This is a genomic window from Geofilum rubicundum JCM 15548, assembly GCF_000974365.1.
Lineage (GTDB): Bacteria > Bacteroidota > Bacteroidia > Bacteroidales > Marinilabiliaceae > Geofilum > Geofilum rubicundum.
The window spans coordinates 1-45,232 of the sequence record NZ_BAZW01000033.1; the positions used below are offsets into that span (position 1 = coordinate 1).

A 45,232-nucleotide genomic window follows, 5' to 3' on the forward strand; every position below is an offset into this window, starting at 1 on the left:
TGGAGTGGGTGGGTAATTGGGGTGGTTTGAGTGAAGGGGAGATGGGGGGAATTGGGTGGGGCGCTTTTTAAATTTGGTATTTATTTATTATCTTTCCTATTCACTTTATATGGGCGTAGATGACGGTAATAGGTCAATAGGTCAATAGGCGCAGCGTAGCGAAGTCCCGCGAAGCGGGATCATTAGGTTGGGAGGCGCAGCGTAGGGCTTCCGAAAATTCGGAACTGCGCCTGCGGCTTGAGGTCCCGCGAAGCGGGATCAATAGGTAATTAGGTTGAGAGGGGTAGGAAGGATGGAGATGGGTTGGAAGGGTTGAGAGGGTTGATGGGGTTGTTAGGTTATTTGGTGGAGAGGCAAAAGAAAATTCATGATATTCAGTAAGTTATATTTAAGCAATCAACAAGCAGAAGTTGTTTAAAATCAGAGATTTACAAAACAATAAGAAACGATTATGACCATTAAGGCACAAAAGATAAGATTGGGAATATTCATTGTATTCAGTGCGGCCATTCTGATTTTTCTCATTGCTTTTTTTACAGCCAGAGAAATATTCCAGAAATCAGACACCTATTATGTGTCGTTTAAAGACGTTTCTGTTAGCGGAATGGAGGTAGGGAGCTCTGTCAAATACCTTGGTATTAAAGTGGGTACCATTGCCGATATTGAAATCAACCCCGAAGATGTCACCAGCATCATTGTCACCCTCACGCTCAAGCAAGGCACGCCCATTAAAGAAGATTCAAAAGCAGAAATCACCACCCTGGGAATAACAGGCTTAAAAGCCATAGAAATAAGAGATGGCACCAATGAAGCCCCCATGTTACCACCGGGCGAATTTATTCCGGCAGGAAGTTCCATTACGGATGACATTACCGGTAAAGCAGAGGTCATTGCAGAAAAGGCAGAGCAGGTCATCAACAACCTTTTGCGATTAACGCACAAGGATAATGAGGCCAAAATCATGGCTCTGGTAGACCAATACCATACCCTGGCTCAGAATACCGATCAGGCAGTCATCCGGATTGATTCCATGCTCAATGAAAACAGAGAAGACGTCAACACAACCATTCGATCGGCCAGTGAGGTGGCTCAAAGTCTTTTGGTCTCTTCGGAAGCACTCCAACAAACCATCCACCGGATCAACACCATTGTTGACAACGATACCATCAATCAAATTGTGGCCAATGTTTGGGATGTTACCGAAACCATAAAGGAATCCAACATCAAACAGCTGATCGATGAGTTGGCCATGGCTGCCTCACAAACCCAACAACTACTGATAAAAGTAGATGATGACATTAACAAAGGAAGCCGGGATTTGCTTGAAAGTCAGCAATTGATCAATTCAACCCTGCGCAATCTAAATGAAGCATCCCGCAAAATCAATGACAATCCATCGGTCCTGATTCGTGGATCCAGGACTAAAAACCTTCCTGACAACCAATTAAAAAACAATTAGCATGAGCAATAAGTTACTGATAATGGCCCTCCTTCTCCTTACTGCATCGGGGTGTGGTTCTAATAAAACGGTACTCAAAAAATACTATCTCATTGAACCCACCAGTGAGGCCGGGCCTTCCGCCGCTACTCCCGTCATAGATGTGCTGTGCGAAGTTGCCGATGTTAAAATCGCTCCTGCTTTTGCCACCACACAAATTGCCCTGAGAGATGAATCCCATCAAATTCAATATTTTGGCCAGCATGAATGGGCCGTTCGACCAGAGGAGGCGCTATTACCCCTTATACTGAATCATTTTTCAGACCGTCAAACCTTTAAACGTGTGGCCAATCGGTTTTGGAATACCCCGCCGACTTTTACCCTCAACACGAAACTGCACCACATAGAGGTACTTCAAAAAGAAAAAGCTTTTTATGCGCATCTGAACATTGAATTTTCCTTGGTGGAAACGGAAACCGACAGAGTTATTCTCAAACATAAAGCGAACCAGGAGCGCAGACTCGACGAAAAGGATTTAAACCTGATGGCGCAAACCATCAGTAACCTCCTATCTGAGGAACTGGTCAAACTCACTACTTTGATAGAGGAAGAAATGTCTGATTATAAACCAGAGTAAACCAACCATAGTGACATTGAGCAACCCTGTTGAATCGGAGCAGTTTAGCTTCTCAAATAACACATTTTACATAAAGGATACTTTAAAAATGGCCAACACAGGCCATTTTGTTAAGGCCTATAGTCAGATAGTGCCCAACATTTCCGCCCGGGAAATAACCATTGATCTGAGTGGCCTCGAGCATATCGACAGTGCAGGAACCACAGCCATTCACCATCTGACACGGCAACTCAGTCAAAAGAATATAGAGGTCATAACAAAAGGCGCCAATGCATCCGTTAAAGAAAAGTTGGAATTATTTACCTTACCCGACGAGATCAATGAAAAGCCCAAAGCAGATGGTGGCTTTTTATATACCATTGGTGAAAATACGATTGAATTCTTCAAAACCTATATTAGGGACTTTATCCTGTTAATGGCCGATGTTTTTTACTGGTCGATGGTCGATTTGTTTAACCGCCGACAGCGACGAAAGGGAGCCTTTGTGAATCAGGCCATCACTATTGGCGTAAACGCTGTACCCATTGTGGTAGCCCTGTCCTTCATCATCGGATTGGTTCTGGCACTGCAATCAGCTGCGCAATTACAAAACTTTGGCGCCAACATTTTTATTGTGGATCTGATCGTCATCTCCATGATGGGTGAAATGGGACCATTGATAACAGCCATTCTGGTCGCAGGTCGCAGCGGGTCAGCCATTGCAGCTGAAATAGCCACCATGAAGGTGACCTCCGAAACAGACGCCTTGCAGACCATGGGATTGAATCCGATTCGCTTTGTGGTGGTTCCCAAAATATATGGTAGTTTATTAACCATGCCCTTTTTAACCGTTCTGGCCAATGTTTTCGGCATCATGGGCGGTATGCTGGCGGCCTATTTATATCTGGATATTACCCCGGAAGTCTTTTTCAACCGAATGCCGGACGCGCTCTATCAGAAGGATATTCTCACCGGCATCATCAAAAGTCTGGTTTTTGGTGCCATAGTCGTACTCACCGGCACCTTTTTTGGATCCAATGTAGAGAATGGCGCAGAAGGGTTGGTAAAGCCACCACCAAATCAGTCGTGGCCGCCATAGCCATGGTGATTGTGGCCGATATGGTGCTGGGCTTAATTTTTTATTAAAAACCCATCAACCAAATAACCCTATCGACCCCATCAACCCCATCAACCTATTGACCTATCAACCTATCGACCTATCGACCTAACAAAAAATAAGCAGCATGGACAAGACAAGCAACATCATAGAAGTACAAAACTTATCAGTCGCTTTTGATGAGCGCGAGGTGCTGACCGATGTGTCTTTCACCGTCCAACCGGAACAAATAACGGTCATTCTGGGAGGTAGCGGATCTGGAAAAACCACCATTTTGAAGCACCTTCTCAACCTCTATCCTTCACCGGAAAACACCACTTTTGTATTCAATAAAGATGTGGCCGGATTGAGCGAAGAAGAACAAACGGAATTCTACCTCAACATGGGCGTATTCTACCAAAATGGGGCGCTAATTAATTCGCTGACAGTCATTGAAAATGTGGCGCTGCCTTTGGAACAGCATACCACTTTGCCCGATAACATCATCCGGCAGATGGTCTTAATGAAGCTGGGACTGGTCAACCTGAAGGAGGCTGCCCACCTTTACCCGGCTCAACTCAGTGGTGGCATGCTTAAAAGGGCTGCTTTGGCGCGGGCCATTATTATGGATCCACCCTTGTTGTTTTGCGACGAACCCGGAGCTGGTCTGGACCCGGTATCTCTGGCTTCTCTCGATCAGTTGATCCTTGATTTAAGGGAGCAGCTGGGAATGACCATTGTGATGGTAACCCACGAAGTTTCGAGCATCCTGAGGGTGGCCGACAAAATCATTTTTCTGGAAAAAGGCCAAATCATTTTTGAGGGTGCCAAAAAAGAGGCCCTTGAATCGGACATCGAATCGGTTCAGGAGTTCTTTGGCAAAGGCACCGGAAAATAAGTACTACGCCCATTCACTCAATTCGATCCATCTGTTTTCAGACTGATCCAAATCCTTCAATAATTCACCCAATCGATTAGAGGCGGCTACAAGCGCATCCGGTGCCAGGCTCCCTGAGTTAAGACTGTTTTCCAATTCCACCTTTTCGTCCTCCAATTCGGCAATGCGCTTCTCCAGCATTTCAAATTCCTGCTTCTCTTTAAAGGTGAGGCGACGGGGCTTGTCCGATGCTTTCTTAGGCTTCTCAACCATTGCCTTTTTCTCTTTGACAGGTGCCGGCTTCTCCTGCTTCTTAAGGTATTCCTGGTATTGGGTATAATTGCCCGGAAAAGCTTTGATCTGACCGCCCCCTTCAAAGACGAACAATTGATCCACTACCCTGTCTAGGAAATACCTGTCGTGAGACACCACCAAAACACAACCACCAAACAGCGCGAGGTATTCTTCCAAAACACCCAGCGTAAAGATATCCAAATCATTGGTCGGCTCATCCAGAATCAAAAAGTTGGGATTCTTCATTAAAACGGTCATCAGATAGAGCCGCTTCTTCTCCCCGCCACTGAGTTTACTCACCAAAACATAATGCATTTCATTGGTGAACAAGAAGTAGCGCAAAAACTGTGCAGCATTCATACTGCCCCCATTGCCGGTATAAATAACCTCCGCTATTTCAGAAATCACCTCGATGACCTTCTTATTTTCATCCAACTGAATGCCTTCCTGACGGTAATAGCCGAAGACCACGGTTTCACCGAGGTCTATTTCACCTGAATCAGGCTGGAGGGTTCCGGTCAGCATATTGAGTAAGGTACTTTTTCCGGTACCATTCTTCCCCAAAATACCAATGCGTTCCCCCTTTACAAACTTGTGCGAAAAGGCATCCACTAATAAATTACCATCAAAGGACTTGCTAACAGCATCCAGATGCAACACCTTGCTTCCCAGTCGGGCCGACTGGATATCCAATGACATGCTGGCTTCTTCGGTCTTTTGACCGGCGACATCTTTCAAATCATAAAAGGCATCTATCCGGTACTTGGCTTTGGTGGCACGGGCTTGCGGCATGCGGTTCATCCAATCCTGCTCTTTGCGCAGCAGATTACGGGCTCTTTCAATTTCCTGGTTGCGTTGCTCTATGCGTTCGTCGCGCTTCTCCAAAAAATAGGTATAGTTGCCGTGATAGCGGTAAAGGGATTCATTGTCCATTTCAAAAATGGTATTACACACCCGGTCCAGAAAGAATCGATCATGAGTCACCATCAGCAAAGTGGCCCGGTTTCGGCTCAGAAACTCTTCCAGCCAGTCCACCATATCCAAGTCCAGGTGGTTGGTGGGCTCATCCAGAATGAGAAAGTCAGGCTCCTCAACCAGCACAGCGGCCAGTGCCACTCTTTTTAGTTGCCCACCCGACAATTGCTCTACAGGCTGACTGAGCTGGGTAATATTTAACTGGTTAAGGATTTGCTTGACCCGGGTTTCATAATCCCAGGCATTGAGGGCATCCATTTTCTCAATCAATTGGCTTATTTCCGGTTGATCGTTGGCTTCGAGGGCCGACTCGTACTTACGTACCAAATCAACCAGTTCGTTCTCACCACTAAAAACAGCCTCTTTCACCGTCAGTCCATCCGGATAGGACGGTTCCTGGGTCAAATAGCCCACTTTAATGCCGTTTCGGATGGTCACATTTCCACCATCTGCCTGGAACAATCCTGCCAGAATATTTAACAAAGTGGTTTTTCCGGTACCGTTGCGCGCAATCAAGGCCGCCTTGTCCCCTTCCTCCAATCCGAAATTCAGATGGTCAAATAAGCGAACATCGCCATAGTGGTGCGTTAAATTTTCAACAGATAATATATTTGCCATACAAGTTGTCTCATCTAATAGGCCACAAAGATAACAGGTCGCAGGCAATTACTCGCCATGCGACCTGAAAAGAATATTTTATACACACGGAACATACAGTGGCCCTACATCATAACAGGCCCTGCAGTGCGGTCAATAACATCGAGCTCTCCCTGATTAAAGAGGGTGTTTTTGGTGGCATAAAGATTATCTTTTAATTGCTGAACGGAACTGGCACCTATCAGGACAGAGGTCACCCGTGCATCTTTCAGCAACCAGGCAATCGACATTTGAGCCAGTGTTTGTCCGCGGTTGGCGGCAATATCATTGAGACTCCTCAAAGCTTGCAAACGCTCCTCTGTCAGCGTTTCCTTTTTTAAAAAGCCATGCGACTTGGCAATGCGTGAATCCGCCGGGATATCCTTTAAATAACGGCTGGTAAGCAGCCCCTGTGCCAGAGGCGAAAAGGCTATGCAGCCAATCCCACGCTTGCCCAGCACATCCAGCAGGCCCTTCTCCGACCAGCGATCTAAAAGACTGTAACGGGGTTGATGTATCAGACAGGGGGTGCCCAGATCATTCAATATGGCCTCGGCACGCTGGGTTTGCTCGGCCGAATAGTTAGAGATGCCCACATAAAGTGCTTTGCCCTGCCGGACCACCTGATCCAGCGCGGCCATGGTTTCTTCAAGCGGCGTATCCGGATCCGGACGGTGACTGTAAAAAATATCTACGTAATCGACCCCCATGCGCTTAAGACTCTGGTTCAGGCTGGCTATCATGTATTTTTTAGAACCCCACTCACCGTATGGTCCGGGCCACATGTGGTAGCCCGCTTTGGTCGAAATGATCATCTCGTCCCGGTAGGGCTTAAAATCACTGGCCAATACCCTTCCAAAATTCTCCTCCGCAGAGCCGGGCGCAGGACCATAGTTATTGGCCAGATCAAAATGTGTTATCCCATTGTCAAAAGCATACCTGAGTATTTCCTTCTGAGTGGACAGGGGATCCACAGACCCGAAATTATGCCATAGTCCAAGAGAAATGGCCGGTAATTGCAGTCCACTTTGTCCACACCGCCGATACGTCATGGAGTCGTACCTTGTATCATTCGCTAAGTAATGCATCCGTATTTATTTTGAAATTACTATTTAGTTGGATTCCAATCTAATCGCCCCGGCCGGGGGCATGAAATAATATTTTTCTGGTAAGCACCTCCGTACACACCTCACAAAACCCTGCCGCCTCATTGGTGCGCATGCGGCAATTGATGGCGGGGCGGTAAACGCCTTTGCGCACATAACCCCCTCCCTCAAAAACACCAGTGGTGTTTTTATACATGGGACGGATGGGAGTTGGTACCGGCACATCCTTAGCTACGAGGTGTTTCCACTTACGGTCAAAATCGACCAAAGTAGTAAGATTGGGCTGCCAGGGCTCAATCTCCGGATTAATAAAATCATTGTAAGACACATCTGCCCCAAAGTACTCGTCGCCCAAACCTCCGAACCCATGACCCAATTCATGAATAAGAACGGTTCCCGAGTTACGATGACCGGCCGTCACCACTGAAAAATGATTATAGATACCTCCACCCCCGTATTTGTCACTGTTCACCAGCACGATGATGTGATCGTGCGGCGCCTGGGCAGCCAAATCATAAACTTTCCAGGTGGCTTCCGTTTCCAGATAACGATCCACCCCAAAAGTATTGAAGGTGCTCTCCATGATGGTGTTTCGCCACTCATCGGACCGTGGATCATCGGGACCTGATTGAACAGAAGGGGCGGCTATCGCCCGGATGGCCATGCGGTCTTTTAGTGATTGATAAGGCTCAGTGGCCAATAACTGGCCGCTTAAATCCTCCACCTGATCAAAGAAAAGATCTGCCTCATTGGCCTGATATCCCTCAGCCAAAAAGAGAACATCAAAATTTTGCTGAGAGTCGTTGCTGCCATGAATCATTTTTATTGGAAAGTCGAATGGCTGGAACCGGACAACAGAGAGCTCGTCCGGCACCACCTCGTCCTGAAACAGGCCGACAAATTTCCCGTTGCGGAGGCGACTTTCTACGACCAATTTAACCGGTATCAAAGGCATAGGCATTTCTATGCTTTGCTGAAAAGCACGTTCTTTGTCCCTGGCCTCATCAATGGTTCGCCACTCTTCAAACAAAGTCGAAAAACCCCGCTTAAAAAGCGTATCACCCTTTTCGGGGGCTATAAGAAAATAGCGGTATTCACCATAATCAAAGGGAGAAATCATTTGATTGGAACCGGCAAAAACGCCATCGAAAGTGGTAATTTTTGAGACATAAGCATTTTGATAGTGAAGATTACCCACCAATACGAAATCAACACGAAGCGTTCGATCCCAGTCAAAAAGCTCATTCTGTGCCTGCGCAAATGAAGCAAAATAACATAATACCACAACGACCCCTGATATTAGTCTAAAATTCCATCTCATAGCTGAGTTCTTGTTCTACCTGACTTTGCAAGATAACAATTGTTTATTAGTTTTGATGCGGATAATTTCAAATAATACCACCACTATGTTCGATAACCTCATTAAAAAATCAGACGACCTTAGAAAATGGTTGACAGACCTGCTGGAAACAACCATTCTGCCCGAATGGACTTTTGCCCTGATTGATTTAGGGTTGCGTGCCCTCATTCTATTTATACTAAGTTTTTTGGTTTACTACGTAGCCAAGAAAATTTTACTTTTTTACACCATTAAGCTGGTTCGAAAAACCAAATCCAGATATGACGACTACCTGGTCCACAGAAGGGTTTTTCACCGCATATCACACATTGCGCCTGCCATTGTTATATATGCCCTGGATGAAAGTTTCTTTGGCATTTACCCCAGTATCCTAAAAATCACACACACACTGGCCATCATTTATATGATTGGGATTGTGTTTTGGACCCTTCAGGCAGCCTTATCGGTACTGGAGGACATCTACAACACCAAGCCCTATGCCATAGAACGCCCCATCAGAAGCTATATACAATTGCTCAATCTCATTACCATTATAGTCGGCGCTCTTTTAATAATTACCTATTTAACCGGAGTGGATGTTGCCAAAATATTTGCAGGGCTGGGTGCCATGGCAGCAATATTGTTGTTGATTTTTAAGGATACCATCCTTGGATTTGTGGCCGGCATTCAGCTATCGGCCAACAAAATGATGCGGGTCGGCGACTGGATATCCATGCTACCCATAACGCAGATGGAACGGTTTTAGAAGTGACGCTCAACACAGTAAAAGTCCAGAATTGGGACCGCACCATCACCACCATCCCGACTTACGCCCTGGTGGCCAGTCCCTTCATGAACTGGCGCGGCATGGAAGAATCCGGAGGACGGCGCATCATGCGCTCCATTAATGTGGATATGCGCAGCGTTAAATTCTGCACGCCTGAGATGCTGGCCAAATACAAGAAAATTCACCACCTCAAAGATTACATTGAACAGCGACAAACGGAAATAGAGAATTACAACAAGGAGTTGGGTGTGGATGAATCTGTTACGGTCAATGGCCGCAGAATGACCAATCTGGGTGTCTTTAGAAAATACCTGGAGAATTACTGCATCCGTCATCCCCGGCTGAATACCGACATGACTTTCCTGATCCGTCACTTGCAACCCTCTGAAAAAGGTATTCCCATTCAGGTGTATGTTTTCAGTAAGGAAAAAGCCTGGGCGGTTTATGAAGAGATACAGGCCGATATTTTTGATCACATACTGGCCATCATTCCGGAATTCGGCCTTCGTGTTTTTCAGGAACCTTCCGGGGATGACCTGCAAACGGCCATCAGCGGTCTGGGCGACCTGCTGCAAAACAAATAACTGCGACAAAAAAAAGCTGCCCAAAGGCAGCTTTTTGTTTTTGTCTTAAATAAAATCCGTTGCTGTTAATTTTTTCCGAGGTATTCAGAAATACCTTCCTGGGTTGCTTTCAAACCAGTGGAACCTTTATGCCAGTTGGCGGGACAAACTTCGCCGTTTTCTTCGAAAAACTGAAGGGCGTCCACCATACGAAGTGTTTCGTCCACGCTACGTCCCAGCGGCATATCATTCACCACCTGGTGACGAACCACACCTTCCTTATCAATCAGAAAAAGGCCTCTATAGGCAGCAGGTTCACCTTTGAACTCAAGCATACCTTCTTCGTTAAAATCATACTCCCCGGCCAAAACATCATAGCTATCAGAGATGGTCATACTGCCATCGGCCACCAAAGGAAATTTAACACCTTTAATACCGCCCTCTTTTTTGTCGGTTTGCAACCACTTCCAATGAGAAAATTCTGAATCGGTGGAGACACCAACAACCGCCACATTGCGACTTTCAAATTCAGCTATTTTTTCCTGAAAGGCAATTATTTCGGTGGGACAAACAAAGGTAAAATCCTTCGGATAAAAGAAAAACACCACATATTTTTTACCGACATACTGCTCTAAAGAGAAGTTTTCAACAATCTCATGACCATTGACCACGGCTTTGGTTGAAAACGAAGGGGCTTTCTTTCCTACTAATACTGACATACTTACAATTTTTAGGTTAATTTATTAGATTATCTTTAATATTCCTTACAAACCAATGCTATATAAAACATTACACTTGCAAATTTAAAGAAAACCTGTCGCCCCACAAAGCTATCAGGTATATTTTTACCTGAATAAAAACAATGAGATATAAACCATATTTATAACTTTCCTAACGGTCTATTTCCTGTATTCAGGCACCATTTGGGCAATTTGCAGAATGACCTCAACCGCTTTTTGCATACTTTGAACCGGAACAAATTCAAAACGCCCGTGAAAATTGTGACCACCTGCAAATATATTGGGTGTCGGCAATTCCATATAGGAAAGCCGGGCACCGTCGGTGCCTCCCCTGATGGGCAATACATTAGGCTTCACGCCGGCTCTTTCCATGGCTTCACGGGCCAGTTCCACAATGTACATGACCGGCTCTATCTTTTCCCGCATATTGTAATACTGGTCGACCATATCCAACTCAACCGTCCCCTCGCCAAATTCCGCATTGATCTTATTTACCAGATGCTGCATTTCGCGCTTACGATTTTCAAAGCGGGATTGGTCAAAGTCTCTGATAATAAAAACCATCTCTGTTTTTTCCACGTCGCCGTTGAAGGACATCAAATGGTAAAAGCCTTCGTACCCATCCGTGTGTTCGGGGGTTTCATGTCGCGGTAACATGGCCACCAGCTGATTGGCAATGCGCATAGAATTGCGCATTTTATGACGGGCATAACCGGGGTGCACATTACGTCCGTGTACCACTATCTTAGCCATGGCGGCATTGAAATTTTCATACTCCAGTTCGCCAATTTCACCACCATCCAAAGTGTAAGCAAAGGAAGCACCAAAGGCAGGCACGTCAAAATGATCGGCACCCTGACCAATTTCTTCATCTGGTGTGAAACCAATGCGGATTTTCCCATGTTTGATCTCGGGATGGGCCAATAAATATTCCATAGCCGTGACAATCTCTGCCACTCCTGCTTTGTCATCAGCACCCAACAGCGTGTGCCCGTCTGTGGTGATTAAGTCCTGGCCCACATAATTCTTCAATTCAGGGAACTCAGAAGGCTTTAAAAAAATCCCCTCTTCAGCATCCAGGGCAATATCACCACCATCATAGTTTTTCACAATGTTTGGCTTTACATGCTTACCGGAAAAATCGGGACTGGTATCCAAATGGGCAATAAAGCCAACCACCGGATAATCGCCCTCGATGTTCGCCGGCAAGGTAGCTGTCAGGTAACCGTTGTCATCCACCTGGACTTCCGAGAGGCCAATGCGCTTTAATTCATCCAACAGAAACCGGGCAAAAAACATTTGGCCGGGGGTACTGGGTGTCAATCCCGTATTCATATCTGACTGTGTATCAAATGATACATATTCCAAAAAACGTTCTACTAAAGTCATATGGTTGAATTTTAGATTTTTATTGCTTCACATCATCCGAATTAAACACAAAACCCAATCGCTTACCGGTGCGCATGCGCGACTGCATAATCTCTTCATTGAGCTGGGCCATGGTAAGCATGCTCATGTTTTCGTAGGGTGGCACCAACAAATCAAATTCCAAAGAATAAAGCATGGCGGTCTCCACAATTTTTTGCCAGTTATCAATGTCCAGTTTATTGGTTCCAAAACCACTGACGCCCATCGCCCGCTGCCTTTTCCCCTCCACAAAAAAAGCATTTTCCCGATTGACAAAGACCCGTGCCACCATGTATCCTAAATCGTCGGGGCGGCCATACCGAAAAGAGTCGTACAAAAAGTTATAGATATTAATAACCCCTGTATAGCATCTGGCCATGTTCTCTTTCGCGTAGGGTTGTTCCCAAATTTTATGTTCGCGATCGAACATAAAAGCGTTGGTATGCATAAAAAAGACCAGCACATCGCCGGCCACTTTCAACTTGGCCACAAAATTTCCAACCTCTTCATATTGGAGCTGCAGCCGGGCATCTTTATCCGTTAATTGCGGGTTAAATACCTCAGGCAAAACCTTCAGCACTTCCTTCAGCTGATCAAAAGCACTCAGCGTAGTATCAAAAACGCCTTGTTTTAAGGCAGCCCGGGTCAGTAACTGTTCTGAAATTTTATCCTGAAGTGACTTTTTCATTGGTCGGGTAGTTTAAGTACAGCTACGAAAATACAAGATTTGTGGTAAAAGTATAGTAGAGTCGGGTCATTTTCTCAATGCAAGAGAAGTATTTTATTAGCGTTTGGATCTTACACATCCGTAAATCATGGCTCCTGATCTATTGACAAGTTCCGTGAAATAATTAAATTTGTAGCAAATAGCTAAAAATGAAAGCAAAAATGAGCAGTGCCTATTGGATAATGGCCCTTATTTTCCTGGTTTTTCAGGGTGTAAAGGCATTGACGGACGTGATGGCCTCGATGGACGTGATGGTTTTGACGGAGTGGACGGAGCATCTGCTGACATCTATTATTCGGAATGGCTTACCCCATCAGAATGGTCAGGTGAATCAGGCGATTGGTATTTCATTGTGGAGGCCCCTGATTTAACCGAAGACATTGTAGAACGTGGCGTAATCCTCGCCTACGCGTGGCTCAATGGTGATATTTATGATTCGAATGCCATGCGTCCTTTGCCGACTTATGCGGTGGATGCCAACTGGAGTTTCTTAATTTCCGAATACCAGACCATAGAATTCACAACGGATTTGCTTTCAGTGCCCCTGCCAGATCATTTTTTTCGCTTCATTGCCATTCCGGGCAACATCGAAACGCTCAAATCGGCATCCAGGGAAAACATTCCTATAGAAGAGCTTAAAAGCATGCCCTACAAAGACGTTTGCCAATTATTCAACATACCGGAATAGCGCCAGTCCAATGCCTCCATTAACGGCTCAACAGCCTATTGAACGACCACCGTCGTTGATCAATTGATATCCCATTAATGAAGAGAAAATTGGAATTACTGGCACCTGGCGGAGATGTGGATGCCATTAAGGCTGCCATTCTGGCCGGGGCTGATGCCGTTTACTGCGGTTTGAATAAGTTCAATGCCAGAAACCGGGCCGCCAATATCAGTTTTGAGGATCTCCAAGGCCTTTTAAGGTTGGCTCATGCCCACCATTGCGAAGTATTTCTCACCCTTAATATTGTTTTTGTTGACCCTGAAATTCCGGCACTTTTTAAGTTGCTCAACAAATTGGTTAACACCCGTATTGATGGCCTAATTGTTCAGGATTTGGGATTATTCTATCTCATATCCAGGTATTTCAAAACCATCAAAGTTCATGCATCCACCCAATTAACCACGCATAATGCTGGTCAAATTCAATTTTTATCAGAATTAAATGCCCAAAGGGTCAACTTATCAAGAGAGTTAAGCATTAAGGAAATCAAAGCGTTAACGTTAGTGGCGCAAAAAAACAGCATCCTGACCGAAGTTTTTGTTCATGGCTCCTATTGCATCTCCTTTTCTGGCCTCTGTTACATGAGTTCGGTTCATGGCGGCAACTCGGGCAACCGGGGCAGGTGCAGCCAACCATGCAGAGACCAATATGAAACGACACCGGCAGGAAAAAACTACCCCCTCCATCTGAAAGACAATTCGGCCTTTTTTGATTTAAAAGAACTGTACGACGCCGGGGTTGACTCTCTTAAAATCGAAGGTCGAATGAAGGGCTTTGAATACGTCTACACGGTGGTTAAGACCTGGAAAAAACAGCTGCGCAGTTTTTATAAAAATGGCGAGCCTACCAATGATGACAGGGATCTTCACAAGGTGTTCAACCGCCATTTTTCAAACGCTTTTTTAAGGGGGAAAATCACTCAAGACCTCTTTATTGATAATCCCATGAGCCGTTCAACCCAACACCTCTTAGCGGCTTCTGATGCGGACCTAAAAACCAAAACGACAAAAGATCAAATGGCCTTTTATGAGGAAAAAGATCAACTCAAAACAGACATAAAGAAGGAAATAGAGCGCTTGAGCATCGCAAAAACTCCGCTATCCATTGTTGTTTCAGGACAATGTGGTACCCCCCTGAAAGTGAGCCTGAAAATGCCGGATGCTTCCTTTGAAGTGCACTCAGAAACCAACATGAGCGATAAGGGGACGGAGCCTTTGGACGACAAGGCGCTCTTAAGCAGACTAAAAGCCATAAATGATACAGCCTACTTTATCGATCACACAACTTTTACTCTGAAACCCGGTCTCTGCCTGCCCTTTAAAGAACTGACCACCATTAAAAAGAAAATTCTCTTTGTATTGAATGGCTCAAGGGAAGCAGTGCCTGCTGTTAATTGGCCCGTTCTAAAAAAGCATAGCACCCCCATTGAGAAGCCGGCGCTTTCGGTTTTAATAGATTCGATTGAGGATATAGATTTGAGTAACGACCCAACCTTAAGCGTCTATTTTCAGCTACCAAATGGTTTCAAAAATGCGAAGGACGGGCTTACCGACCTGTTTTTAAAAAACAGACCGTTAATACCCTGGTTTCCTTCCATTTTAATTGGTGAGGACTATAAAGCGGCCGTTGATTGGCTCGGCCATCTTTGGCCCCAATTCATCGTCACCAATAATTCGGGAATCGCCTTTGAAGCCTTTAAAAAAGGCATCCCATGGATAGCTGGCCCCTTCTTAAACCTGACCAACTCCTATGCTTTACTTGGTTTAAAAGAAAAGTTCAACTGCTTTGGTGCCTTTCTTTCCAACGAAATAAGTGAACAGCAAATCAGGGCCATCAGAAAGCCGGCCGACTTCCACCTCTATTACAGCATTTACCATCCTGTTGTTCTAATGACCAGCAGACAATGCCTCTTTCATCCAATTACCGGATGCCCCAAAAAACACATAGACGATCACTGCCTTCAGGATTGTGAGAAACAGGCCCGCATCACCCCTTTGAAAAAAAATCCATTTATCGTTGAAAAAGCCAAAGGCAACTATCATACGGTCTATAATGCCACCAATTTTCTTAACACAGCCATTGCTAAGGATTTTCCGCATCTTTTTTCAGGTTTCATGATAGATTTACGGGCTATTAAAACAGATACGAAAAGGGCGTTGGATAAAAAAGAATTGATTCAACTTTTTAAAAACCATCTTTCCTTGGATGCAGATGCAGCAGAGCAACTCCATCAATCGGTACAGCCAACCATCCATACCCAATACAAACAAGGTATCTAGTCTTCGGTAAGTGTTGAAGAGGGTTGTCAGGAGTGGGTTTAAACCAACTCATGACAACCCTTCAATATTGAAATATCTCGTCTTAATAAGATCTGGCAAACACCACCCTTTTATTGGAGGGTTGGCCGGTCACCATGCACTGTCCCGCTTCATCAGGCGCATCCAAAGGAATACAACGAATGGTAGCTTTGGTTTCGTTTTTAATCAACTCCTCTGTTTCAGAGGTGCCATCCCAGTGACATAGAAAGAAGCCACCTTTTTCATCCAAAAGACGTTTAAATTCTTCGTAATCATCCACCTTGGTGGTTTTTGACGTGCGAAAATCAAGCGCCTTCTTGTATATGCTTGCCTGAATATCGTCCAACAAGGCTTGAATTTTGTTCTCCAGTCCTTCCAAAGGCATGGTCTCTTTGCTCATGTTATCTCTTCGGGCCACTTCAAACGTACCGTTTTCGAGGTCGCGGGGACCAATGGCCAGACGAACAGGAACGCCTTTCAATTCATACTCGGCAAACTTCCATCCGGGTTTGCGGTTATCGTCGTTATCGTATTTAACAGAAATGCCCAGCCCTTTAAGCTTTGCCACCAAACCATTGACCACCTCATCAATCCGTTCAAGCTCTTCTGCTTTTTTGTAAATGGGAACGATCACCACCTGGATAGGGGCCAGTTTGGGCGGCAACACCAAGCCGTTGTCGTCTGAATGTGCCATAACCAAAGCACCCATAAGTCGCGTGGATACCCCCCAGGAAGTAGCCCATACATGCTCTAACTTTCCTTCCTTATTGGCAAAAGTCACATCAAAGGCCTTGGCAAAATTCTGACCCAAAAAGTGAGAGGTTCCAGATTGCAATGCCTTACCATCCTGCATCAATGCTTCAATGGTCATGGTTTCCAAGGCACCGGCAAAACGCTCATTGGCCGATTTGTAGCTTGAACAACAGGCATGGCCATCCACTCTTCCGCAAATTTTGCATAAACGCCCAACATGGTTTCCGTCTCCTGAATGGCCTCGGCTTTGGTGGCATGGGCCGTATGCCCCTCTTGCCACAAAAACTCAGCCGTTCGTAAAAACAAACGCGTGCGCATTTCCCAACGGACCACATTCGCCCATTGGTTGATTAACAAGGGCAGGTCGCGGTACGACTGAATCCAGTTTTTATAGGTACTCCAGATAATGGTTTCCGAGGTGGGACGGACAATGAGCTCTTCTTCCAGTTTGGCATCGGGATCAACAATTACACCTTTACCATCCGGATCATTTTTAAGGCGGTAATGGGTGACCACCGCGCACTCTTTTGCAAAACCATCTACGTGAGCGGCCTCCTTGCTAAAAAATGATTTTGGTATAAACAAAGGGAAATAGGCATTTTGGTGTCCGGTTTCCTTGAACATATCATCCAAAGCCCGCTGCATTTTTTCCCAAATGGCATAACCATAGCTTAATCACCATACAACCTCTGACTGCAGAGTTCTCAGCTAAATCGGCCTTTATAACCAAATCATTATACCATTGGGCATAACTCTCTTCGCGACTCGTTAATACTTTTGCCATAAATTAGAAACTATAGTTTGATCCGAACGGAAATATTTAAATTAGAGTATTATTCAATACTTTGGTGTGAATTTATAAGCGCCACAAAAATAATAATAATCAACAGAAATCATGGCATAACTGTTGCATTGTTTTATTTCGCTGAAACCCTTATAGATTTGGGCCGTAAATGTGCTACCCAAGGTCCGATTTACATTTTTTGTATTTTATTGATGTTTTTTGAGCAAAATAACATCTCAAACAATTTTATGGTACAGATTTTGCTATTTACAAAGTGTACTAACCAACGAGGAGGATAAGCCATGAGAGCAATTATTTTAACATCCACAATGGTACTGGTAATACTGGGAGGCTGTAGCACAAGCAGAGTCGCAGGCCCCGGCGTTTATTATGACGACATTTACTATGTACCGGCGTAAGCCGAGAGAACGTCCATGATGCATTTTCACCAGTGCCATCATTGACCAGGGAACAAGAAAAAGAACAAGGCAGAGCTTTGGCAGCCCAGCAAAGCAATTATAATAACAGTGAAAGAGCTTATGCTCAAGAGGACATGCGTGACTTTTCCGGTGTCCAGGAGGAGTATGCAGAGATTCTAACCGACGAAAACATTCAGGACACGGATACCCTGTTGTATTACAACGAAGAAACAGGATATTGGGTGGATGATTTCCAGGGTTCATCCATGGATCGGGATTATGCCGAAAGGCTGATTCGTTTTCACAGTCCTGCCGTTAGAATACCTTACTATTCACCTTTTTACAGTGAAGTAGTTTACTACAACAACTACGATTGGAATGTGTATGTGGATGGCAACTATGCTTATGCTTTCCCAACCTGGACCAATCGCTGGTACAACTATTCTTACTACAACAGCTGGCACAGGCCGTACAATAATTTCCACTTTGGCTGGGGATATGGCGGCTACCCCTATTATGGTGGCTACTACGGTAGCTATTACGGATATGGTTGGAATCATTATGGCGCCTATTACGGTTACAACAACTGGTATAACCCGTATTATTACGGCTACAACAGCTACCATAACCACAACCACTATTATGGCAGCAGCGGCTACTATAACAACGCATCACGCCAACGGGGACCAAGAACCGGTTTAAGTTCTAATGCCCGACCATCCGGCAGAACCAATGGAACGGACTCCAGGTTGGCGAATTCTCAGTCAAGAGGCGTTTCTTCCAGTGTCAACGCAGGTACCAACCAACCCAGATCGCAAAGTACAGCACCCAGAAGTACCCGCACAAGGACTTCTGACGATTTAAAAACGACCAGAAGTGCGACTTCTACAAGCACCAGCAGATCTCAGGCAACAAGAAATTCTGCGAATTCTGTTAACAGCAGAAGCCAGACAACCAGAGGCACTGCCACATCGGTTAACAGCAGAAGTCAAACAACCCGAAGAAGCTACACGCCTACCTATTCACAAACGGAGGGTAGTACAAGGCCTGTTTATAACAGAGCGACTTATACCAGAGTAAGCAATAGTCCGAGACCGGCCCAAAGCACCGGAACGGTGCAGAGTGGTACCAGATCAACGTCAACCAGCGGAACTACCCGCAGGGTGCAAACAACATCCGGTACGCCAAGCAGACAGGTGGCCCCGTCCTCAACACCATCGAGAAGTACAACACCTGCAGTGCAGCGCAGCAGACCTGTACCGCAAAGAAGTACGACCACTCAACCCTCATCACCAAGAACCACACGCCCCGCTGCTACTTACCAAAGAGGTAGTAGTACAACACCCAGCAGATCTTCCACCAGAAGTTCTTCAACGCCGAGCAGAAGCTATAGTGCGCCTTCCAGAAGTAGTTCGTCCAGTAGCTATTCTGCTCCAAGCAGAAGTTCTTCCAGCAGTTCTTCTTACTCATCCGGAAGCTCCAGCTCAAGGAGTTCATCCAGCAGCAGCTCGTCCCGCAGCAGTTCTTCCGGCGGTGGAAGAAGAAGATAGAAATACTTCACTGCCCCCATCAGACCATTGTCTGGTGGGGAAGTGAACCAATTGTAAAAATCAATTGCATCCTCAATATAAATCCTGTATCATGAGAAAAATAGCCTTAGCATTCATTATAATTGTCCAATCAGGATGGCTATACGCCCAAACGACAGATGATGCACTTCGTCTCTCTTTTGACCGAAATAGCGGAACCGCCCGAAGTTTATCTCTCAGCAATGCTATGGGGGCCTTAGGTGGAGATTATTCAAGTATCGGAATAAATCCTGCCGGAATAGCTGTTTACCGAAGTAGTGAGTTTTCTTTTACGCCCTCATTACACATCAACTCGACCAATAGTGATTATTATGGCACTGCCGCCAACGATGAAAAGATGAGCTTTCCACTTCAGCAAGTCGGATTCGTGGGCACCTACAAGCCCGTCCGGGAGACCACCGACGGCCTGGTAAGCACACATTTTGCCATCGGCTATAACCGAAGCAATTCCTTCAACAAAACAACCTTTTTCCAGCACAATGGTGTTGAGTCGTCCCTTCTGGATGAATTTGTATATCAAGCGGATGGCTTAAGCACTTCCCAACTGGACTGGTCACCAAGATTAAGAGTGGCTTATGACTCCTTTCTTTTCGACCCGCTAAACGAAGCAGCCAAAACGGATGAGAACCTTCCAACAGCCTATTATCATGCCTTTGAGGATTTGGATGAAGCAGGAGAGCCCTTCTGGGGATTAGACAACGGTGGGCTGAACCAAAGAAGACTGTTAACTGAAAAAGGGTATGCCGGGGACTTCCACATTTCTGGTGGAGCCAACTTCAGCAACTCGTTTTATATTGGCGGGACTTTAGGCGTTGCCACACATAACTACAGCAAAGAAGTGCAACATTCCGAGGAGGTAAATCCAGGCAATACCCATTGGGATTATTTAAATAACTACACTTTTGATGAAAGTCTGTCCACCAATGCCATTGGTGTCAATCTTAAAGTGGGTACCATATTCAAACCCACCAACGCACTGCGTCTGGGTTTTGCTTTTCACTCGCCCACCATGTATGCCATTGATGAAGAATTTGAATATGCCACCCACCTGGAGCCCGGCTTTGCCGATTACAACTCCTATTACAGTGTTATTCAGGAATTCTCCTACAACCTGAGGACCCCCTATAAACTGATAGGTAGTTTTGCCTATATTTTTGGCGCCTCCGGCTTAATCAGTCTCGACTATGAATTCACAGACTATACCAGCATGCGCTTTAAAAGCAGCTCATCCAACTCGGTGGACGATGTAGAGTTTTTTAGCGACCTTAACAATCAGGTTCAGGAAACCTTCACCAGTACGCATAATCTTAGAATTGGCGCAGAAGTTAAACCCACAGAAGTTCTTTCATTAAGAGGTGGTGCGGCCTTGTACCAGAGTCCCTACAACTCAAACTATTTAAATAGCAACGACACCTTCTACTCCTTTTCAGGTGGTTTAGGGTACAGAATGAACAACATGTATATTGATTTGGCCTATATGTTGCGCCGGGAAAAATACATTCAATCCCTGTATTATTCAGGTTTTGTTGCAAACATCGAACAAGATATTTATAACGAAACCGGCGAATTGGTAGAATTCCAAAAACCGGCAGAAGTTGTCTCAAACAATCACCAAGTGGCCGTTACCTTAGGATGGCGGTTTTAATCAGAAAAAACAAACTTAAAAAAAAGGGCTGTCTGGATTTTCCAGGCAGCCCCTTTTTTTAAATCGAATCTTCAATGTTCCAGACAAAGGCACGTAAGCCCTGCATTTCTGTTTTTTCATCCAGATGCCGCAATCGCTCCAGCAAATCCTTGACCCCCTCATCCGGCACAATGGCCAGAATAGTTTCATTCAGCGCCGGCCAGGTATGGGTTCCCATGTGGGGCTCGCCCTGTTGACTGCCCCTGCCCTGCACCTGATTCCAGCGGGTAAATCCCCGAATATCGAGTTTATCCAAAATAAACTCAATCTTTTCGGTGAGGGCCTGGTTATAAACGATAAATACTGACTTCATTGTTTTATTTTTTTATGATGTGATTGAACGAATAATGGAAGACCACTAAAGCCCCATTTCATCCTCCATTTGCGCCGTGCGCTTTTTTTCGCGACGCATGCGATTGGCTCCGAACAAAGTATAAACAACCGGAATCAAAACCAGAGTAATCATGGTTGAAAACATCAGACCACCAATGATACTTACCCCCATGGGCTGCCAAATTTCTGCGCCCTCGCCCACACCCATGGCCAGAGGAATCATGGCCAGTGCAGTGGTCAGGGTGGTCATCAGCACCGGACGTAAACGTGATTTGCCGGAGACAACAACTGCTTGCACCAATGACAAACCGCGATCACGCATCAGATTGGTATAATCCACGAGTACAATGCCGTTCTTAACCACTATACCCACCAACATAACAGAACCAATCAGGGAAATAAGATTGAGGGTGTGACCGGTAATCAGCAGCGATAAAAAGACACCGGGTAATGCAAAGGGCAAAGTTAGCATGATAATAAATGGCGACCGCAGAGATTCAAACTGCGAAGCATGACAATGTACACCAACATCACCACCAGGGCCAACAGTGTAAAGATATCTGCAAAGGCTTCCTGCTGTTCCTCTACCGTACCTCCTATTTCCATCGCTATGCCGGGAGGCACTTCCAATTGGTCGAAACCCTTTTGGATGTCTACAACCACATCACGAATGGAAGCTTCATACAGCGAAGCGGTCACTTTAACGATCCTCTGCCGGTTTTCCCGTTCAATGGACGGGGGGGAATAATATTCGGCCACGCGACCAATTTCACTCAAACGAATAAACTGTCCCTGACTATTAGGAACCAAAATATTTTCCACGTCCGACAAGGATTCCCGAAAGGCTTCATCGTAACGCACCACAATGTTGTATTCCTCACCATCCTCGCGGTATTGAGCGGCCGTGAGTCCGGTAATCCTGTTACGCAGGGCGGTAGCAACCAATGAGGTATTTAAACCATGGATGCCCATTTTCTCCCGATCAAGCACCAGCTGGTATTCAACGGCCGACTTGTCCCGGCTGATTTCAACATCCCTTAGACCACCCATGTTACGCATCCAATCGGCCATTTCAGTGGCCAGTCGACCGGTCACATCCAAATCGTAACCGGAAATAATGACCTCTACATTACTGGCACCACTTCCCATGGCACCCCCTCCTCCACCGGGATCTACCCGGTAGTCTTCTATTTCAGGAACATGGTCCAAATCTTCCCGCATCAGGTCACTGATCAAATAAATATCCCGCTCACGCTCAATGCTGCTGCTCAGACGCAAATTGAAATTAATGATATGCGATCCGTTATCACCAAATGCTGCCCAGATATTACCCTCCTCGGCCGATCCCGCACTGGTAGATACCAACTCAATTTCCGGATACTTTTCCATAAAGGTAGCTTCAAGTCGGCGGGCCACTTCCTTGGTATTATCAATATTAACCCCCTGTGACAACTCAGCCATCACAGCGATACGGGAATTGTCGGCAGGCGGAAAAAATTCTGTACCTACCAAAGGAATCAGAAAAAGACTGCCCACAAACAAACCAAGTGCCACCAACAGCACAATTACCCGATGGCGAACGGCATAGACCAGACTGGATTCATAGATATTGTCCATGCCAGCCAGAAAACGGTCAATACCATCAAACAGCCATTTGACAAAACCTGATTTCCGGGGTGCACTCTTGCGCATCATTTGCGAAGCCAGCATAGGGGTAAGTGTCAATGCCGCAATGGTGGAAACCACAACTACTAAGGTCACAATCCATCCCAATTGCTGGAACATGATGCCACTCAAACCCTGAATCAAAGTCAGCGGAAAAAACACCGCCACCACGGTCAGGGTAGTCGCCACAACCGCCAGTCCCACCTCATTGGTACCATAAATGGCCGCTTCGCGTGGCGAAGCGCCCTTTTCTATATGTGAGGTTATATTTTCCAATACCACGATGGCATCATCTACCACCATCCCAATGGCAATGGAAAGGGAGGATAAGGAGATGATGTTAATGGTATTACCGGTGACGTACAAATAAATGAAGGACACAATCAGCGAAACCGGAATCGTGAGAATAATGATGAAAGTAGCCCGCCACCTACCTAAAAAGAAAAGAACCACCAGCACCACAAAGATACCGGCATACAGGATGGTGGTGGCCAGACTGCCGATGGAGCTTTCGATAAACTCAGAAGTATCAAAAATCGTTTCCATACCGACATCCGGAGGCAAATTCTGCATCAGCTGCGGCAACATCTTTTGCACCTCCCTGGCAATTTGGACCGAATTGGCCCCCGACTGTTTTTGAATAATAATCCGGGCGGCGGTAGCGCCATTGGCGCGTTCGTCAAAGGTGATTTCTGCGATGGTGTCTTTCACCACCGCCACATCCGACAGTTTGACCACTCTTCCCTGAAAGTTACCAACCACCAGGTTGTTAAGCTCTTCACTGTTTTTGTATTCGCCCTCCACGCGAATGGGATAGGTATGACTGCCAATATCCAACATACCACCCGGAAGATTCATGTTCTCCTGTCCGATGACGGCTCCCAGTTGCTCGACCGACAAGCGGTAGGCTTCGAGTTTATGCGGATCGACATTGACCTGAATCTCACGCTTGGGTCCGCCCGAAACGGATACAGCCCCGACCCCTTCAATCCGGTTCAAGGGATTGACAATGGCTTCATCCAGGATTTTTCCGAGAGCCGGATAACTTTCATTGGCGGTGGCCGACAGCATCAATATGGGAATCATATTGGTGCTGAACTTAAATATAATGGGCTTTTCCACATCTTCCGGCAGAAAAGACTCCGTTCTGCCCAGTACATCCCGGATATCATTGGTGGCTTCATCCAAATTGGATCCCCACTCAAACTCAAGAGTCAGAAGCGAAAAGTTATCTCTTGAAACCGAGGTCAGCTTTTTTAAATCATTGACCGTGTTCAGCTGGTCCTCCAACACCCGGGTGATATTGGTTTCAATATCCATGGCACCCGCCCCTTGATAAAAGGTGTATATGGTCACCATGGGCGGGTCAATTTCCGGATAAAGATCGATGGGCAAATAACGCACCGAGAAAAGGCCGAAAACAATAACCCCGATAAATATTAATATGGTCGTGATCGGCTTTTTGACAGCCGTTTCGTATATTCTCATGGTATCAGAATTTTTATATTATTTTTGGACTTCCACTTCGGTACCATCCAGAAGTCTTGACTGTCCGGCCACTACCACTTCCTCACCACCATTAAGTCCCTCAATAACCTCGTAGTGATTACCGATTAAACGACCGGTTTTAATGGTACGTCGAACGGCCCGACCGTTCTCCACGACAAACACGTAGTTTTCATTAATGCCTTGTTGGCGAACCACTGCCAAATCGGGCACCACCACTCTTTCCAATTCCCCAAAAACCAGGGTCACCCGACCAAACATACCGGGACGAATCAAACCTTCCTGATTCGGAAATGTCATTTCCACGGTAAAGGTGCGGGTATTGACATCAATGGTTGGATATTTGATATGAACTGAACCTTCAAAGGTTTTGCCGGAATAGACATCCAAAGCCAGGGACACCTCAATATCTTTATCTATTCTGGGAAAATACTGCTCTCCCATATTAACCGTGACCTTGACAGGGTCAATAACTTCCACGGTTAAGATGGCCGACCGGCCATTGGCCACGGGCGTCATGCTAAACATTTCGCCATCTTCATAGAAGCGGCCGGTGACAATGCCTGAAATGGGAGACCGCAATTGGGTATTCTCTACCAGGTTGGCATAGGAATTCCGTGCCACATCCAACTGGGATTTAAGCTGGTCGAGTTGTTGCAGGGAAACGCTTCCGACTGCATAAAGTGTATCCATCCGCGCATACTCCTTTTCGAGCATTTCCAACTGTGTTTGGGCCTGACGAAAATTGGAGGCATCCATTTGCACCAATACATCATTTTTTCGCACATAGTCGCCCACCTCCTTCATGATTCGTTCGATGCGCACAGGCTGTGCGGAACTAATATAGGCCTTTTCAAAAGCTTCTATGCTGGCTGAAAAGGTGGCCAACTGCTCCACCTGCTCTTCAGCCACCAGAGCGGTCTTCACAAGGGCTTTTTCCGCGACCTCTTCCGTATTCGTCTCACTTTTACCTGAACAGGCAGAAAACAGGGCGATCCCTGACAGCATGAGCGTTCCTGTTATAACGCCCGATATTTTTCGCTTCATATCTATATACATTTATTACTTCCTAATAACCTCTTAACCTAATAATCTCATCCAACCCCCATCACCCCTTTCCACCCTTTCTACCCCTCTTACCCCTCTTACCCTTCCTACCCTTCTTACCCTCTCAACCCTTCCTTCCCTTCCTACCCTCTCAACCCTTCTTACCCCTCTCAACCCATTGATCCCGCTTCGCGGGACTTCGCTACGCTGCGCCTCTCGACCTAATAACCTATTGACCTATCGATGGCAAATCCTGCCCCAATATCTTTAGGTACTCCGTTTCAGCCGCCAGATAATCATACATGGCCTGGTTCAGATTCAGTTTGGCCTGGGTTAAGGCCATTTCTGCATCATTCAATTCCAAAAAGGTGCCCGATCCGGTATTGTAACGGGTTTGTGCAATACTAAATCCGCGTTCGGCCTGCTTAACACCTTCTCTATTAGAGTCAATTTGCTCCAGCGCTTTCATCATATTGGTATATACATTGCGCGTTTGCAAAGTCAGATTGCGTTCCGTATATTCTCTTTGAATTTGCATCTGCTCCATGCCTATGCGACCTGCTTTTCCTGATGATGTATGGAAAAGCCGTTGAAAATGGGAATGCTCAATTGCAGCCCCATTGAAAAGGGATTGGCCCACCGGTACTCCGAAAATTGAAAATCGTTGGCCTGGCTGACTGCCTGATAATTGATAAATCCGGCCAGATTGGGATAGCGCTGGGAGCGCACCAGATTATATTGGGTCTGCATTTTATCCAGCTGAAGTTCTAACTGAACCAAATCCGTATTGCCAGATAAATCGACATCTCCGGAAGTCGTTGCCGCCCCAACCCTGTTCTCAAAATCAAACAACTCTTCCATTACCTTAATCTCAATTTCTTGTCGCACCCCCAACAGAACCCGGAGCATCATTTCGGATAAGCGAACGCCATTTTCTGCCTGAACCAACGAAGGACGCAAATTGCGCACCTGCACTTCGCTACGGATAACATCGTACTCCGCCACCATGCCCTGATCAAACATGTTCTTTACATTGACCAGATTCTGTTCGGCGTTCTCTATGCTTTTTTGCATTACGGCATAGGAGTCGTTGGCCAGGAGTAAGCCATAATAGGCATTTCGCACCTCGGCTGCCATGTTAATGCGGGAGGCTCTGGCCGACTCAAACGCCGCTTTTACTTCATGTTCTGAAATTTTGATGTTCTGATACAGAGAATAGGAAAACAAGGGCATGGAAGCTGTTACAGACCCTGTAAAGCTGTTTTTGAATCCCATTTCCATGCTCCGCCTGTGCCAGGACCAAATACCCCATCCGGTAAAAACAGCACCTGTAGTTTCATATTACGGGTATAGGACCCATCCGCTGAAATAGCCGGAAACAGGGAACTCCATGCTTCCTTTTTGGCATAGTCCACCCTTTCAATTTCCTTATTGGCCATATGAATGGTGGGATTATCCGTTAAGGCCAACTCAATGGCTTTATTCAAGGTCAGCTCAAGTGTATCGGCAGAAGCATCCAATTCTTGGGAACTGGCAAAAGGGCCCCACAACCAAAGGACAGATACCAAAAACAGGCCCCGATTCATTCGAAATATTTTTCTTACTTGCATATTGATCTTTTTGTATGTCTTTTTCATCCAAAATTCTATTCTTCCCATTTCCTGCTTTCAAGCAAAACTTCCAACACCCTAATGCCTTCCATGGTTGAAATACCTCTGATAAAATTCAGAAACAAAGTTTCAAATACTTCAGCTGCCGGGAAAAGATCAGGTGGGAAGACCTCTTTCCGGCTCATGGCATTCATCTGTTCGATAAATATCGTAGCCACCAATTTCACATTCAAGCCTTCCCGAAAATAGCCTTCCTTGATACCTCTGTTTACCAAAGCCTGAAAATCCTGATAGGACTCCTCCCGCTTGTAATTAACAATCTCCTGCCAAAGAACCGGATAGTGTACCTCCAGATCTTCAAAATAAACGGGACTAATCTCTTTTATGGCCTTAGAGCCATAAACCAAAGCACCTATCACCACTTCCAAAACGTTGGAGGACTTGTTTTGCACCTCTTCGATGCGGGCATCGTTCTCCTGCATGATGTGTTGAAGACAAGCCTTAAGCAGTTCCGTCTTATCCGTAAAAAGCTCATATATAGTCCGTTTGGACACGCCCAGCTTCCGGGCAATGTAATCCATGGTTACTCTTCTGATGCCCTCCTTGATAAAAAGTTGCCCGGCACCCTCCAATATTCTTTGTTTCACGTCCATATGACTGATCATTTCGAGGAAACAAACTTACGCTGAAAACCAAATAAACCAAAATAGTTTTATGGTTTTAACCTTCCTTAACGTCATCCATCCAAGGCCTAAAGACATCCCTATCTGCTTCGAAAGTGCCGGAGGTCATGCCCCCTTTAACACAACTTTCAACAAATCAATGCGCGACAAATACGCATCTTAATGCCCACATTTACGTATACTTACAGCTTTTGCTTCCCTAAAATGACCCTATTCAAGGGCAGATATTGTATATTTGCAGCGTAAAACAATTGAAAGAAATGAGAAAAAAAATTCTCTTTATTATAAATCCGGTTTCCGGCATTGGCAGACAAAAATCCATTGAAGGTTTAATCCTCAATGATATGGATAAGCAACAGTGGCAAACCGAAATTATATTCACCACCCATAAAGGCCATGCTTATGAATTAAGCATTAGGGCGGCCGGATTTTATAACATCGTGGTGGCCGTAGGCGGCGATGGTACCGTCAACGAAGTGGGCAGGGGACTGATTGGCAGTAAAACGGCTTTGGGTATTATTCCAACGGGATCGGGCAACGGACTGGCCCGGCATCTGGAAATCCCTTTTAAAATTAACCGGGCGCTAAAGGCATTGAACAACCCCATTATTAAGCCCATTGATGTCATTAAAATCAATGATTATTACTCCCTCAATGTGGCAGGTATTGGTTTTGATGCCTTTATCAGTCACAAATTTGCCACCAAAAAGAACAGAGGCCCTCTGGCTACATGCAACTCATAACCAGAGAGTTTACCAACTACAAATCGGCTCAATACCAAGTAACGATTGGTCAAAAAACGCAGGAGTGGGATGCCTTTTTAATCAGTTTTGCCAATTCCACGCAATACGGCAACAATTTTCACATTGCTCCCCAGGCAAGGATTGACGATGGACTGATAGATGTTTGTCTCATCAGGGATTTTCCAAAAGTGACGGCACCTGCCCTACTCATCAGTATGCTGGATCAAAGCATCGACAAGAACAAATACGATGTAATCATTAAGGCCTCAGAGGTACTAATAGAGCATGAAGAGGAACTGCTTGGACATGTGGACGGCGAGCCGGTTCATTTGGGCAAAAAAGCGCAGGTGAGCATCCTGCCGCTGGCCTTAAATGTCGCGGCACCTCCAGCCAATCTCAAACAAACACAAAACATTCTCTCCCCGCTTATTGAGATGTTGCCGGCCATGACCAGAAATTAGACGAAGAATTAAGGCTGTTTGCCTAAACCCCGCGAACTCGCTGCGCTCAAACAGCGCGGGCTTCTTTACGGCATCCAACCTTAATTTCTTAACGATTTTTATCGATAAAAAAACTTATTTTTTTTACGGAAATTTTTGATTGCTTCTTCCTCTTTTTTGCCTCAAAGAACTAACGTTTCTCTGAGGCGAAATAAAGACTCGATGCCATTAGGAAATTTTACAATATTTGGCAATAAAGCGTCAAAGACAAGGCTTTCGAAGTTTTTGAAACCAAGGAGTTCGAACGAAGTGAGATTCCGATGCCTAAAGCTTAATTGTTTCGGAATAAGCATTTCGTAAATGACTGTTTCAAAAACAAGAATAACGCAGTACTTGGCGCTTTATTTTCAAATATTAGATGATCATGCCGGCAGCGACCGTCTCATTGGTACCCTCATCAATCAAAATAACGCTTCCCGTAAACCGGTTCACATTGTAGGCATCGAAAAACAACGGTTTGGTGGTACGTACAGAAATGCGGGCGATATCATTCATGCCTACTTCCAGATTTTCATGTTTCTTCTCCAAAGCGTTGACATCCACTTTATAAATCACCTCTTTTACCATGCAGCGAACTTCCGATGAAGTATGCTTTAGAGCGTACTTTCCACCCACCACCATCGGTTTATCATTGAACCAACAAACCATCATATCCACATTCTGGTCGGTTCGCGGCGTACGGCCATTGGACTCTTTAACAATCATATCACCCCTGCTGATATCAATGTCGTCTTCGAGGGTAATGGTCACCGATTGAGGGGCAAAGGTGCGCTGCAGGGATTCGTTAAACAGGTCGATGGACTTGACCTTGGACGAGAAACCGGATGGCAATACGGTCACCTTATCACCTACATTGACCACTCCACTGGCAACGCGACCGCCATAGCCGCGGTAATCCGGCCAGTCCTTAGACTGTGGTCGAATGACATACTGCACAGGAAAACGAAAGTCGTCCCGATTGATATCACTGCCAATATGGATATTCTCCAACAAGTACATCAAGGTAGGTCCCTGATACCAATCCATATTTGAACTACGGGTGACCACATTATCACCTTCCAGAGCACTGATGGGCACAAAGCGCACATCTTTAACCGACAAGATGGAAGCGATGGCCTCAAAATCGGTCACAATTTCTTCAAAAACAGACTGGCTGTAATCCACCAAATCCATTTTATTGACACAAACAATAATGTGTGGAATTTGCAACAGAGAAGCAATATAGGCATGCCGACGGGTTTGTTCCAACACACCCTGCCGGGCATCAATCAAAATCAAAGCGGCGTTGGCCGTGCTGGCACCGGTCACCATATTACGGGTATATTGAATGTGCCCCGGGGTATCAGCAATAATAAATTTTCGCTTGGGTGTGGCAAAATAGCGGTAAGCCACATCAATGGTAATGCCCTGTTCACGCTCAGCCCTCAACCCATCGGTTAACAAAGCCAGATTGACCTGTTCTCCTCCGGCGCGGACGCTGGCTCTTTCAATGGCCTCCATCTGATCTTCAAAAATCGCCTTTGAATCGTATAACAAGCGCCCTATTAAAGTACTTTTACCATCATCTACACTGCCTGCAGTTGTAAACCTCAGCAGCTCCATATCTAAATATCCGGATTCTTTTCCGCTCATGATAATCTTTTTTAAGAGATTTAAAAATAACCTTCTTTTTTACGGTCTTCCATTGCAGCGTCAGAGCGCTTATCATCGGCTCTTCCACCCCGCTCGGTCACACGCGACGCCGCCACTTCCTGAATAATATCTTCCAGAGAATTGGCTTCAGAAAGTGTTAAACCGGTACAGGTAATGTCACCGATGGTCCGACAGCGTACCTGCATCATTTTCGGCTTTTCATTCTCTCTTAATTTCATAAACGGTGCCGTGGCCATTAACACACCATCCCGTTCAAAAACTTCCCTTTGGTGGGTGTAGTATAAGGATGGCAACTCAATATTTTCCATATAAATATATTGCCAGACATCCATCTCGGTCCAGTTGCTAATGGGGAAAACCCGGAAATGCTCGCCCATATTTTTGCGGCCATTAAACAGGTTCCATAACTCAGGTCGCTGGTTCTTGGGGTCCCACTGGCCAAACTCATCTCTGTGTGAGAAAAAACGTTCTTTCGCACGGGCTTTTTCTTCGTCACGACGACCGCCGCCCATGGCCGCATCAAACTTCAATTCTGCCAAAGAATCCAAAAGGGTGATGGTTTGAAGCTTATTGCGACTGGCATTATAACCACTCTCCTCCTGAGCCCGGCCCTTGTCGATAGAATCCTGCACCAATCGAACAATACATTTGGTGCCGGTTTTTTCCATCAACTGATCGCGGTAGTCCAGTGTTTCCTGAAAGTTATGCCCGGTATCGATGTGCATTAGGGGAAATGGGACGCGGGCAGGAAAAAACGCCTTACGTGCCAAATGAAACATCACAATGGAATCTTTCCCGCCAGAAAAAAGCATGACAGGATTTTCGAACTGTGCAGCCACTTCCCGAATAACGAAAATGGATTCAGCCTCCAATTCCTTTAAGTGATTAACTTGATACTTATCCATGAGTTATTGTTTACATCATTAATTCAATCATAAAAAAAGCGTCTTTTTAAAAACGCAGGTGGCCGGGATGCAACGGCAAACTTAGACGCTTCCATTAAAAGCACTACAAATTTAACGCTTTAAATGGATATTTAGAAATTATCCGATGGCCTGTAAAAAAAAGGCCGCCTAAATCAGGCGGCCTTTACATCTCTTAGAACCCTGTATCATTCATTATACAAGAGTTCGTAAACCCATTATATCAATAGGAATAAAACGATTACAGAAAGATATTTGCGTATTAATACGCATTGGCTTTAATCAAGATCCTGAATCAGGTCTTCGTCAAAACTCTTGTTGTATTGCTCCATGGCACGTAAACTCATTCCCATACTGGAGAAACCGCCATCATGAAACAGGTTCTGCATGGTCACTTTTTTGGTCAGGTCTGAAAACATGGCCACACAATAGCTCGCGCAATCATCGGCATCCGCATTGCCCAGAGGCGACATACGATCTGAAAAATCGATCAAACCATCGATGCCTTTGACTCCACTACCAGCGGTGGTGACGGTGGGCGACTGACTAATGGTGTTCACCCGAACCTTTTTCTCACGACCATAAATGTAACCAAAACTACGGGCAATGGACTCCAGCAAAGCCTTCGCATCTGCCATGTCATTGTATCCGTAAAGGGTACGTTGGGCTGCCACATAAGACAAGGCCACAATGGATCCCCAATCATTCATCGCATCCATTTTAAAGGCGGTCTGGATAAGCTTGTGAAACGAAATAGCAGAAATATCGAGTGTTTTGGCCAAATAATTATAGTCCAGGTCGTTATAAACCCGCTTTTTTCTCACGTTGAGCGACATACCAATGGAATGCAGAACGAAATCAATTTTTCCGCCCAAAACTTCCTGTGAGGTCTTGATCACATTTTGCAAGTCCTCAATATTGGTAGCATCCGCAGGTATAACTTCTGCACCGGTCTTTTCAGCCAGTTCCATTACGCTACCCATCCTGCATGCAACGTGGGTATTAGAGAGTGTAAATTGAGCGCCTTCAGCATGTGCCATCTCCGCCACTTTCCAGGCGATAGACATGTCATTAAGGGCACCAAAAATAATCCCTCTTTTTCCTTTTAAAAGATTATATCCCATTTTAGTTTTGATTTTTGAAGCTACAAATATAAGGTATAATCGGGCAGAAATAAAAAGAATACATTCTTTTATCTTTATTAAATCTATTTAAGGATTAGCGCATCAGGTCTTTGGCGTTGCTCAAAGCGGCCTCAGAAAGCTCCGAACCACTCAGCATACCAGCTATTTCCAACACCCGTCCTTCCTCATCCAGTGGTCTGATTTCGGAGATGGTTTGGTGGTCGGTATCTCTTTTAAAAACCTTAAAATGATGTTGACCTTTACCGGCTATCTGAGGCAAATGGGTAATACTGATCACCTGAATGTGTTGGGCCATTTCCTGCATAATGCGGCCCATTCGGTCGGCAATCTCCCCCGAAACGCCGGTATCAATTTCATCAAAAATGATGGTCGGCAAGCCTTTGGCAGACGACAAAAGCGACTTGATGCACAGCATCAAGCGTGACATTTCACCTCCTGAAACCACCTTTGGAATATCACACAGCTCTCCGTTTTTATTCGCTGAGAATAAAAACTGAATAAGGTCTGCCCCATCCTCCCTAAACTCATCGGACAAAAGATGGGATACCTTAAATCGGGCATTGGGCATTCCCAGGCCCGCCAATTGGGTCTCGATGGTTTTTTGAATGGTCCCAAAAACTTTCAGACGGCTCTCGCTCAGGGTGGATGCCAACTTCTTAAGGGTTTGTTCCTTTTCAGAAATGGCCACATTTAAGGCATTTAATTCGTCGTCAAAAGCATCCAGACCGGTGAGCTTTTCATTCAGATCCGCCAATAAATCGAGTAAGTCCTTGTTGGTGTCCACATGATGTTTCTGCTGCAAAGAGTAAATCAAATCCAGGCGATCCTGAACCATGCGAATGCGCTGGGGATCAAATTCCAGGCCCAGGGCCTTTTCGCCAATTTCACGGGCAATGTCCTTCAACTCGATATAGGTCGACTGCAAGCGATCCGAAAGTTCTCCGGCCCCTTCTAAATAAGTGCTGATTTTAACGATCTCCTGGTGAATTTGATGCAGACCATCCAAAACAGGCATTTCATGCTCCACCAAAAGCAAATTGGCGGAAGCCAGCCCCATTTTAATTTCCTCTACATGCGAGAGCTGCTCCAGTTCCTGCTCCAGACTTTCCTGTTCCGTTTCCTGAAGTTGGGCTTCCTGCAGTTGATCACGCTGAAACTCCCAATAGTCCCGATCCGCCTGTTGTTTCGTATGGCGTTCAACCAGGCGATTCCTTTCCTTCAAAAGTCGCCTCCACTCTTTAAATTCGCGGCTGTAGGCAGCCCTTTCCCGACCATTGTTGGCCACCGTATCGACCACCGTTAACTGGAAATCATAATTTCCCAATAACAGGTTCTGATGCTGCGAATGTATATCGATGAGTTTTTGCGACAGTTCTTTAAGAAAATTCAGGGTGACAGGCGTATCATTGACGAAAGCACGGGATTTGCCCGAAGGCAGAATTTCACGCCGTATCACCGTTTCGTGATCGTAATCCACATCCTCCTGCTCAAAAAGCCCTTGCAGTCCGTAACCACCCAGATTAAAGCCCGCTTCCACGACGCACTTCTGCTCCTTATCTCTGATGACGGAAGTGTCACTACGTTGTCCCAATATCAGCGAAAGTGCGCCCAGCATGATGGATTTTCCGGCGCCGGTTTCCCCCGTAATAACGGTAAAGCCAGGGTTAAAGTCTATCTGAGCCGCATCAATCAAAGCATAATTGGTGATGGAAAGATGATATAACATAGTCAATTCTTTACCAGCAAATGTAATAATTTTAAAAAAGAAAATGACCGGTGAAAAGGCGATCAGCGACCATCATTCTTTAAAAGGTCCTGGTACTTGTCGGCGTTGGCCGGATCAACCTCCTTAAGTGTGTTCACCACACGCCCCTTTTCCATGGATGGTGCATTGGCGAAAACATTGAGCAACTCCTCCGTTTTAGCATCAAAGAAAAAACCCAAAGCAAAGGAATTGGGACGCTGGCGGTAAACCTTCTTTAGCATTTCCAATGCCGAACCCAGATTGGAACGACCCTCCTCCGGCTTTTCAGCCATAAGATCCATACCCCTTCGATGATACTGATAAAAACAGGTACGTAAGGGCGAATGATCCTCACTCAAAATATTTTCCATCAACCAATACCTGTTGCGGGTACTCTCAAAAGATTTCCACCCACTCTCCCGGGCATTTTGTGACATGTTTACGATGTTTTGCGCCTGCTGGAAATAAGGGGTACCCCCATTGGCGCTATAGGAATCATAATCGTAACCTAAAATTACATAAGCATAATAGGCCAAAATGGCCACCAGGTTAGATTCCATGGTATTGGGATTGTAAATCAGGGGCTCAAATTCCACGTACCTGAAGTGAAGATTCTGATCCAGGTAATTCACCAACGGAGAATTGTAAGATGAATTATAAACCGGTCGACGGGCCTGGACCTGAATGGTGCCTTTAAATTCATCACTACCAATCACTTCACGAATATTGATAAGGATGGAACAATCAATGCGCTCCTCTGATTTATAAATATGCTCCGTCCACCGTTGACCATTCATAAATTCCATGATGGATGTCTGCAAGGTCTCAAAAGCCCCCCGATTGGTTCCCTGAACCCCGGGCGCCACCACCTGAACCATACAGCGTAATTCCTGAGCCTTCAGGCGGGTTCCGGTCATCATGGTTAAAAAAACCAGTAAAAAAACTATTTTGTTTCGCATTGTCATTCAACTATTCATGAATGGGATGACTAAACGGTTACCGTCTCCCTTTTTTTTAATACGGCCTCCAAATAATCCACAATATCTTTGGCCACTTCTGCTTTACTCTTTAACGGAAAATCTTCTTTTTTATTTTCACGATCGATAATGGAGACCTGATTGGTATCGGCCATAAAACCAGCACCTGGCACGGCCAGTGAGTTGAGAACAATAAAATCCAAATTCTTAGCCACCAGCTTCTTAGCCGCATTGGCAGCTTCGTTATTGGTTTCCAAGGCAAAACCGGCCAGCACCTGTCCGGCATGCTTCATCCGCCCCATTTCCATGGCGATATCCGGATTGGGCACCAGATTCAGGGAGAAATGATCACCCGACCGCTTAATTTTTAATTCACTGGGATGTTCCGGTCTGTAATCGCTCACGGCCGCCGACATGATAGCTGCCTGGCAATGGGGAAAGCTTTCCATGCAGGCTTCGAACATCTCCTGAGCATTGGTCACGTCGATTCTGTTGATCAAGGGATGATGGGCTGTCAAATGAACAGGTCCGGCAATTAACTCGACTTGAGCACCCCGTTCCGCCAATTCCTCTGCCAGGGCAAAACCCATTTTACCGGATGAATAATTACCCACAAAACGAACCGGATCGATGGCTTCATAGGTGGGACCAGCCGTCAACATCACCTTTTTACCGGTCAACGATTTATTTTTCTCCGCATTCATGAAAAACCTCTCCAGGCATTCCACAATGGCTTCAGGTTCCTCCATTCTTCCCTTTCCCAGCAGACCACTGGCCAATTCGCCGCTGGTCGGTTCAATCACCTCACACCCCCAGCTTTTGAGGGTTTCCATATTGCGTACCGTTGACGGATGCTGAAACATATCCAAATCCATGGCCGGTGCAATAAAAACCGGACAACGAGCCGACATGTAAGTGGTTATCAGTAAATTGTCGCATATTCCCCCGACCATTTTCCCCATGGTGCTGGCCGTTGCCGGTGCAATAAGCATAAGGTCTGCCCACAAGCCCAGGTCCACATGACTGTTCCAGCTTCCATCCTTATTTTCGAAAAAATCGCCCAATACGGGCTTACCCGACAAGGCCGATAAAGTGACCGGTGTGATAAACTCCTTGCCGGCCGAGGTGATTAGAACCTGCACCTCGGCACCCTGTTTTACCAGCAAGCGCAAAAGAATGGCCGACTTATAAGCAGCAATGCTACCGGTAACGCCCAAAACAATTTTCTTTCCCTTTAACATCTTTATAAAGTTAGATCACAAGATATAAAACCCTGCAGGTATCAACAAAAAAAAGATAAAAGAAACTGCGTTTTCTTTTATCTTTTTAATAATAACTTTTAAGGCATGGCATTTCTTGTTAAGGTATGAACATCCCCATCAATTACGCCCTGTCAAAAGGCTTATATAATATCGGTACTTTCCTCTTTACCAGGATTACGGAAATAGACATTTCCATCCATGAATTCCGTAACGGCCAAAGCAGATGCTTTGGGCAGGCGCTCATAAAAACGTGAAATTTCTATTTGCTCACGGTTCTCAAAGACCTCTTCCAAATTATCCGTATAAGAGGCAAACTCCTGAAGTTTACGATTAAGTTCTTCTTTCATTTCCACACTTATCTGATTGGCTCGCTTGCCCACAATCATCACTGATTCATAAACATTACCTGTTGAGGCAGATAATTTTTGCGTATCCCAGGTAATGGTATTGTTCGGGGCTTTTGACTTTTTATAATCCATAATTATCAATTAATAAGAACCTGTTAATATTAATTCAACAATGCCGTTGTTACTTCGAATATTTTGTTGGCGTTACTTAAATATTCACTTTCAGGATACTCATTGATAAAAGAGTAGTACTCATCCAGTGTATTGCGCAAACGCTCTTCCTGCTTTTCTTCCACACTATTGATGGCCTCCAGATATTTGGCATCCAGAATCAAAAAGGACAACTCCTCGCGATATTGGGTATCCGGATAATCGTCCAGTGTATTCCGGGCGGCAATGACGGCCGACTGGTAATTATTACCCATATAATTGCCCAGATTATAATACAATTTGGCATTCAGATAGGCCTTATATACCAGTTTATCCCGCAGTTCATCCATTAAAATGGTAGCCTCTTTAGCCCTTTCACTGTTGGGATAAAGGTTGATGAACAGCTGAAAACCATCCAAAGCCTTATAGGTGGCCGATTGATCCAAACGGGGGTTTGGTGAAAGCTCATAGCTACAAAAAGCGGCCATAAATTGGGCATCTTCCGTCCGATCGCTGGTTGGATAGTTTTGAACAAACATGCTGAAATAATGTTCGGCCATCAGATAGTCCTTCATGTTATATAAGCAATCGGCGTATATATAATGTGAGGTTTCTGATTTTTCTGTGCCCCGGTAAATTCCAATCAACTCACTAAAGAGTGTGGATGCACGCAAATAATCCCCTTGCTCGTAATAAACCAAGGCCTTTTCGTACTTCAAATCATGGTCTGTACTCTTCAAAAGCTTTTGATATTCGCTGCAAGAGGCAAGGACAAAAAGCATCGTCACAAAAACTAAACTCCTAACTATCAAGTTGTTTCTCATAATTAAATCACATTGTTTCTACTCACAGACCTCGTCCGGAAACATCCTGCAAAGATAGATATTTCCGCACAATTCCCTAATTATTAAACCCCTATTTTTGCTGGTAATCACTAGTTGGTACAATTTATTACCAGACCTCTGGCCATGAGCAAATATCAGACCAAAGAAAGAACCATCCACCATCCGTTCAACAATAAAACACCCCTTCCACTGCGCGTCAGGAAAATAATTTCCTGACGGATAATGGGGGGAATATCCAAAAAAGATTACCTTTGCCCGGGAAATAATTTAAAACTTATTAACGTGGATTTATTTAATAAGATAAACACCAGCATGGGGCCCTTGGGCCAATACGGTAAAGAAGCCCATGGTTATTTCATGTTCCCTAAACTGGAAGGGGAAATCAGTGCGAAGATGAAATTTCGCGGTAAGGAAGTGCTGACCTGGAGTTTAAACAACTATCTGGGTCTGGCCAACCATCCTGAAGTACGCAAGGCAGACGCCGAAGGCGCAAAGGACTGGGGATTAGGCTATCCGATGGGTGCCCGTATGATGTCGGGACACACCAGTAAACACGAAGAACTGGAAGCCCAATTGGCCGAGTTTGTTAAAAAAGATGATGCCTACCTGCTCAATTTTGGTTACCAGGGCATGGTGTCCATCATTGATACTTTGGTGAACCGCAACGATGTGATCGTTTACGATTCAGAATCGCACGCTTGTATTCTGGACGGATTGCGCTTGCACATGGGCAAACGCTATGTATTCCCTCACAACAATATAGAAAACCTCAGAAAACAGCTCGAGCGAGCTACGGCACTGGCTGCCAAGCAAGGAGGCGGAGTACTGGTGATTACTGAAGGGGTATTCGGCATGGCCGGAGACCTGGGTAAACTGGACGAAATTGTGGCTTTGAAATCAGAATTCGATTTTCGTATTCTGGTGGATGATGCACACGGATTTGGTACCATGGGTAAAACCGGAGCAGGGGTAGCTGAGCATTTTGGCGTAGAAGATCAAATAGACCTGATCTTTGGAACCTTTGCCAAGTCAATGGCCGGAATAGGCGCTTTTATAGCCGGACGCGAGGATGTAGTGAGTTATTTGCGCTACAATATGCGTTCACAGATTTTTGCCAAGTCACTGCCCATGCCTATGGTGATTGGAGCATTGAAGCGACTGGAACTGTTAAGAACCCAACCTGAGCTAAAGGAAAAACTCTGGACAGTGGTCCACGCCCTTCAAAAAGGCCTGCGCGAAAAAGGATTTAATTTGGGTCATACCGAAAGTCCGGTAACCCCCATATACCTGGATGGTTCCGTACCTGAAGCGACTGAGCTGACCATGGATCTGAGAGAAAATTACAACATTTTCTGTTCCATTGTGGCCTATCCGGTCATACCCAAAGGACAAATTATGCTACGCATTATTCCTACCGCCGTCCACACACTGGAGGATGTAGAATATACCATCAAAGCCTTTGCAGAAATTAAAGAAAAACTGGAAGCCGGCAAATACAAAAGTGATAAAATTGCCAGCCTTTAGTTACCATAGATCATTAGAATATATCCATGATATTCAGCAATTCATTCGCTGAATTTGGTGCATAATTATCAAAGTCTAAACATTTAAAGCCCGCTTTCTGAGGAATCAGAAAGCGGGCTTTCGCTTTGAGAAAGTCCCGGTTAATATTTTTTAACTAAACTCTTAGTCACTTTTTTATCATTTTACTTGACCGACTAAATTCTTAGTCGTAAGTTTGTTTGGAAGGATTGATAAAAACAACAGACATGCAACTAACAAAAGCAGAAGAACAGGTCATGCAAATACTTTGGCAACTGGAAGAAGGCCCGGTTCGCGACATCAGGGAACAGTTCCCGGATCCAAAACCGGCCAGAAATACAGTTTCAACCATCGTTCGCATTTTAGAAAAGAAAGGCTATGTAGATCATAAAACCTACGGCAACGTACATGTTTATTATCCACTGGTGCAAAAAGAGACCTATTCGAAAAGTCAATTGTTCGGACTGATCAAAAACTATTTCAACAATTCATTCCCGGCCATGGCCTCCTTTTTCGCTAAAGAAAAAGACCTGTCCATTCAGGAGCTGGAAGAACTGTTGGAGGCCACCAAAAAGGAACTGGCTGCAAAAAAAAAGAACATCTAACTCAAAATTAATGATATGGAACCTTTTTTATTGTACCTCATCAAATCCAATCTTTGGTTGAGCTGTTTTGCATTGGTCTATTACCTCTTTTTGCGCAACGAGCGCTTCTTTCTGCTCAACCGAATTTACCTGTCCACCGCTGCCTTGGCAGTACTGCTTTTGCCGCTATTAGATTTAAGTTATACAGACTTTCAACTTTCAACCAACAGAGAAAGTGCCATCCTGGTTGATGCCCCCATCATCAATGGTGTTGTAGCCATGGATGAATCGGTTCCCTTGAACTGGCAAGGCCTGGCACTTATCCTGCTCATCATTGGAAGTCTGGTAATACTTACAAAGCTTGTGCTTCAAATTTCCCATATCGTTTCACTCATTCAACATTCAAAAGTTGAAAAGCGGTCGTCCCTGTTTGTGGTCCGGTCACCCAGAATCAAAGTCCCGTTTTCATTTTTCTCTTACGTGTTTGTCAATCCTTCCAATTCACCAACCGAAATGAGAGAAATTCTGAAACACGAGGCGGAGCACATCCGCCAGCAACACTGTAGATTTGCTGTTGTCCGAATTGCTGGTCCTTGTTATGTGGTACAATCCACTGGTCTGGCTATTTGGACACTTCATCCGACAAAACCATGAATACCTGGCCGATGAAATGGTACTCAGGAACACGACCAACCCCGGTGCATACAAAGCCGTACTCATCAACCAAATATTTGGAGGCGAGGTCATCAGACTGGGGCACATGTTCAGTTATTCACTTAATAAAAAAAGATTCGCCATGATGACATTACAAACAAGCCATACCATCAAAAAGCTCAAATTCCTATGGGTTATTCCCGGTGTAATAATTATTGCACTGGCCTGCTCAGAACTGGATGAGCAATACGCGGAAACAGATGCCTCAGCATCTGCCGAAATGACCATTCCCGAACGGGAGGACGGCATGATTTACGTCATTGACGGAAAAATTCATGAAGTCCATGAAAAGGTCATCCATGAAGTGCTTCAACCGGAAGCCATTCAATCCATACACGTTTTCAAAGGTCAGCAGGCGCTTGAGAGGTATGGCAACCTGGGCAAAAACGGGGTGATTGAGATTGTCACAAAATCCAAGGATTTTGGTGAACGCCTGACCACCTATCACAAAAACAATCAGGGAAATATTCCTTCTGAACCACAAACAGACAGTGAAGGTCGTGCCGTATTTATGGTGGTGGAACAAATGCCCGAGTTCCCGGGTGGACAGCAGGAACTGATGAATTATTTGGCGACCAGCATTGTGTATCCGGAACAAGCCATAAAAGAAGGCATCCAGGGACGGGTTTACATTCAGTTCATCATTAACACGGAGGGCCGGACCGAACAGGCTAAAATTTTGAGAGGGGTTCATCCACTTCTGGATAATGAAGCTCTCAGAGTGGTTCAGGAGATGCCCACATGGCAGCCCGGCAAACAAAAAGGACGAGCTGTAAGCGTATCCTACACAGTGCCAATTAACTTCAAATTGCAGGACGAATAATCATTTCCTTTAACCCAATCATTCTTTTTAACTTCATCCGGAGGACCTGATCTTCCGGATGAAGTGCGTTTAATTCCCGTCCAAACAATTTCATTGGCAGATTGTTAACCAGCATACAAACCATAAAATATTATTTCCATGAAACGATTATTTACCGCAATCCTGTTGATGGCCCTTACAGCACCTTTATCTATGGCGCAAATTCAAAAAGACACTTTCACCACCAATCAGGGAGAACTGGAAATCTGGCACATTGGACACGGAACGCTGATGTTTAAATTCGGGGAAAATATCATTCACGTCGATCCTTATAGCAAGCTGACCGACTATAACCGCTTGCCTAAAGCCGACCTGATTCTCATTACCCATGAACATGGAGACCATCTGGACACAGCCGCCATCAACGCCATCAGAAAACCATCCAGTGATATTATTCTGACGAGCGTTTGTCGGGAAATCATTAGAGAGGGACAGACCATAGCCAACCATGAAACAACCACCTGGAACAACTTGCTCATCGAAGCCGTACCCGCATACAATCTGGTGCATAAACGTGACAACGGGGAATTTTATCATCCCAAGGGACGAGGAAACGGCTATATTCTGAACTTTGGTGACAAGCGGGTATATGTGGCCGGGGACACCGAGAACATTCCTGAAATGAAAGCGATTCAAAACATTGACATCGCCTTTTTACCGATGAACCTTCCCTATACCATGACACCGGAAATGACCGCAAAGGCTGCGAAGCTGTTCAATCCAGCCATTTTGTATCCCTACCACTACGGCGATACCGACACCAACATTTTGGTTAAGTTGATGAAGGACAACGGAAAAACGGAAGTCCGCATCAGGTAGTTTGGATAAGGTGATTCGGATTGGGTGATTAGGAAGGGATGTGCCCAAAAAGAGACAATAGTTCTCTGATTTCCTCTACCTTATCAGGCTGGTTGCTGCTTTCAAAGGCATACAATAAATTGTTCAGCATGCGCTGAACAATATCTTTATTGCTGCAAGGCAAAAAGTAGGAAACATCGGGTTCCAGTTTTTGCTGATGGACAAAAAACTCAATTTCCTTGCGGCCTAAAACGGCGCCCTTGTTGATGGCATTGATATAAAACAAAATAGAAATTTCTTCTCCTTTACCTACGGCAGCCAAATCGCCGGCTTCATCCAGATAAGCCAAAACAAAATTCTTGGGTAAATTAACGCCCAGAATGGGCAATCCCAATCGTTGTGCGACCACCGAATAAATAACTGATAAGGATATGGGGTTCCCCTTCCGGGTATCCAGCACATCACAAATCAAGGTATTTTGCGCCGCCATAAAATTGGTATTATTGCGCGTAAATCCATGAACATCAAAGAGAATGTGATTGATGATACGCACCTTTTCAAGAGCTGTTAAATGATCGTTGAGTTCCAGCCAGATATCCTTACGAATTTGATTGATTTTATTGTTGACATCCTCATACCTGAGCTCCGGATACTGGTATTTTGAAACCAGATAAGCCCCATACAGCAAGTCATCATCTGAGCTGGACAGCCATTGGCGCAGACCGGTTTTCACATCTTTGAACTGAAGTGTGTGAATTAAATTTTCAAGCCTTCGCTGGTAGGTGGAATCCAAAGTAGACTCCCAGGCCTTTTCCAGGTCGGGCACAATGCCAACCTCCTCTTTCAACAACTCACCTTCAACCGTACTAAAGACCTCATCGCTGGGGTCGTCCAGCAAACTGATTAAGGCAAGAATCTTGTTCTTTTCCATACATTCTGTTAATGAGAGTGAACACTATAATTCGTTAACAACTCAATTATTATTAGTTGATGGAAATCAACGATTCAAATTATTCAAAACATACTCAACCAACAGCTTGACCTGTTGCTTGTAATCCTTACTATAGGTGCCCGCCAAACGGTTGGCAATTATCACACAAACGGTAGCCGCCTGATGTCCCAGTAAAGCTGAGAGCCCGTATATGGCCGAACACTCCATCTCATAATTGGTCACCCGTCGATCCGCCCAACTGAAAGCCGTAATTTTTTCATTAATATCCGGCATGGCAATCGGCAAGCGAACGACTCTGCCTTGTGGACCATAAAATCCGGGTGCAGAAATGGTTACGCCCTTATGCACCTGATCTCCATTCAATGCCTGCAACAATGAAGCGTCGGCATTGATCACATAAGGGGCCGTCAAACTTGAGAGCCACCCGGTGGAGGCAACAAAAGCGGACTCAAAATCAGCATCACATACTTCCTTGCGTCCTTCATAGAAATTCAGTAACCCGTCAAAACCGATCGCCTTCTCACTCAACAACCAGCTATCCGTCGGCAGATCTTTCTGCAACGAACCGGATGTGCCAATACGAACAATTTTCAAAGTCTTATGTTCCTGTCTGGGTACGCGGGTCTCAAAATCAATATTGACCAGTGCATCCAATTCATTCAGAACAATATCTATATTATCCGTACCAATTCCAGTTGACACTACCGTAAATGCTGTTCCCTTAAAAAGACCGGTTTTCCAGACAAACTCCCGATTAGCTCCCTCGTGTAAAATTTGCTCAAAGAAGCCGGCAACCATATCGACGCGACCTGGATCACCAACCAGAATAATCCTTTCGGCTAACTCTTTGGGTTTTATATGGAGATGAAAAATACTTCCATCCGGGTTGATAATTAATTCTGATTCAGGAATACGGATCATTTACCTTGATTTAATTTTCCAACAGCTCTGCCAAACAACATAAACCATTGACCTGTGAACACAAAAATTGAAGAATGAATTCAAGTCAATACGCTTATATAAAATAAGCCTTTGTCCTAAGAGCTATTATTACTCAAATTAATAAAAAAATATTGAATATCCAACAATATTATTATCAACACCCCTGTTAATAATTTGACTATCAAATGCCTCTTAAACCAGAAACGAATCATAATAATAAATACAAAAATAAGCCCGGCACAAAGTTATCAATTACCGCCACCTCTTATTCATTTAAAAACAAAGCTATAACACTAATTAGGCATTATTGTTTTTATTTAATCGACCAACCAACTTGACTTGCTTGCCAATATCCGGCCTGACTACCGATTTATATTAAAGAAGTTCGTTGCAACTGTCAGCCAACACCTCCAAAAACTTATCCTTCAAAAACCCCTCCCCTTTTATCCGCTATTAAGCAGTTTCTTGCTATTTTTGCAAAAAAAGAAAAACCATGATACAAAGAATTCAATCCGTTTACCTGTTTTTGGCATTGATCATTACCGGGAGTCTCTTCTACTTGGATCTGGCTGACCTGGCCTCACCTGAAAACGCTTACACGCTGACCTATAAAGGACTGATAACAACAGGAGAAGCCTCAACCATGGCCATGCCTGCCATGGCCCTGAACATTCTGTTATTGCTCGCCGTTGCACTAACGGCTGTTACCATATTCCTTTACAAAAAGCGCATGATTCAAATACGACTTTGTGCCTTAAATATGGCTTACATGCCGGTATATCCATTATGATTTTCTATTTTGGAAAAATGGCCGCCAAAGAATTCCAGACAGAACTCAGCTTCAACTGGCC

The 45,232-nt window shown here is 45.0% G+C and carries 43 protein-coding genes and 1 pseudogene; 18 read left to right on the top strand and 26 right to left on the bottom strand.

From position 1 onward, the window contains the following. Positions 1 to 451 precede the first annotated feature (451 nt). From JCM15548_RS13445 to JCM15548_RS13460, 4 genes are all read left to right on the top strand, one after another. A complete protein-coding gene (locus JCM15548_RS13445) occupies positions 452 to 1,459 on the top strand; it encodes an MlaD family protein (protein ID WP_062126358.1) in 1,008 nt (335 codons plus the stop codon). 1 nt (position 1,460) lies between these two features. Next, a complete protein-coding gene (locus JCM15548_RS13450; RefSeq protein ID WP_062126361.1) occupies positions 1,461 to 2,075 on the top strand; it encodes an ABC-type transport auxiliary lipoprotein family protein in 615 nt (204 codons plus the stop codon). A gap of 10 nt (positions 2,076 to 2,085) precedes the next feature. Beyond that, positions 2,086 to 3,153 carry an ABC transporter permease gene (locus tag JCM15548_RS13455; protein WP_227625808.1) on the top strand — a complete coding sequence of 356 codons (1,068 nt, stop codon included), beginning with the start codon at positions 2,086 to 2,088 and terminating at the stop codon, positions 3,151 to 3,153. Positions 3,154 to 3,298: 145 nt separating this feature from the next. Further along, entirely contained in the window at positions 3,299 to 4,048 is a 750-nt protein-coding gene (locus JCM15548_RS13460) for an ABC transporter ATP-binding protein (RefSeq protein ID WP_062126367.1), read from the top strand. A gap of 3 nt (positions 4,049 to 4,051) precedes the next feature. On the opposite strand, the gene JCM15548_RS13465 is transcribed toward JCM15548_RS13460, so the two are convergent. The 3 genes from JCM15548_RS13465 to JCM15548_RS13475 all read right to left on the bottom strand — a co-directional run bounded on the left by JCM15548_RS13465 (position 4,052) and on the right by JCM15548_RS13475 (position 8,359). Further along, the gene (locus JCM15548_RS13465) at positions 4,052 to 5,914 is read right to left on the bottom strand and encodes an ABC-F family ATP-binding cassette domain-containing protein (RefSeq protein ID WP_062126370.1); all 1,863 of its coding nucleotides are present in this window, start codon (positions 5,912 to 5,914) and stop codon (positions 4,052 to 4,054) included. Between the two features lie 104 nt (positions 5,915 to 6,018). After that, positions 6,019 to 7,020, bottom strand: coding sequence for an L-glyceraldehyde 3-phosphate reductase (mgrA, locus tag JCM15548_RS13470; RefSeq protein WP_062126373.1), 1,002 nt, complete (start codon positions 7,018 to 7,020; stop codon positions 6,019 to 6,021). Between the two features lie 40 nt (positions 7,021 to 7,060). After that, complete coding sequence (locus JCM15548_RS13475; protein ID WP_062126376.1) at positions 7,061 to 8,359, bottom strand: M64 family metallopeptidase; 1,299 nt, start codon at positions 8,357 to 8,359, stop codon at positions 7,061 to 7,063. A gap of 85 nt (positions 8,360 to 8,444) precedes the next feature. Here JCM15548_RS13475 and JCM15548_RS25620 point away from each other — a divergent pair, with 85 nt between their 5' ends. Together JCM15548_RS25620 and JCM15548_RS25625 are read left to right on the top strand one after the other, a co-directional pair. Continuing rightward, positions 8,445 to 9,143 (top strand): mechanosensitive ion channel family protein, encoded by a 699-nt coding sequence (locus JCM15548_RS25620; protein ID WP_262487058.1) that lies wholly within the window; start codon positions 8,445 to 8,447, stop codon positions 9,141 to 9,143. A 2-nt stretch (positions 9,144 to 9,145) separates the two neighbouring features. Beyond that, positions 9,146 to 9,748, top strand: a complete 603-nt coding sequence (locus JCM15548_RS25625; RefSeq protein ID WP_262487059.1) for a mechanosensitive ion channel family protein — start codon at positions 9,146 to 9,148, stop codon at positions 9,746 to 9,748. A gap of 65 nt (positions 9,749 to 9,813) precedes the next feature. Here JCM15548_RS25625 and JCM15548_RS13485 read toward each other — a convergent pair whose 3' ends face one another. The 3 genes from JCM15548_RS13485 to JCM15548_RS13495 all read right to left on the bottom strand — a co-directional run bounded on the left by JCM15548_RS13485 (position 9,814) and on the right by JCM15548_RS13495 (position 12,562). Beyond that, positions 9,814 to 10,446, bottom strand: a complete 633-nt coding sequence (locus tag JCM15548_RS13485; protein ID WP_062126379.1) for a peroxiredoxin — start codon at positions 10,444 to 10,446, stop codon at positions 9,814 to 9,816. Between the two features lie 180 nt (positions 10,447 to 10,626). Further along, on the bottom strand, positions 10,627 to 11,856 hold the full coding sequence (gene pepT, locus JCM15548_RS13490) for a peptidase T (RefSeq protein WP_062126382.1): 1,230 nt from the start codon (positions 11,854 to 11,856) through the stop codon (positions 10,627 to 10,629). A 19-nt stretch (positions 11,857 to 11,875) separates the two neighbouring features. After that, complete coding sequence (locus tag JCM15548_RS13495) at positions 11,876 to 12,562, bottom strand: hypothetical protein (RefSeq protein WP_062126384.1); 687 nt, start codon at positions 12,560 to 12,562, stop codon at positions 11,876 to 11,878. 214 nt (positions 12,563 to 12,776) lie between these two features. Here JCM15548_RS13495 and JCM15548_RS13500 point away from each other — a divergent pair, with 214 nt between their 5' ends. Both JCM15548_RS13500 and JCM15548_RS13505 read left to right on the top strand, forming a co-directional pair. Then, complete coding sequence (locus tag JCM15548_RS13500; RefSeq protein ID WP_062126386.1) at positions 12,777 to 13,289, top strand: hypothetical protein; 513 nt, start codon at positions 12,777 to 12,779, stop codon at positions 13,287 to 13,289. 77 nt (positions 13,290 to 13,366) lie between these two features. After that, positions 13,367 to 15,607: a peptidase U32 family protein gene (locus JCM15548_RS13505; protein ID WP_062126389.1), complete on the top strand. Its 2,241-nt coding sequence runs from the start codon at positions 13,367 to 13,369 to the stop codon at positions 15,605 to 15,607. A gap of 82 nt (positions 15,608 to 15,689) precedes the next feature. On the opposite strand, the gene JCM15548_RS24135 is transcribed toward JCM15548_RS13505, so the two are convergent. The 3 genes from JCM15548_RS24135 to JCM15548_RS24145 are packed head-to-tail and all read right to left on the bottom strand — an operon-like array spanning position 15,690 to position 17,162. Next, entirely contained in the window at positions 15,690 to 16,565 is an 876-nt protein-coding gene (locus tag JCM15548_RS24135; protein ID WP_227625809.1) for a proline--tRNA ligase, read from the bottom strand. Next, positions 16,493 to 17,002 (bottom strand): aminoacyl--tRNA ligase-related protein, encoded by a 510-nt coding sequence (locus tag JCM15548_RS24140; RefSeq protein WP_227625813.1) that lies wholly within the window; start codon positions 17,000 to 17,002, stop codon positions 16,493 to 16,495. The genes JCM15548_RS24135 and JCM15548_RS24140 overlap by 73 nt, the downstream gene beginning before the upstream one ends. A gap of 1 nt (position 17,003) precedes the next feature. Continuing rightward, a complete protein-coding gene (locus tag JCM15548_RS24145) occupies positions 17,004 to 17,162 on the bottom strand; it encodes a hypothetical protein (RefSeq protein ID WP_227625810.1) in 159 nt (52 codons plus the stop codon). Between the two features lie 460 nt (positions 17,163 to 17,622). Here JCM15548_RS24145 and JCM15548_RS21725 point away from each other — a divergent pair, with 460 nt between their 5' ends. Next, a complete protein-coding gene (locus JCM15548_RS21725) occupies positions 17,623 to 19,131 on the top strand; it encodes a hypothetical protein (RefSeq protein WP_157482768.1) in 1,509 nt (502 codons plus the stop codon). A 91-nt stretch (positions 19,132 to 19,222) separates the two neighbouring features. Further along, positions 19,223 to 20,815: an OmpP1/FadL family transporter gene (locus JCM15548_RS13530; protein ID WP_062126399.1), complete on the top strand. Its 1,593-nt coding sequence runs from the start codon at positions 19,223 to 19,225 to the stop codon at positions 20,813 to 20,815. A gap of 58 nt (positions 20,816 to 20,873) precedes the next feature. Here the strand turns inward: JCM15548_RS13530 and JCM15548_RS13535 are convergent, their stop codons facing one another. From JCM15548_RS13535 to JCM15548_RS13555, 7 genes and pseudogenes are all read right to left on the bottom strand, one after another. Then, positions 20,874 to 21,167: a PG0541 family transporter-associated protein gene (locus JCM15548_RS13535; RefSeq protein ID WP_062126401.1), complete on the bottom strand. Its 294-nt coding sequence runs from the start codon at positions 21,165 to 21,167 to the stop codon at positions 20,874 to 20,876. A gap of 45 nt (positions 21,168 to 21,212) precedes the next feature. Further along, positions 21,213 to 24,340: pseudogene (locus JCM15548_RS13540) on the bottom strand (efflux RND transporter permease subunit). Positions 24,341 to 24,358: 18 nt separating this feature from the next. After that, positions 24,359 to 25,405, bottom strand: a complete 1,047-nt coding sequence (locus JCM15548_RS13545) for an efflux RND transporter periplasmic adaptor subunit (RefSeq protein ID WP_062126403.1) — start codon at positions 25,403 to 25,405, stop codon at positions 24,359 to 24,361. Positions 25,406 to 25,634: 229 nt separating this feature from the next. After that, the gene (locus tag JCM15548_RS25635; RefSeq protein ID WP_262487062.1) at positions 25,635 to 25,952 is read right to left on the bottom strand and encodes a TolC family protein; all 318 of its coding nucleotides are present in this window, start codon (positions 25,950 to 25,952) and stop codon (positions 25,635 to 25,637) included. 2 nt (positions 25,953 to 25,954) lie between these two features. Beyond that, positions 25,955 to 26,686, bottom strand: a complete 732-nt coding sequence (locus JCM15548_RS25640) for a TolC family protein (protein WP_262487063.1) — start codon at positions 26,684 to 26,686, stop codon at positions 25,955 to 25,957. Next, entirely contained in the window at positions 26,647 to 27,015 is a 369-nt protein-coding gene (locus tag JCM15548_RS25645; RefSeq protein ID WP_262487064.1) for a TolC family protein, read from the bottom strand. Before JCM15548_RS25645 ends, JCM15548_RS25640 begins: the two co-directional genes overlap by 40 nt. Positions 27,016 to 27,050: 35 nt before the next feature. Further along, complete coding sequence (locus tag JCM15548_RS13555) at positions 27,051 to 27,668, bottom strand: TetR/AcrR family transcriptional regulator (RefSeq protein WP_062126404.1); 618 nt, start codon at positions 27,666 to 27,668, stop codon at positions 27,051 to 27,053. A gap of 290 nt (positions 27,669 to 27,958) precedes the next feature. Here JCM15548_RS13555 and JCM15548_RS24150 point away from each other — a divergent pair, with 290 nt between their 5' ends. Both JCM15548_RS24150 and JCM15548_RS24155 read left to right on the top strand, forming a co-directional pair. Further along, positions 27,959 to 28,441 (top strand): diacylglycerol/lipid kinase family protein, encoded by a 483-nt coding sequence (locus JCM15548_RS24150; protein WP_227625811.1) that lies wholly within the window; start codon positions 27,959 to 27,961, stop codon positions 28,439 to 28,441. Beyond that, on the top strand, positions 28,429 to 28,902 hold the full coding sequence (locus JCM15548_RS24155) for a diacylglycerol/lipid kinase family protein (protein ID WP_227625812.1): 474 nt from the start codon (positions 28,429 to 28,431) through the stop codon (positions 28,900 to 28,902). Before JCM15548_RS24150 ends, JCM15548_RS24155 begins: the two co-directional genes overlap by 13 nt. A 393-nt stretch (positions 28,903 to 29,295) precedes the next feature. On the opposite strand, the gene cysN is transcribed toward JCM15548_RS24155, so the two are convergent. The 8 genes from cysN to JCM15548_RS13600 form a co-directional block, all read right to left on the bottom strand. Next, positions 29,296 to 30,573, bottom strand: coding sequence for a sulfate adenylyltransferase subunit CysN (gene cysN, locus JCM15548_RS13565; protein WP_062126407.1), 1,278 nt, complete (start codon positions 30,571 to 30,573; stop codon positions 29,296 to 29,298). Between the two features lie 20 nt (positions 30,574 to 30,593). Beyond that, positions 30,594 to 31,499 carry a sulfate adenylyltransferase subunit CysD gene (gene cysD / locus JCM15548_RS13570; RefSeq protein ID WP_062126410.1) on the bottom strand — a complete coding sequence of 302 codons (906 nt, stop codon included), beginning with the start codon at positions 31,497 to 31,499 and terminating at the stop codon, positions 30,594 to 30,596. A gap of 296 nt (positions 31,500 to 31,795) precedes the next feature. Further along, the gene (locus JCM15548_RS13575; protein WP_062126413.1) at positions 31,796 to 32,641 is read right to left on the bottom strand and encodes an enoyl-ACP reductase FabI; all 846 of its coding nucleotides are present in this window, start codon (positions 32,639 to 32,641) and stop codon (positions 31,796 to 31,798) included. Positions 32,642 to 32,735: 94 nt separating this feature from the next. Then, positions 32,736 to 34,388: a DNA repair protein RecN gene (gene recN / locus JCM15548_RS13580; protein ID WP_062126415.1), complete on the bottom strand. Its 1,653-nt coding sequence runs from the start codon at positions 34,386 to 34,388 to the stop codon at positions 32,736 to 32,738. Positions 34,389 to 34,450: 62 nt separating this feature from the next. Next, a complete protein-coding gene (gene porD / locus JCM15548_RS13585) occupies positions 34,451 to 35,365 on the bottom strand; it encodes a type IX secretion system protein PorD (RefSeq protein ID WP_062126418.1) in 915 nt (304 codons plus the stop codon). 29 nt (positions 35,366 to 35,394) lie between these two features. Beyond that, positions 35,395 to 36,624 carry a bifunctional phosphopantothenoylcysteine decarboxylase/phosphopantothenate--cysteine ligase CoaBC gene (gene coaBC, locus JCM15548_RS13590; RefSeq protein ID WP_062126421.1) on the bottom strand — a complete coding sequence of 410 codons (1,230 nt, stop codon included), beginning with the start codon at positions 36,622 to 36,624 and terminating at the stop codon, positions 35,395 to 35,397. Positions 36,625 to 36,785: 161 nt separating this feature from the next. After that, positions 36,786 to 37,124, bottom strand: a complete 339-nt coding sequence (locus tag JCM15548_RS13595) for a DNA-directed RNA polymerase subunit omega (RefSeq protein ID WP_062126424.1) — start codon at positions 37,122 to 37,124, stop codon at positions 36,786 to 36,788. A gap of 29 nt (positions 37,125 to 37,153) precedes the next feature. Continuing rightward, positions 37,154 to 37,966: an outer membrane protein assembly factor BamD gene (locus JCM15548_RS13600; protein WP_062126427.1), complete on the bottom strand. Its 813-nt coding sequence runs from the start codon at positions 37,964 to 37,966 to the stop codon at positions 37,154 to 37,156. Positions 37,967 to 38,269: 303 nt separating this feature from the next. Here JCM15548_RS13600 and JCM15548_RS13605 point away from each other — a divergent pair, with 303 nt between their 5' ends. The 5 genes from JCM15548_RS13605 to JCM15548_RS13625 all read left to right on the top strand — a co-directional run bounded on the left by JCM15548_RS13605 (position 38,270) and on the right by JCM15548_RS13625 (position 42,508). Continuing rightward, positions 38,270 to 39,511 (top strand): aminotransferase class I/II-fold pyridoxal phosphate-dependent enzyme, encoded by a 1,242-nt coding sequence (locus tag JCM15548_RS13605; RefSeq protein WP_062126449.1) that lies wholly within the window; start codon positions 38,270 to 38,272, stop codon positions 39,509 to 39,511. Positions 39,512 to 39,756: 245 nt separating this feature from the next. Then, on the top strand, positions 39,757 to 40,134 hold the full coding sequence (locus JCM15548_RS13610) for a BlaI/MecI/CopY family transcriptional regulator (protein WP_062126430.1): 378 nt from the start codon (positions 39,757 to 39,759) through the stop codon (positions 40,132 to 40,134). 15 nt (positions 40,135 to 40,149) lie between these two features. After that, positions 40,150 to 40,767, top strand: coding sequence for a M48 family metalloprotease (locus JCM15548_RS13615; RefSeq protein WP_062126434.1), 618 nt, complete (start codon positions 40,150 to 40,152; stop codon positions 40,765 to 40,767). Next, positions 40,712 to 41,650 (top strand): TonB family protein, encoded by a 939-nt coding sequence (locus tag JCM15548_RS21180; RefSeq protein WP_083985149.1) that lies wholly within the window; start codon positions 40,712 to 40,714, stop codon positions 41,648 to 41,650. Before JCM15548_RS13615 ends, JCM15548_RS21180 begins: the two co-directional genes overlap by 56 nt. A 138-nt stretch (positions 41,651 to 41,788) precedes the next feature. After that, entirely contained in the window at positions 41,789 to 42,508 is a 720-nt protein-coding gene (locus JCM15548_RS13625; protein ID WP_062126437.1) for an MBL fold metallo-hydrolase, read from the top strand. 28 nt (positions 42,509 to 42,536) lie between these two features. Here the strand turns inward: JCM15548_RS13625 and JCM15548_RS13630 are convergent, their stop codons facing one another. Further along, a complete protein-coding gene (locus tag JCM15548_RS13630; RefSeq protein ID WP_062126440.1) occupies positions 42,537 to 43,418 on the bottom strand; it encodes a transglutaminase-like domain-containing protein in 882 nt (293 codons plus the stop codon). Between the two features lie 66 nt (positions 43,419 to 43,484). Next, positions 43,485 to 44,360: a nucleoside phosphorylase gene (locus tag JCM15548_RS13635; protein ID WP_062126443.1), complete on the bottom strand. Its 876-nt coding sequence runs from the start codon at positions 44,358 to 44,360 to the stop codon at positions 43,485 to 43,487. A 514-nt stretch (positions 44,361 to 44,874) separates the two neighbouring features. Here JCM15548_RS13635 and JCM15548_RS13640 point away from each other — a divergent pair. Beyond that, positions 44,875 to 45,171 (top strand): DUF4293 family protein, encoded by a 297-nt coding sequence (locus JCM15548_RS13640; protein WP_062126446.1) that lies wholly within the window; start codon positions 44,875 to 44,877, stop codon positions 45,169 to 45,171. Positions 45,172 to 45,232 lie beyond the last annotated feature (61 nt).

What these genes read in the sequence shown, in the direction of transcription:
- JCM15548_RS13445 (WP_062126358.1), top strand. Translation starts at nt 452, where the DNA reads ATGACCATTAAGGCACAAAAGATAAGATTGGGAATATTCATTGTATTC.
- JCM15548_RS13450 (WP_062126361.1), top strand. Translation starts at nt 1,461, where the DNA reads ATGAGCAATAAGTTACTGATAATGGCCCTCCTTCTCCTTACTGCATCG.
- JCM15548_RS13460 (WP_062126367.1), top strand. Translation starts at nt 3,299, where the DNA reads ATGGACAAGACAAGCAACATCATAGAAGTACAAAACTTATCAGTCGCT.
- JCM15548_RS13465 (WP_062126370.1), bottom strand. Translation starts at nt 5,914, where the DNA reads ATGGCAAATATATTATCTGTTGAAAATTTAACGCACCACTATGGCGAT.
- mgrA (WP_062126373.1), bottom strand. Translation starts at nt 7,020, where the DNA reads ATGCATTACTTAGCGAATGATACAAGGTACGACTCCATGACGTATCGG.
- JCM15548_RS13475 (WP_062126376.1), bottom strand. Translation starts at nt 8,359, where the DNA reads ATGAGATGGAATTTTAGACTAATATCAGGGGTCGTTGTGGTATTATGT.
- JCM15548_RS25620 (WP_262487058.1), top strand. Translation starts at nt 8,445, where the DNA reads ATGTTCGATAACCTCATTAAAAAATCAGACGACCTTAGAAAATGGTTG.
- JCM15548_RS13485 (WP_062126379.1), bottom strand. Translation starts at nt 10,446, where the DNA reads ATGTCAGTATTAGTAGGAAAGAAAGCCCCTTCGTTTTCAACCAAAGCC.
- pepT (WP_062126382.1), bottom strand. Translation starts at nt 11,856, where the DNA reads ATGACTTTAGTAGAACGTTTTTTGGAATATGTATCATTTGATACACAG.
- JCM15548_RS13495 (WP_062126384.1), bottom strand. Translation starts at nt 12,562, where the DNA reads ATGAAAAAGTCACTTCAGGATAAAATTTCAGAACAGTTACTGACCCGG.
- JCM15548_RS13505 (WP_062126389.1), top strand. Translation starts at nt 13,367, where the DNA reads ATGAAGAGAAAATTGGAATTACTGGCACCTGGCGGAGATGTGGATGCC.
- JCM15548_RS24140 (WP_227625813.1), bottom strand. Translation starts at nt 17,002, where the DNA reads ATGTTCAAGGAAACCGGACACCAAAATGCCTATTTCCCTTTGTTTATA.
- JCM15548_RS24145 (WP_227625810.1), bottom strand. Translation starts at nt 17,162, where the DNA reads ATGGCAAAAGTATTAACGAGTCGCGAAGAGAGTTATGCCCAATGGTAT.
- JCM15548_RS13530 (WP_062126399.1), top strand. Translation starts at nt 19,223, where the DNA reads ATGAGAAAAATAGCCTTAGCATTCATTATAATTGTCCAATCAGGATGG.
- JCM15548_RS13535 (WP_062126401.1), bottom strand. Translation starts at nt 21,167, where the DNA reads ATGAAGTCAGTATTTATCGTTTATAACCAGGCCCTCACCGAAAAGATT.
- JCM15548_RS13545 (WP_062126403.1), bottom strand. Translation starts at nt 25,405, where the DNA reads ATGAAGCGAAAAATATCGGGCGTTATAACAGGAACGCTCATGCTGTCA.
- JCM15548_RS25635 (WP_262487062.1), bottom strand. Translation starts at nt 25,952, where the DNA reads ATGGAGCAGATGCAAATTCAAAGAGAATATACGGAACGCAATCTGACT.
- JCM15548_RS25640 (WP_262487063.1), bottom strand. Translation starts at nt 26,686, where the DNA reads ATGGAAATGGGATTCAAAAACAGCTTTACAGGGTCTGTAACAGCTTCC.
- JCM15548_RS25645 (WP_262487064.1), bottom strand. Translation starts at nt 27,015, where the DNA reads ATGCAAGTAAGAAAAATATTTCGAATGAATCGGGGCCTGTTTTTGGTA.
- JCM15548_RS13555 (WP_062126404.1), bottom strand. Translation starts at nt 27,668, where the DNA reads ATGGACGTGAAACAAAGAATATTGGAGGGTGCCGGGCAACTTTTTATC.
- JCM15548_RS24150 (WP_227625811.1), top strand. Translation starts at nt 27,959, where the DNA reads ATGAGAAAAAAAATTCTCTTTATTATAAATCCGGTTTCCGGCATTGGC.
- JCM15548_RS24155 (WP_227625812.1), top strand. Translation starts at nt 28,429, where the DNA reads ATGCAACTCATAACCAGAGAGTTTACCAACTACAAATCGGCTCAATAC.
- cysN (WP_062126407.1), bottom strand. Translation starts at nt 30,573, where the DNA reads ATGAGCGGAAAAGAATCCGGATATTTAGATATGGAGCTGCTGAGGTTT.
- cysD (WP_062126410.1), bottom strand. Translation starts at nt 31,499, where the DNA reads ATGGATAAGTATCAAGTTAATCACTTAAAGGAATTGGAGGCTGAATCC.
- JCM15548_RS13575 (WP_062126413.1), bottom strand. Translation starts at nt 32,641, where the DNA reads ATGGGATATAATCTTTTAAAAGGAAAAAGAGGGATTATTTTTGGTGCC.
- recN (WP_062126415.1), bottom strand. Translation starts at nt 34,388, where the DNA reads ATGTTATATCATCTTTCCATCACCAATTATGCTTTGATTGATGCGGCT.
- porD (WP_062126418.1), bottom strand. Translation starts at nt 35,365, where the DNA reads ATGCGAAACAAAATAGTTTTTTTACTGGTTTTTTTAACCATGATGACC.
- coaBC (WP_062126421.1), bottom strand. Translation starts at nt 36,624, where the DNA reads ATGTTAAAGGGAAAGAAAATTGTTTTGGGCGTTACCGGTAGCATTGCT.
- JCM15548_RS13595 (WP_062126424.1), bottom strand. Translation starts at nt 37,124, where the DNA reads ATGGATTATAAAAAGTCAAAAGCCCCGAACAATACCATTACCTGGGAT.
- JCM15548_RS13600 (WP_062126427.1), bottom strand. Translation starts at nt 37,966, where the DNA reads ATGAGAAACAACTTGATAGTTAGGAGTTTAGTTTTTGTGACGATGCTT.
- JCM15548_RS13610 (WP_062126430.1), top strand. Translation starts at nt 39,757, where the DNA reads ATGCAACTAACAAAAGCAGAAGAACAGGTCATGCAAATACTTTGGCAA.
- JCM15548_RS13615 (WP_062126434.1), top strand. Translation starts at nt 40,150, where the DNA reads ATGGAACCTTTTTTATTGTACCTCATCAAATCCAATCTTTGGTTGAGC.
- JCM15548_RS21180 (WP_083985149.1), top strand. Translation starts at nt 40,712, where the DNA reads ATGTGGTACAATCCACTGGTCTGGCTATTTGGACACTTCATCCGACAA.
- JCM15548_RS13625 (WP_062126437.1), top strand. Translation starts at nt 41,789, where the DNA reads ATGAAACGATTATTTACCGCAATCCTGTTGATGGCCCTTACAGCACCT.
- JCM15548_RS13630 (WP_062126440.1), bottom strand. Translation starts at nt 43,418, where the DNA reads ATGGAAAAGAACAAGATTCTTGCCTTAATCAGTTTGCTGGACGACCCC.
- JCM15548_RS13635 (WP_062126443.1), bottom strand. Translation starts at nt 44,360, where the DNA reads ATGATCCGTATTCCTGAATCAGAATTAATTATCAACCCGGATGGAAGT.
- JCM15548_RS13640 (WP_062126446.1), top strand. Translation starts at nt 44,875, where the DNA reads ATGATACAAAGAATTCAATCCGTTTACCTGTTTTTGGCATTGATCATT.